This is a genomic window from Streptomyces erythrochromogenes (assembly GCF_040684695.1).
GTDB lineage: Bacteria > Actinomycetota > Actinomycetes > Streptomycetales > Streptomycetaceae > Streptomyces > Streptomyces erythrochromogenes_C.
Genome location: NZ_JBFBGM010000024.1, coordinates 1 through 55,147 on the forward strand (window position 1 = coordinate 1; position 55,147 = coordinate 55,147).

The 55,147-nt window shown below is 73.3% G+C and carries 56 protein-coding genes and 1 riboswitch (1 of these 57 cut by a window edge); of the genes, 11 read left to right on the forward strand and 45 right to left on the reverse strand.

What is annotated here, in order from left to right:
* Positions 1–104: 104 nt before the first annotated feature.
* The 3 genes from AB0O53_RS28690 to AB0O53_RS28700 all read right to left on the reverse strand — a co-directional run bounded on the left by AB0O53_RS28690 (position 105) and on the right by AB0O53_RS28700 (position 2,976).
* Complete coding sequence (locus AB0O53_RS28690) at positions 105–704, reverse strand: TIGR03086 family metal-binding protein (RefSeq protein WP_365199418.1); 600 nt, start codon at positions 702–704, stop codon at positions 105–107.
* A 134-nt stretch (positions 705–838) separates the two neighbouring features.
* The gene (locus tag AB0O53_RS28695; protein ID WP_350997043.1) at positions 839–1,585 is read right to left on the reverse strand and encodes a lytic polysaccharide monooxygenase auxiliary activity family 9 protein; all 747 of its coding nucleotides are present in this window, start codon (positions 1,583–1,585) and stop codon (positions 839–841) included.
* Positions 1,586–1,668: 83 nt separating this feature from the next.
* Positions 1,669–2,976 (reverse strand): fibronectin type III domain-containing protein, encoded by a 1,308-nt coding sequence (locus AB0O53_RS28700; protein WP_350997046.1) that lies wholly within the window; start codon positions 2,974–2,976, stop codon positions 1,669–1,671.
* Positions 2,977–3,332: 356 nt separating this feature from the next.
* On the opposite strand from AB0O53_RS28700, the gene AB0O53_RS28705 reads away from it, so the two are divergent.
* Complete coding sequence (locus AB0O53_RS28705) at positions 3,333–4,655, forward strand: UDP-glucose dehydrogenase family protein (protein ID WP_365199422.1); 1,323 nt, start codon at positions 3,333–3,335, stop codon at positions 4,653–4,655.
* An 89-nt stretch (positions 4,656–4,744) separates the two neighbouring features.
* On the opposite strand, the gene AB0O53_RS28710 is transcribed toward AB0O53_RS28705, so the two are convergent.
* Together AB0O53_RS28710 and AB0O53_RS28715 are read right to left on the reverse strand one after the other, a co-directional pair.
* The gene (locus AB0O53_RS28710) at positions 4,745–5,914 is read right to left on the reverse strand and encodes a GNAT family N-acetyltransferase (RefSeq protein ID WP_365199425.1); all 1,170 of its coding nucleotides are present in this window, start codon (positions 5,912–5,914) and stop codon (positions 4,745–4,747) included.
* Between the two features lie 142 nt (positions 5,915–6,056).
* The gene (locus AB0O53_RS28715; RefSeq protein ID WP_365199428.1) at positions 6,057–6,938 is read right to left on the reverse strand and encodes an AraC family transcriptional regulator; all 882 of its coding nucleotides are present in this window, start codon (positions 6,936–6,938) and stop codon (positions 6,057–6,059) included.
* 287 nt (positions 6,939–7,225) lie between these two features.
* On the opposite strand from AB0O53_RS28715, the gene AB0O53_RS28720 reads away from it, so the two are divergent.
* On the forward strand, positions 7,226–7,990 hold the full coding sequence (locus AB0O53_RS28720) for an SDR family oxidoreductase (protein ID WP_350997057.1): 765 nt from the start codon (positions 7,226–7,228) through the stop codon (positions 7,988–7,990).
* Between the two features lie 30 nt (positions 7,991–8,020).
* Here AB0O53_RS28720 and AB0O53_RS28725 read toward each other — a convergent pair whose 3' ends face one another.
* The gene (locus tag AB0O53_RS28725) at positions 8,021–8,641 is read right to left on the reverse strand and encodes a response regulator (RefSeq protein ID WP_403140266.1); all 621 of its coding nucleotides are present in this window, start codon (positions 8,639–8,641) and stop codon (positions 8,021–8,023) included.
* Between the two features lie 139 nt (positions 8,642–8,780).
* Positions 8,781–9,950 (reverse strand): sensor histidine kinase, encoded by a 1,170-nt coding sequence (locus tag AB0O53_RS28730; protein WP_365199432.1) that lies wholly within the window; start codon positions 9,948–9,950, stop codon positions 8,781–8,783.
* Positions 9,951–10,116: 166 nt separating this feature from the next.
* Between AB0O53_RS28730 and AB0O53_RS28735 the strand changes: the two genes are divergently transcribed.
* Complete coding sequence (locus AB0O53_RS28735; RefSeq protein WP_350997065.1) at positions 10,117–10,506, forward strand: hypothetical protein; 390 nt, start codon at positions 10,117–10,119, stop codon at positions 10,504–10,506.
* 25 nt (positions 10,507–10,531) lie between these two features.
* Here AB0O53_RS28735 and ligA read toward each other — a convergent pair whose 3' ends face one another.
* On the reverse strand, positions 10,532–12,607 hold the full coding sequence (gene ligA, locus AB0O53_RS28740) for an NAD-dependent DNA ligase LigA (protein ID WP_350997560.1): 2,076 nt from the start codon (positions 12,605–12,607) through the stop codon (positions 10,532–10,534).
* Positions 12,608–12,814: 207 nt separating this feature from the next.
* On the opposite strand from ligA, the gene AB0O53_RS28745 reads away from it, so the two are divergent.
* Both AB0O53_RS28745 and AB0O53_RS28750 read left to right on the forward strand, forming a co-directional pair.
* Positions 12,815–13,156: a HopJ type III effector protein gene (locus AB0O53_RS28745; protein WP_365199435.1), complete on the forward strand. Its 342-nt coding sequence runs from the start codon at positions 12,815–12,817 to the stop codon at positions 13,154–13,156.
* 178 nt (positions 13,157–13,334) lie between these two features.
* Complete coding sequence (locus AB0O53_RS28750) at positions 13,335–15,020, forward strand: hypothetical protein (protein ID WP_365199438.1); 1,686 nt, start codon at positions 13,335–13,337, stop codon at positions 15,018–15,020.
* Between the two features lie 80 nt (positions 15,021–15,100).
* Here the strand turns inward: AB0O53_RS28750 and AB0O53_RS28755 are convergent, their stop codons facing one another.
* The 4 genes from AB0O53_RS28755 to AB0O53_RS28770 all read right to left on the reverse strand — a co-directional run bounded on the left by AB0O53_RS28755 (position 15,101) and on the right by AB0O53_RS28770 (position 18,462).
* Positions 15,101–15,367: a metal-sensitive transcriptional regulator gene (locus AB0O53_RS28755; protein WP_008741329.1), complete on the reverse strand. Its 267-nt coding sequence runs from the start codon at positions 15,365–15,367 to the stop codon at positions 15,101–15,103.
* 54 nt (positions 15,368–15,421) lie between these two features.
* The gene (locus AB0O53_RS28760; protein ID WP_365199444.1) at positions 15,422–16,345 is read right to left on the reverse strand and encodes a sulfite exporter TauE/SafE family protein; all 924 of its coding nucleotides are present in this window, start codon (positions 16,343–16,345) and stop codon (positions 15,422–15,424) included.
* Positions 16,342–16,926: a rhodanese-like domain-containing protein gene (locus tag AB0O53_RS28765; protein ID WP_365199446.1), complete on the reverse strand. Its 585-nt coding sequence runs from the start codon at positions 16,924–16,926 to the stop codon at positions 16,342–16,344. Before AB0O53_RS28765 ends, AB0O53_RS28760 begins: the two co-directional genes overlap by 4 nt.
* 135 nt (positions 16,927–17,061) lie before the next feature.
* A complete protein-coding gene (locus tag AB0O53_RS28770; protein ID WP_365199449.1) occupies positions 17,062–18,462 on the reverse strand; it encodes an MBL fold metallo-hydrolase in 1,401 nt (466 codons plus the stop codon).
* A 482-nt stretch (positions 18,463–18,944) separates the two neighbouring features.
* On the opposite strand from AB0O53_RS28770, the gene AB0O53_RS28775 reads away from it, so the two are divergent.
* Positions 18,945–19,310, forward strand: a complete 366-nt coding sequence (locus AB0O53_RS28775) for a hypothetical protein (RefSeq protein ID WP_365199451.1) — start codon at positions 18,945–18,947, stop codon at positions 19,308–19,310.
* 21 nt (positions 19,311–19,331) lie between these two features.
* On the opposite strand, the gene AB0O53_RS28780 is transcribed toward AB0O53_RS28775, so the two are convergent.
* Complete coding sequence (locus AB0O53_RS28780) at positions 19,332–19,856, reverse strand: DoxX family protein (protein WP_365199454.1); 525 nt, start codon at positions 19,854–19,856, stop codon at positions 19,332–19,334.
* A 150-nt stretch (positions 19,857–20,006) separates the two neighbouring features.
* Positions 20,007–21,167 carry an amidohydrolase family protein gene (locus AB0O53_RS28785; protein ID WP_365199456.1) on the reverse strand — a complete coding sequence of 387 codons (1,161 nt, stop codon included), beginning with the start codon at positions 21,165–21,167 and terminating at the stop codon, positions 20,007–20,009.
* Positions 21,168–21,366: 199 nt separating this feature from the next.
* Here AB0O53_RS28785 and AB0O53_RS28790 point away from each other — a divergent pair, with 199 nt between their 5' ends.
* Positions 21,367–22,347 carry a sigma-70 family RNA polymerase sigma factor gene (locus AB0O53_RS28790; RefSeq protein WP_435886689.1) on the forward strand — a complete coding sequence of 327 codons (981 nt, stop codon included), beginning with the start codon at positions 21,367–21,369 and terminating at the stop codon, positions 22,345–22,347.
* A gap of 11 nt (positions 22,348–22,358) precedes the next feature.
* On the opposite strand, the gene AB0O53_RS28795 is transcribed toward AB0O53_RS28790, so the two are convergent.
* Both AB0O53_RS28795 and AB0O53_RS28800 read right to left on the reverse strand, forming a co-directional pair.
* Positions 22,359–22,820 (reverse strand): DUF6228 family protein, encoded by a 462-nt coding sequence (locus AB0O53_RS28795; protein ID WP_365199462.1) that lies wholly within the window; start codon positions 22,818–22,820, stop codon positions 22,359–22,361.
* Between the two features lie 15 nt (positions 22,821–22,835).
* Positions 22,836–23,327, reverse strand: coding sequence for a GNAT family N-acetyltransferase (locus AB0O53_RS28800; protein ID WP_365199464.1), 492 nt, complete (start codon positions 23,325–23,327; stop codon positions 22,836–22,838).
* Between the two features lie 232 nt (positions 23,328–23,559).
* On the opposite strand from AB0O53_RS28800, the gene AB0O53_RS28805 reads away from it, so the two are divergent.
* Positions 23,560–23,850 carry a hypothetical protein gene (locus tag AB0O53_RS28805; protein WP_350997094.1) on the forward strand — a complete coding sequence of 97 codons (291 nt, stop codon included), beginning with the start codon at positions 23,560–23,562 and terminating at the stop codon, positions 23,848–23,850.
* A gap of 8 nt (positions 23,851–23,858) precedes the next feature.
* On the opposite strand, the gene AB0O53_RS28810 is transcribed toward AB0O53_RS28805, so the two are convergent.
* The 6 genes from AB0O53_RS28810 to AB0O53_RS28835 form a co-directional block, all read right to left on the reverse strand.
* Positions 23,859–24,152 (reverse strand): WhiB family transcriptional regulator, encoded by a 294-nt coding sequence (locus tag AB0O53_RS28810; RefSeq protein WP_350997097.1) that lies wholly within the window; start codon positions 24,150–24,152, stop codon positions 23,859–23,861.
* A 151-nt stretch (positions 24,153–24,303) separates the two neighbouring features.
* Positions 24,304–25,038, reverse strand: coding sequence for a class F sortase (locus AB0O53_RS28815; RefSeq protein WP_350997100.1), 735 nt, complete (start codon positions 25,036–25,038; stop codon positions 24,304–24,306).
* 20 nt (positions 25,039–25,058) lie between these two features.
* Complete coding sequence (locus tag AB0O53_RS28820) at positions 25,059–25,904, reverse strand: hypothetical protein (protein WP_350997103.1); 846 nt, start codon at positions 25,902–25,904, stop codon at positions 25,059–25,061.
* Positions 25,901–26,653 carry a ribosome-inactivating family protein gene (locus AB0O53_RS28825; protein WP_350997106.1) on the reverse strand — a complete coding sequence of 251 codons (753 nt, stop codon included), beginning with the start codon at positions 26,651–26,653 and terminating at the stop codon, positions 25,901–25,903. The genes AB0O53_RS28820 and AB0O53_RS28825 overlap by 4 nt, the downstream gene beginning before the upstream one ends.
* Positions 26,654–26,910: 257 nt before the next feature.
* Positions 26,911–27,894 (reverse strand): FAD binding domain-containing protein, encoded by a 984-nt coding sequence (locus tag AB0O53_RS28830; RefSeq protein WP_350997109.1) that lies wholly within the window; start codon positions 27,892–27,894, stop codon positions 26,911–26,913.
* Positions 27,891–30,464, reverse strand: a complete 2,574-nt coding sequence (locus AB0O53_RS28835; protein ID WP_365199469.1) for a molybdopterin-dependent oxidoreductase — start codon at positions 30,462–30,464, stop codon at positions 27,891–27,893. The genes AB0O53_RS28830 and AB0O53_RS28835 overlap by 4 nt, the downstream gene beginning before the upstream one ends.
* A 196-nt stretch (positions 30,465–30,660) precedes the next feature.
* Between AB0O53_RS28835 and AB0O53_RS28840 the strand changes: the two genes are divergently transcribed.
* Positions 30,661–31,878, forward strand: coding sequence for a hypothetical protein (locus tag AB0O53_RS28840; RefSeq protein WP_365199472.1), 1,218 nt, complete (start codon positions 30,661–30,663; stop codon positions 31,876–31,878).
* 29 nt (positions 31,879–31,907) lie between these two features.
* On the opposite strand, the gene AB0O53_RS28845 is transcribed toward AB0O53_RS28840, so the two are convergent.
* From AB0O53_RS28845 to AB0O53_RS28935, 19 genes are all read right to left on the reverse strand, one after another.
* The gene (locus tag AB0O53_RS28845; protein ID WP_350997115.1) at positions 31,908–32,267 is read right to left on the reverse strand and encodes a VOC family protein; all 360 of its coding nucleotides are present in this window, start codon (positions 32,265–32,267) and stop codon (positions 31,908–31,910) included.
* Positions 32,268–32,456: 189 nt separating this feature from the next.
* Entirely contained in the window at positions 32,457–33,080 is a 624-nt protein-coding gene (locus AB0O53_RS28850) for an ABC transporter permease (RefSeq protein WP_350997117.1), read from the reverse strand.
* Positions 33,081–33,201: 121 nt separating this feature from the next.
* Entirely contained in the window at positions 33,202–33,642 is a 441-nt protein-coding gene (locus AB0O53_RS28855; protein ID WP_350997119.1) for an SRPBCC family protein, read from the reverse strand.
* A 61-nt stretch (positions 33,643–33,703) separates the two neighbouring features.
* Positions 33,704–35,215, reverse strand: a complete 1,512-nt coding sequence (locus AB0O53_RS28860) for an MFS transporter (protein WP_365199476.1) — start codon at positions 35,213–35,215, stop codon at positions 33,704–33,706.
* 186 nt (positions 35,216–35,401) lie between these two features.
* Positions 35,402–36,064, reverse strand: coding sequence for a CE1759 family FMN reductase (locus tag AB0O53_RS28865; RefSeq protein WP_365199478.1), 663 nt, complete (start codon positions 36,062–36,064; stop codon positions 35,402–35,404).
* Positions 36,061–37,182, reverse strand: a complete 1,122-nt coding sequence (locus AB0O53_RS28870) for an LLM class flavin-dependent oxidoreductase (RefSeq protein WP_350997128.1) — start codon at positions 37,180–37,182, stop codon at positions 36,061–36,063. Before AB0O53_RS28870 ends, AB0O53_RS28865 begins: the two co-directional genes overlap by 4 nt.
* Before the next feature lie 141 nt (positions 37,183–37,323).
* Positions 37,324–38,058 carry a hypothetical protein gene (locus AB0O53_RS28875; protein ID WP_365199480.1) on the reverse strand — a complete coding sequence of 245 codons (735 nt, stop codon included), beginning with the start codon at positions 38,056–38,058 and terminating at the stop codon, positions 37,324–37,326.
* A 125-nt stretch (positions 38,059–38,183) separates the two neighbouring features.
* Positions 38,184–38,885: a hypothetical protein gene (locus tag AB0O53_RS28880; RefSeq protein WP_350997134.1), complete on the reverse strand. Its 702-nt coding sequence runs from the start codon at positions 38,883–38,885 to the stop codon at positions 38,184–38,186.
* 78 nt (positions 38,886–38,963) lie between these two features.
* Positions 38,964–39,272, reverse strand: a complete 309-nt coding sequence (locus AB0O53_RS28885) for a hypothetical protein (RefSeq protein WP_350997137.1) — start codon at positions 39,270–39,272, stop codon at positions 38,964–38,966.
* A 94-nt stretch (positions 39,273–39,366) separates the two neighbouring features.
* A complete protein-coding gene (locus tag AB0O53_RS28890; RefSeq protein WP_435886687.1) occupies positions 39,367–40,353 on the reverse strand; it encodes an ABC transporter substrate-binding protein in 987 nt (328 codons plus the stop codon).
* Position 40,354: 1 nt separating this feature from the next.
* Complete coding sequence (locus AB0O53_RS28895; RefSeq protein WP_365199486.1) at positions 40,355–42,421, reverse strand: ABC transporter permease; 2,067 nt, start codon at positions 42,419–42,421, stop codon at positions 40,355–40,357.
* A 52-nt stretch (positions 42,422–42,473) separates the two neighbouring features.
* Positions 42,474–43,580 (reverse strand): quaternary amine ABC transporter ATP-binding protein, encoded by a 1,107-nt coding sequence (locus AB0O53_RS28900; RefSeq protein WP_350997143.1) that lies wholly within the window; start codon positions 43,578–43,580, stop codon positions 42,474–42,476.
* On the reverse strand, positions 43,577–45,175 hold the full coding sequence (locus tag AB0O53_RS28905; protein ID WP_365199490.1) for a GMC family oxidoreductase: 1,599 nt from the start codon (positions 45,173–45,175) through the stop codon (positions 43,577–43,579). Before AB0O53_RS28905 ends, AB0O53_RS28900 begins: the two co-directional genes overlap by 4 nt.
* A 14-nt stretch (positions 45,176–45,189) precedes the next feature.
* Positions 45,190–46,674, reverse strand: coding sequence for an aldehyde dehydrogenase family protein (locus tag AB0O53_RS28910; protein ID WP_350997149.1), 1,485 nt, complete (start codon positions 46,672–46,674; stop codon positions 45,190–45,192).
* Positions 46,675–46,874: 200 nt separating this feature from the next.
* Positions 46,875–48,701: an alkyl/aryl-sulfatase gene (locus AB0O53_RS28915; RefSeq protein ID WP_365199493.1), complete on the reverse strand. Its 1,827-nt coding sequence runs from the start codon at positions 48,699–48,701 to the stop codon at positions 46,875–46,877.
* Between the two features lie 232 nt (positions 48,702–48,933).
* Positions 48,934–49,692, reverse strand: coding sequence for a hypothetical protein (locus AB0O53_RS28920; RefSeq protein ID WP_365199496.1), 759 nt, complete (start codon positions 49,690–49,692; stop codon positions 48,934–48,936).
* 35 nt (positions 49,693–49,727) lie between these two features.
* Positions 49,728–50,033 carry a WhiB family transcriptional regulator gene (locus AB0O53_RS28925; RefSeq protein ID WP_350997157.1) on the reverse strand — a complete coding sequence of 102 codons (306 nt, stop codon included), beginning with the start codon at positions 50,031–50,033 and terminating at the stop codon, positions 49,728–49,730.
* Positions 50,034–50,218: 185 nt separating this feature from the next.
* Complete coding sequence (locus AB0O53_RS28930; RefSeq protein WP_350997160.1) at positions 50,219–50,422, reverse strand: hypothetical protein; 204 nt, start codon at positions 50,420–50,422, stop codon at positions 50,219–50,221.
* Between the two features lie 91 nt (positions 50,423–50,513).
* A complete protein-coding gene (locus AB0O53_RS28935) occupies positions 50,514–51,032 on the reverse strand; it encodes an AAA family ATPase (RefSeq protein WP_350997163.1) in 519 nt (172 codons plus the stop codon).
* A 152-nt stretch (positions 51,033–51,184) separates the two neighbouring features.
* Here AB0O53_RS28935 and AB0O53_RS28940 point away from each other — a divergent pair, with 152 nt between their 5' ends.
* Entirely contained in the window at positions 51,185–51,865 is a 681-nt protein-coding gene (locus AB0O53_RS28940) for a DUF4328 domain-containing protein (RefSeq protein WP_350997165.1), read from the forward strand.
* A gap of 40 nt (positions 51,866–51,905) precedes the next feature.
* Here AB0O53_RS28940 and AB0O53_RS28945 read toward each other — a convergent pair whose 3' ends face one another.
* The 3 genes from AB0O53_RS28945 to AB0O53_RS28955 form a co-directional block, all read right to left on the reverse strand.
* Positions 51,906–52,367: a hypothetical protein gene (locus AB0O53_RS28945; RefSeq protein ID WP_350997168.1), complete on the reverse strand. Its 462-nt coding sequence runs from the start codon at positions 52,365–52,367 to the stop codon at positions 51,906–51,908.
* On the reverse strand, positions 52,354–52,821 hold the full coding sequence (locus tag AB0O53_RS28950; protein ID WP_350997171.1) for an Ohr family peroxiredoxin: 468 nt from the start codon (positions 52,819–52,821) through the stop codon (positions 52,354–52,356). Before AB0O53_RS28950 ends, AB0O53_RS28945 begins: the two co-directional genes overlap by 14 nt.
* Before the next feature lie 75 nt (positions 52,822–52,896).
* Positions 52,897–52,959, reverse strand: a riboswitch (guanidine-III (ykkC-III) riboswitch).
* 53 nt (positions 52,960–53,012) lie between these two features.
* Positions 53,013–54,020: an AraC family transcriptional regulator gene (locus AB0O53_RS28955; protein WP_365199503.1), complete on the reverse strand. Its 1,008-nt coding sequence runs from the start codon at positions 54,018–54,020 to the stop codon at positions 53,013–53,015.
* Positions 54,021–54,182: 162 nt separating this feature from the next.
* On the opposite strand from AB0O53_RS28955, the gene AB0O53_RS28960 reads away from it, so the two are divergent.
* Positions 54,183–54,980: a type 1 glutamine amidotransferase domain-containing protein gene (locus AB0O53_RS28960; protein ID WP_365199506.1), complete on the forward strand. Its 798-nt coding sequence runs from the start codon at positions 54,183–54,185 to the stop codon at positions 54,978–54,980.
* Here AB0O53_RS28960 and AB0O53_RS28965 read toward each other — a convergent pair.
* Positions 54,939–55,147, reverse strand: partial view of a TetR/AcrR family transcriptional regulator gene (locus AB0O53_RS28965; RefSeq protein ID WP_350997180.1) — the 3' end only. Its footprint extends 403 nt past the window's final position; only the last 209 of its 612 coding nucleotides appear in the window; its start codon lies off the right edge, out of view — the gene reads right to left on this strand; the stop codon is at positions 54,939–54,941. The two genes, AB0O53_RS28960 and AB0O53_RS28965, sit on opposite strands and share 42 nt — an antisense overlap.

Sequence of the window (55,147 nt, forward strand, 5' to 3'; positions counted from 1 at the left end):
CACCATCCCCGGCCACCACCTCACCGACCTCCCCACACCACCCCACCACCAAGCCGCCCTCGCCACCCTCACCACCTGACACCCCCCACCACCCGACGCCCTCGCTACGGCCTCGGTGGCGTCCAGCCCGGATCCCGCCCCGACAGCCCCACCGCCCGGTCCAGCAGCGGAGCATCGTCGGCAACGCGCACCACGGGCCCGAAGATGTCCCCCTCACCGCGCTCCTCCTGAGCGGCCGTGAGGAGGAACGCGTGCGTGGAGCGCAACGCGGCCTCGTCCGGCGCGTACTCCTGGCCCGTCGCCCGGGCCAGGTCCCAGCCGTGGATCACCAGCTCGTCCACGGCCACCGCACCGGCGATCTCACCCGGCAGGTCCACCCCGCCCGCCCGCGTCATCCCGGTCCAGGCCGCGGGGTCCTTCCAGGCGTCGGCCAGTTCTTCCAGGAGCCGGGGCAGTTCCTCGCGCCAGTCCGCGGGCAGGGACGGCCCGTCCGGCTCCGGCGCGGTGTCGGTCGTGAGGCCCAGATCCTTGCGGGCAGCGTCGCGGAAGGCGACGGAAAGGCCTCTGACGTGGTCCAGCAGGTCCGCGACCACGTACTCGGGGCAGGGTGTCGGCCCGGCCAGCGCCGCATCCGGCACTCCCGCCACGAGACGGGACAGGACCCGGGCCTGCACCTCCAGATCAATAAGCGACATAACAGTCATCTCCTACGCCTTCGGACAATGGGCCTGAAGGGTAGACCGGGAGCGCGGTCCGAACTCATCGCCACACGGAGCAAAACGCCTCCGAGCCCGGGGGGGGTGCCCGGGCTCGGAGGGTGGGGCCTGCCGGCGTCCTCCTACTTGAAGGTGACGTCCGAGCAGGAGTAGAAGGCCTCCTCACTCTGGAAGGAGCCGTCGGGCCGCTTCAGACCGTGCCAGATCGTGTAGATCAGGTGCTTGCCCTTCTTCTCGGGGAGCACCGTCTTGAACGTGAACGCCTTCGCGCCGAGGAAGCCGGAGGGCGCCGCCGTGGCCGCGGTGTTGTCGGCGCTGAGGAAGGGGGTGTCCTCGAGGTCGGACCACTTCAGCGGCTTCTTCGGGTCGTAGCCGTCCTTGGTGACGTACATCTCCATGCGGTACGGGTTGTGCAGCGCGCTGATGTCGTAGCGAATGTCGTACTCGGCGCCGCCGGGCAGCGTCGTCGAGGGGAAGTCGTCCCGCGCCAGGTCCAGGCCGGAGAACTGTGCGTTGCCGGCGCTGCACAGCTTGCCGTCGGCGATGCGGGCGCGGTGCTGCGGGGAGGACGTGGGGGTGCTGTGGTCGATGGCGCGGCCCTGGACGATCGACTTCCAGTCGCCGGGGATGCCGGGGCTCTGGGCGAGGGCCAGGCGGCAGGCCTCGCTGGCCTTCGGGTTCTTGGTGCAGGCCACGCTGCGGCTCACCGGGTCGGCGGTGGAGCCGTGCGCGGAGGCGGGCGCGGAGCCGAGGGTGGTCACGGCGAGCGGGAGGGCCACGAGCGCGGTGAGGCGCAGGAGGGCGGTGCGGCGGAGCGGGGGCCGTGCCGGGTCGGGGGACGTCGCGGCGGTGGGGCGGGTCGTGCTCATACGGGGATGCTCCTGGTCGTGGGATCGGTCATGCGCGTGGGCGACGGTCATGCGCGAGGGCGTGTGGGCGCCGGTCGGGCGGGTCAGCCGCCGGTCTTCACGGTCAGCTCGCGGGAGAACGCGCCCCACGTGCCGTCGCCGAGCCGCGCGCGGATCTTCACGGTGTACGTCGTGCCGGGGTGGGAGCCGACGAGCACCTCGCGCGAGCCCTTCGTCGTCGGGATCGGCAGCACCGGGTCGCCGGTGCCCCACATGAAGGTCTGGGCGGGCTTGCCGTTCAGGTAGACCTGGTAAGTGGTGATCTGGCCGACGCCCTGCGGGACGGACCAGGCGAGGTTCAGGTAGTGCTGGGCGACCGCGCCGTCCCGCTTCACTGCGGTGGTGGCGGCGAAGTCGCCGGGAGCGGCCTTGCCGCCGCTGCCGTCGGGGGCCGCGGTGGTGGTCGCCTGTGCCTCGCGGGTCGGGTCGGACTCCTTGCCGGAGGCGTCGACAGCGGTGACCTTGAAGCGGTAGGCGGTGCTCGCGGTCAGCCCGGAGACGGTGGCCGACGTGGCCTTGGCGTCCGCCTCCTGGACCTTCGTGCCGCCCTGGTAGATGCGGTAGCCGGTGACGGCGACGTCGTCGGTCGCCGCGCGCCAGCGCAGGGAGGCCTGGTACGGGCCGGAGGCCGTCGCCTCCAGGTCCGCGGGGATGACCGGCTTCGCCTTGTCCTGGCCGGGCGCGGCGAGGGTGGTGAGCACGATGTCCTTGCTGAAGCCGGTGGTGCGGCCGTCGGCGCGGACGGCCCTGACCTTGAACGCGTAGCGGGTGGCGGGGGCCAGCCGCTCGATGTCCGTCATCGTGTCCTTGACGGTCTTGACCTGCTTGCCGTCCTGGAAGACCTCGTAGCGCACGACCTCGCCGCCGCCGGTGGGCGGCTTCCACATCAGGTGGACGGCGGTGTCGTCCTTGACGAAGGAGCCGCTGTCGGCGGGGACGGCGGTGTTCGTGCCGGTGTCGCCCCCGCCGCCGGACGGGCCCTTCACCCGGCAGCCGGTGATCTTGGGTATGCCCTTGCCGGCGGGGTTGATGCCGACCTTGACGGCCCGGTTGCCCTTGGCGGCCACGTCGGCGCGGTCGGCGATCGGCTTGATGGTGACATGCTTGCCGGCCTGGCGGAGTTCGTACGCCCAGGGGTTGTCGAGGGTGACCTGCCCCTGCGACACGTCGAACTCGGCGGTCCAGTCCCGTACGGGCCGGTCCCCCTTGTTGGCCAGGGTGACCTCGCCGGACGCCCACCACACGGTGGCCTGGTCCGCGACGCGGCAGGCGGCGCTGAAGCCGTTCTCTTCCTCTCCCGCGTTGGCGGCCACGGGGATGACGACGGAGCCGACCCCGACGACAACGGCCACGCAGGCCAGGGCAATTCGCTTTCGGGACATCACAAACCTCTTGCTAAAGCCGATCCGCCGGTGCAGCGGCAGCATCGATAGTGCCTCGGTCAACACCCGTGACACTAAGCGCGGTTTGCGTCCCGAAAGGGCCTCTGAGGGTCTGTGGAGCCGCTGTTATCCGTCCCTTAAGGTCCGGATAGGACGCCCTTGATCCCCCTGCCCGCGCCCGTCGACCCTGCGGAAACCCAAGATCACTCTGCGTGGGTGATCTGAAAATCCGATCGAACTCGTCTCGGCCACGGACGGGGCGGACCGCCGATAGCGTCTGGGGCGCACCCGACCGGGTGTGCCCCGGAGCAGGACAGGAGCCCGCCATGCGCGTTTCCGTGATCGGCTGTGGTCACCTCGGCATCCCCCATGCGGCGGCGATGGCCGAACTCGGCCACGAGGTCGTCGGCGTGGACGTCGACCGGCACAAGGTCGACCGGCTCAACGCCGGCGAATGCCCCATCTACGAGGCCGCGCTCCCCGAGCTCCTGGCCCGTCACACCGCCGGCGGGCGACTGCGGTTCACCACCGACATCCGTGAGGCCGCCCGGTTCGCCGAACTGCACTTCATCGGGGTCGGCACCCCCATCGACGCCGACGGGCGGTCCTACGACACCGGCCAGGTCTACGGGGCCGTCCGTCAGCTCGCGCCCCACCTGGACCGGCCGTGCACCATCGTCGGCAAGTCCACGGTCACCGTCGGTACCACCGTCCGGGTCACCGCCCTCGTCCAACGCCTCGCCCCCGCAGCCACCGGGGTCGAGGTCGTGTGGAATCCGGAGTTCCTGCGCGAAGGACATGCCGTCGAGGACACCCTGCGTCCGGACCGCATCATCGCCGGGCTCACCACCGCAGGGGGCGAGAAGGCGATCCGCGCCGTCTACGCCCCCATCCTGGACACCGGTGTGCCGATCTTCATCACCGACCCGCCCACCGCCGAGCTGGCCAAGGGTGCCGCGAACACCTTCCTCGGGCTGAAGATCAGCTACATCAACGCCGTCTCCGACATGTGCGAGGCCGCCGGCGGCGATGTCTCCCGGATCGTGGACATCCTCGGCATCGACCCCCGCATCGGCAGCGGCGGCATGCGCCCCGGCATCGGCTACGGCGGCGGCTGCCTCCCCAAGGACGTCCGGGCCTTCACCGCGTCAGCCCGCCGGCTCGGCGCCGACAGGGCCGCCGCCCTCCTGCGCGCCGCCGAGGAGATCAACGAGACCCGCACGGACGTCGCCCTGGACCTCGTCATCCGGGCCAACGGTGGCCGCACCGTCAAGAACCTCAAGGTCACGGTGTGGGGCGCGGCGTTCAAGCCCGGGACCAACGACGTCCGTGAGTCCCCTGCCCTCGCGCTTGCGCAGGCCCTCCGGCAGAACGGCGCGATCGTCACCGTCCACGACCCCCAAGCCGTGCCCACGGCCGTGGTCCGCAATCCCGAACTCGACTACACCGACGACCTGCCCGCCTCCGTCAACGGCGCCGACCTCGTCGTCCTGGCCACCGAATGGCCCGAGTACCTGCAGGCCGACCCCCGGGAACTCCTCTCCCGCCCCGCCCGCGCTCTCCTCGTCGACTGCCGCACCGCGCTCGACCCCGCCCCCTGGCGCACGGCAGGCTGGACCGTCCACCAGCTCGGACGCCCCGGACGGTAGAACACAGCGGCCCCGCCGGGACGGACGCCCGCGCCAAGCTGGGTGTCGCGTCCTCGGCAGGGCCGCTGTGTGCTCCCCCCGGCTCAGGTCTAGTACGGGAGGTAGTAGCTGAGTACGTCGGCGGTCAGGGCGGGGAAGAGTGTCTGGAACAGTTCCTCGTCCGCGGCGTAGACGTCGGGGCGGATGCGCGTCAGCCCCTCGATTCCGTGCGGGCCGAACAGCAGGGCGGCCAGATGGTCGGGAGCCACGCCGGCTCCTCCGACCGATCCCGGCGACTGGATCGCGCCGCCCGTGACGACCTCACCGAGTCCGTCGGCGAGGACGGGAATCCGGTGGTGGGCGCCGAAGGTCGAGATGACGATGTCCCGGCCGGTGCGGTCGATCCCGCCGGCGGTGAGGCGCTGCCAGAACAGCGGGCGCAGCCTGTCGAGCAGTGCTGCGGGGTCCGGGATGCGGAGGTAGTACTGCTCCGCGCCCCGGCGCGGCTCGTGGTCGAGGAACTCCTGCCACGCGTGGCCCGTCACGGTGCCCGCGCGATGGACGGCTTGCATGTCGGCGCCGGGTGCCAGGGCCGCGACGCCGCTGAGGAGGGCCCGGGCCGCCGCCTCGTCGCGTGCCGCGGCCTCGGCCAGGAGTACCTCCTCGCCGGGAGGTGTGGTGCGTGCGGTGGCGATGACCGTGTCGTCGTCCTCCAGGACGAGGAGGTTGCTCGACTCGTGCTCCAGGAGCCATCGCCAGCACGCCGCCGAGTGCGGCATGGTCACGTCGAACGCGCTCTGGGCCGAGGCCTGCAGGGCGGCCATGGCGGGGATGTCGGAGGGCCGGGCGGCGCGGAGCGTGGCTGCTGCGTCGCCGGGCGGCAGGGAGTTCACGTTCAGGGCCTGCGGGATGTCGATGGCGTACTCGTAGCCGAACAGCCGGTAGAAGTAAGGGATTCCGATCATCGCCTGGACGACGTGACCACGGGCGGCGGACCGCTCGTGGGCCCAGTGCATGAGCGCCCTGACGAGCCCGCGTCCTTCGTATGCGCTGTCGGTGGCGACCAGTTCCACCTGGCCGGCGGGAAGACGGACTCCGCCGATGCGCACCTCCTCGTCGAGGAGCGTCGCGGTGGACACGACCCGGTCGCCGTCGACGACCACGGCGCAGGCGGAGAGGCCCGCATCGGGGTCGGTGACGACCAGGCGGTGGTCGATGGCGTCGTCCGGCTCGCCGCGCTCGGACAGGAGCGCGCCGATCTGGTCGAGATCCGCGGGCACCGCCTCTCGCAGGGTAAGGCCGCCAGTCAGCGGAACAGCTGCGGAATGGTTTTGGATCATGGTCACAGCCAGACAGTGACACCGTCCTGCCATCCCGTCCAACAGGTTTTTCGCGGCTCCTCGTCATCGAGGGCCGGCGGTCTCATCCGGCGGCCGGCCCGCGCGCCGCCCCGTCCTCCCGCAGCACCCCCGGGGTCAGGCCCGTGGCCCGGCGCAGGACCCTCGTGAGGTGGCTCTGGTCCGCGAAACCGTGCGCCACGGCGATGTCGGCGATGCTGTCGTCGCTGTGGAGCAGGGCGTTCTGGGCCCGCTCGACGCGCTGCCGCAACACGTACTGGTGCGGGCTCTCGCCCAGCGAGGCCCGGAACAGCCGGTTCAGGTGCGCCGAGCTGACGCCCGCCACCGCGGACAGCTCGTCCAGGGTGATGCGCCGCCCCAGGTGCAGGTGGATGTAGTCCCGCAGTTCCGCCATGCGCCGGGCGGGCAGGCCGCCGCCGCCGCGGGGATCCGGGCCGGTTCCCGCGGTGTTGCGTCGCAGCAGGACCGCCGCGGCCGCCTGGACCAGGGACTCGGCGTACAGGGAGTCGACCGGCCCGGGCGCCTCGTACTCGGCCGCCAGCCGCTGCACGAGCAGGGTCAGCAGCGGGTCGGTGAAGTGGAAGTCCGGGGCGAGTTCCAGCGTCCCGTGCGTGCGTGCCCCGCCCTCCTGGGCCTGGGTGTCCAGCCACTGCGGGTCGAGGGAGAGCAACAGCAGCCCGACCTCGTCGTGCCAGCGCGGGCGCGAGACGTGGCCGGCCGGGTTGACCAGGGCTTCTCCCATGTGGAAGCGCGCCCGGTGGGCGGTGCCGTCCGTGTGCCACGACAGGGTCGCCGAGGCTCCGGTGTGCACGACGAGCACATGCGTGTCCGGGGCGCCGAGCACGTCGGCGGGACCTTCCACCGTGCGCTCGACCACCGCGTGCCCCATGTCCTGGGCACTGCTGGTGAGGCACTCCAGCCCGGGTTTGATGCGCGAACCGACCACCCGCTGATTTTCCCGCACACCGGCCCGCGGGCGCGAGGGGAGTCACCGTCCGCACCGGTGCGGCGGCGGTGAGCCACCGGCGGACCGCCGGTGCCCGGACCGAGCCCGGGTCGTGCGCGGTCGTGCGCGGTCGTACGTGGTCGTGCGCGGATCGTGCGCGGATCGTCCAACCTCCCCGCGCGGAACGTCCAAGACCCCCTCCCGGCCGCGTCGCATGCTGCATGAGGCAGATGGACCGGACGACAACGACCGAGGGACACCACCCCTCCACGCATCAGGAGACAGTCATGGTGAAGACTCCGGAGAAGACGCTCGCCGGCAAGGTCGCCTTCGTGGGCGGCGCCTCCCGCAATCTCGGCGGGCTGATCAGCACCACCATCGGCGCGGAAGGCGCCAAGGTTGCCGTGCACTACAACAACGACTCCTCGCGGGCCAAGGCCGAGGACGTCGTCGCGCAGATCAACGCGGGCCCCGGCGAGGCGTTCGCCGTGCAGGCCGACCTCACCCGGGTGTCCGAGGTCGAGCGGGTCTTCGACGAGGTCGTCAGCCGCTTCGGCAGGCTCGACATCAGCGTCAACACCGCCGGCATGGTCCTCAAGAAGCCTCTGACCGAGATCACGGAGGAGGAGTACGACCGGATGTTCGCGGTCAACTCCAAGGCGGCGTTCTTCGTGATGCGCGAGGCCGCCCGCCGGATGGAGGACGGCGGAAAGATCATCACGATCGTCACCTCCCTGCTGGCCGCCTACACCGGCCTGTACTCCTCCTACGCCGGCAGCAAGGCCCCGGTCGAGCACTTCACCCGCGCCCTGTCCAAGGAGCTGTTCGGGCGCAACATCTCGGTCAACAACATCGCCCCCGGCCCGATGGACACCTCGTTCTTCTACCCGGCCGAGGACGACGACTCCGTCGCCTACCACAAGTCCTCCGCCATGAACGGAGACCTGACCAAGATCGAGGACATCGTCCCCTGGGTCCGCCACCTGCTCACCGACGGCTGGTGGGCCAACGGCCAGACCCTCTTCCTCAACGGCGGCTACACCACCCGCTGACCCGCCCCGCCCCGGCCCGGTCCGCCGGGTTCAGGAGACGAGTCCGTGCTCCCAGGCCCACGCCGCGATCTCCACGCGGTTGCGGGCCGGGAGCCGCTCCTGGATCCGGCTCAGGTGGCTCTTGATGGTGCTGACCGCCAACGTCAGCTCGGCGGCGATCTCGTTGTTGGTCCGCCCGCGTGCGACCAGGGTGGCGACTTTCAGCTCCTGCGGTGTGAGGCGCCGCAGTTGCTCCGTGTTCGGCCGGTCCGCAGGCCCGCCCAGGTGTTTCAGCAGCCGCACCGTGGTGGACGGCGAGATGAGCGACTCCCCCTGGGCCGCCGCGTGCACCGCTTCCACGAGCAGTCGTGAGCCCGAGTTCTTGACGATGAAGCCGTTGGCCCCGGCGCGCAGCGCCCGGTAGGCGTACTCGTCCAGGTCGAACGTCGTCACGATGACGATCTTGGTGTTCGATGCCGCGGCATGGGGGCCGGTCCTCAGCAGCCTCGTCGCCTCCAGGCCGTCGAGACCCGGCATGCGGATGTCCATGAGGCACACGTCGGGGGCGAGCCGCCGCACGGTCTCCACGGCTTCGACACCGTTGGACGCCTCACCGACCACGGAGATGCCTTCGTGGCTCTCCAGGATCAGCCGGAAGCCGGTCCGGACCATCTCCTGGTCGTCGGCGATCACGACGGTGACAGTCACGCGTGGGTACTCCTCGCACAGGTCGGGTCCCGGCGGCGCCTCGTCGCCGGGGCTTCAGGTTGGCACAGCGGGGTGCGGCGGTGGACGGCGACCGCCGCCGCCCCTACGTCAGGGGTATCGCGGCGGTCAGCTCCCAGCCGCCCTCGGGGAGGGGGCCGCAGTCGAGTTCACCACCCAGTTCGGTGAGCCGTTCGCTCAGCCCGATCAGGCCGAAGCCGCTGGGGCGGAACCGGGGGCGTGCGCGTGGTCCGCCGGTCGCGTTGTCCCGTACCCGTACGACGACGCGATCCCCTTCGCTCTCCAGCAGGACGTGTACGGAGGTGGCGCCGCGGGCGTGCTTGCGGACGTTGGTCAGCCCTTCCTGAACCAGTCTCTCCACGGACTTGGCCAGTTGCGGCGACCAGGTGGCGCTGTCGACGTCCTCGGAGACGGTCAGCCAGGTGTGCTGTTCCGGTGTGTCGGCGCGGCGTACCAGGGCGCCGACCCTGGTCAGCGTCGGTGTGGTGGGGGCCGCTTCCTCCCGGGTGTCGGGGTCGCGCAGCAGCCGGACCATGCGGCTCATGGCCACGAGACCGTCCTGGCCGCTCCGCTCGATGTCGGCGAACAGCCGTCGGGCGGTCGCGGCATCGCGCTCCGCGACGTGTTCGCCCGCCTGGGCCTGCACGATGATGGCCGTGACGTGATGGGCGACGTGGTCGTGCAGGTCGCGGGCCAGCTCCAGTCGTTCGGCCTGCCGCACCTGCTCGGCCGTCGAGCGCCGCCGCCGGTCCTCGGTGCGCAGGTAGAGGCCCAGGAGGGCGAAGGCCGACGGCAGCAGGGTGAAGAACCCGTCCAGCGGGCTGAGCAGGGGCACGTCGGCGAGCCCGGGTGCCCGCAGGCCGAGCCGTGTCGTCGCGGCGAACAGTGCGGCCGCGGAGAGCACGAGCGGCAGTCCGCGGGAGTAGCGGCAGGTCACGCACACCAGGAGCAGCAGGCCCGCCAGTTCGGCCCAGCCGGGTGTCCGCTGCAGTACGGTCTCCTGCACCGTCGAGGTCACCAGCAGCGAGAGCCCGGACGCACCCGCGGCCAGGACGCAGGCCGTCCCGTGCCGGCCGGCCCGAAGGGCCCGGGACGTGACGACGACCGTGCAGCAGACGAGTACCTCACAGGCCAGGACGGCGAGTCCGAGCCTGGTCCTGCTGACCACGCCTGCGTCGACCACGGCGAAGAGGGCGGCGAGGAGGACGACGGCGGGCTTGGGGGAAGTCAGCACGGTCGGGAGCGGGGGCGGCATGGCGAAGAGGATAGATGGCGCTGGTCAGAGGGGCGGCGACGGGAAGGCGGGTACGTACTTTTGGTGGAGGCTCCGGGTGCGGATGCCTCCTTTCGACGGTGGGGAGCGGCGGCTCCGGCCGCACAGAATGGTCGGAGCAAGCGCACACAGAACGTCTGGAGCCCCCGTGAATTCCCTTTCCCGTTCCCCCTTTCCGCGCCGCACGGCCCGTGCCGCGCTGCTGGCGGGCGGCGCGGCGCTGCTCGCCGCCACGACGCTCACCGGCTGCGGACTCTTCGGTTCGAGCTGGGACGTGAAGTTCGAGGTGACGGGGACGGGGCAGGCCGAAATGGGCTACAGCTTCTCCGGGGAGACCGGCCAGACGGAGACGGCGAGCGAGTCGCTGCCCTGGTCGGTCTCCCAGAACGTGGGCTTCGGATTCAACGGCGTCGCCGTCCGCAACGCGCCGCCCGGCACCGCCTGCCGCGTCTACGTCGACGGCAAGCTCCACGAGAGTCAGGACAAGCCGGACTCCGAGGGCACCGTCTCCTGCTCCGTCAACCTGCAGGAGGACTGACCCGCCGCGGCGGCGAAACGTCCCTTCAGGCGGTGGGGAGGAAGTCCGCGACGAGGAGGGCGAATTCCTCCGGGTCGAGGATGCGGATGCCCAGTTCCTCGGCCTTGGCGCGCTTGGAGCCGGCCTTCTCGCCCGCCACGAGGAGGGTGGTGCGCTTGGAGACCGACGACGACGCCTTTCCACCGGCCCGCTCGATCAGCTCGTTCATCTCGTTCCGCGACAGCGCGGCGAGGGGGCCGGTCATGGAGCCGGTCACCACGACGGCCTCGCCGGCCAGCGGGCCGCCCGCGGGGGCCTGGCCGTCGCCCCCGTCACTCTCGTCGCCTCCGTCGGCCGCCGGGGCCGCGGGCCTCTGCGGCTCGGTGACCTGCGTACCGACCTGCTGCGCCTGCAGCTTGTCCAGGAGCGGGGCGAGTTCGACCAGTTCGGCCTCGATGACGCGGGCCTTCTCGGTGCCGATGCCGTCGACCCCGGCCAGGGTCTCGGCGTCGGCGGCCCGGATGGCGGCCATCGAGCCGAAGTGCGCGGCGATGCGGCGGGACATGGTGCGCCCGGTCCCGCGGACGCCGAGGGCGCAGAACACGCGGTTCAGCGCGGCCCCGCGGGCGGTTTCGATCGCGGCCAGGAGGTTGGCGGCGCTGGTCTCGCCCATCCGCTCCAGGCCCAGGAGCTGCTCGCGGGTCAGGGTGAAGAGATCGGCGATGTCCTTGACCAGGCCGGTCTCCACCAGCTGGATCGCGCGGGTGCCGCCGAGACCTTCGATGTCGAGCTGGTCCCGGCCGGCCGCGTAGATCACCGAGGCCACGGCCTGGCAGCTGCGGCCCCGTACGCACCGCCACCGCTGCTCGGAGCTGTCGATCCCGTCGCCGCAGCGCGGACACGCCTCGGGGAAGACGATCGGGCTCTCGGCGCCGGTGCGCTGGTCGGCGAGCGGTGCCTCGACCCGGGGGATGACGTCGCCCGCCCGGTAGACGAACACCTGGTCGCCGATCATGAGCCCGCGCCGGGTGATGTCCGAGGGGTTGTGGAGTGTGGCGTAGGTGACCGTCACTCCGTCGATGACGACGGGCTCCAGGACTGCGCGCGGGGCGATGATCCCGGTCCGGCCGACGTTCCACTCCACCGCCAGCAGGCGCGTCACCTTGTGTTCGGCCGCCAGTTTCCGGGCGACCGCCCATCTCGGGGCGCGCGAGCCGTTGCCCGCCCGGCGCTGGTCCTCGGCCGTGTCGGCCTTGACGACGACACCGTCGATCCCGAACGGCAGGTCGCCGCGCAGGCCGGCGATCACGTCAATGCGCTCCTGTACCTGCTCCAGGGTCTCGCAGCGCAGCGGGGCGGCGGCCGTGCTGGCGGCCGTGTTCGCACCGAGCGCGGCCAGGTCCTCCAGCAGGGCCGCGTGGCCGAGGTCGTCCAGGCCGATCGCGCTGTAGGCGAAGAAGGTCAGCTCGATGCGGTAGGGGCGGTCCTTGGCGCGCAGCGTGCCGGCCGCTCCGCTGCGCGGGTGCGCGAAGGGGGTGGCCTCGTGGGCGAGGCGGATCCGGTTGGCCTCCTCGAACTGCGCGGTCGTCAGCAGTACTTCGCCGCGCAGCTCGACGTCGATCGGCCGGGTGAGCACGGGCGGCAGTCCGAGGACGGCGTCCGCGGCGTGGGTGATGTCCTCGCCGGCCAGGCCGTCGCCGCGGGTGAGGACCTGGACGAGCCGGCCACCGCGGTACCGGACTGCCACCGCGAGGCCGTCGAGCTTGGGTTCGACGCACCAGGCGGTCACAGGGTGACCGAGGCGCCGTTCCAGCCCTGCGGCCCACTCGGCGAGCTCGTCGGCGTCGAAGACGTTGTCGAGGGAGAGCATCGGCACCGAGTGCGGCACGTCCCCCTGCACGGCCCCGCCCGCCACCTTTCCGGTCGGCGACTCGGCGAGCGCCTCGTCCGGGTGGGCCTCCTCGTAGGCTGCGATGGCGCGCAGCAGCCCGTCGTACTCGTCGTCGCCGAGCGGGGTGGTCCCGTCGCCGTAGTAGGCGGCCGACGCTGCGACGGCGGTGGTCACGGCCTCCATGTAGGCGGCAGGAGAGAGCAGGGCACTGTTTTCGGTCATGAAGGTCATCATCGTGCCCGGCACTGACAACGGAGCCGCCCGACCCCCGCCGCCCGGCACGGGCCGTCGGCCGATCACCCGGACGCACGTCGTGACCTGCGCAGATGTCGCTCGTTCCGACATGTGGCCCGATTGCTGGTGTCCGGGTCGCAAGGGGTATGGTCCCCCGGTCACGGACGGCAACCGGACCGTCCGTCCAACCCAGGGGACACCAACATGACTGATCTGGATGCGCTGCGGACGAGCCTTGCGTCGGGTGAGCACGAGTTCGCCGGCACCCTGGCCTTCGTCGCCGCGCACTACGCGTACCAGCCGCAGGCGTTCCGCAACGGGGAGCTGGACAATGCCGCGGGTGAGAACGAGGGTTCCTGCAAGACGCTGGGTCTGGCCCTGCTGGAGGGGCTGAGCGACCAGGAGGCGCTGCAGGCGTTCGGTGAGCACTACCGCAGCGTGCTGGCGACGCCGGACGGCTCCGATCACGCCAACATCCGCAACCTCATGGCGCACGGCCTGGCCGGTGTGCGCTTCGGCGGAGCGCCGTTGACCCGCACGAGCTGAACCCCGGTTTCGCGGCGGCCGCGTGAACCACGACACACACGGTGGCACTGCGGCGGCACAAACGGCCGTCAAGGCGGTCGCGCCGTCGCAAAAGCCGTTCGTTACCGGGTGGTACGTATCTGTACTGTGAGCGGATCTTCGAGATCGACTCGAACGTTCGACCACACCAGGGGGGCCGGTGCGCAGTCGCCGACTCGTAATTTCCGCTGCCGTCATCGCGGCAGGCGTCGGGATCATGCCGGGGGGCACGGCCCAGGCCGCGGGGCCGTCCACCGACGGCGCCCACGGCGTCACTTCGCCGAAGGACCTGCTCAAGAGCGCCGCGAACGCGTTCACCTTCAGCAGCCCGGCCGACCGGTCGGTGACGCGGAACCTGCCGGCCGCGGGGAACAAGACCGCCGTCGCTCCGAAGGCCCCGGGCGCCGCTGCGGGCGCCGACCTGACGGTCGGCCTCAGCGGGACGGCCGGCAGCGCCCGCATGATCGACCTGAAGTCCGAGATCACGAGCACCCTGGGCACGCCGCTCACGCTCGTGATCGACTGGGGCGACGGGACGTCCAGCAGCGAAGTCGCCACCGGCAGCGGGACCAAGGCCTCCCAACACTTGTACGCCGAGGTGGGCAGCTACACGGTCAAGGTCACCGTCTACGGCCCCGACGGTGCGAACGGCCCGTCGGCGACCAACGAGATGCCCTTCATCACCCCGGGCTCCGAGTTCACCCCGCACAGCCCCACCCGTCTGCTCGACACCCGGGACGGCACGGGCGCCGCTCAGGCCGCCCAGGTACCGGCGTGGGGCGAGACCCGCGTGAAGGTCGCCGGCAACAGCGGCATCCCCGCCGACGTCGCCGCCGTCGTCCTCAACGTCACGGTCACCAACACCAGGACCGCCGGTCACGTCCGCGCGTACGCCGACGGGACGGAGCGTCCGACCACGTCGAACGTGAACTACGCCGCCGGCGACTCGGTACCGAACCTGGTCATCGTGCCGGTCGGCAAGAACGGCTACGTGAACCTCTACAACAGCGGCGAACAGGGCGTCGACCTGATCGCCGACGTGACGGGCTACTTCACCCGGACCTCGGCCAACGGCTACACGCCGATGGACCCGACGCGCTTCGTCGACACCCGTGAGGGCCTCGGCACGTCCAGGGGCATGGTCCCCGGACGCACCCAGTTCGGCGTCCAGGTCACCGGTACCCGCGGCGTCCCGGCCGGCGCCAGGGCCGTGGCGCTCAACGTGACCGTCACCAACCCGCGGGGGGCCGGTCACCTGACCGTCTTCCCCAGTGGCCAGAGCGCTCCGAACACCTCCAACGTGAACTTCACCGGCGGCCAGACCATCGCCAACTCGGTGATCGTGCCGGTCGGCCCGGACGGCAGGATCATCGTCCGCAACGGCGGCTGGGACCCGGCCGACGTCATCGTCGACGTCGTCGGCCACTACAGCCCGGACGGTCGGAGCGCCTACATCCCGGTCCGACCCGTCCGCGACCTCGACACCCGCAACCCGGCGCAGTGGCCCTCCGGGCCGCTGAAGCCCTACCGCTACATCTACTCGACGTTCGGCGAGGAGAACACCACGGCCACCGCCATGGTGCTGAACACCACGGTCACCAACACCGGCGGCGCGGGTCACCTCACGGTCGCCCCCGACCCCAACGCCCTGTGGCAGTACGAGAACAAGACGCACACGCCGCCGGTCGCGCCGAACTCCTCGACCCTGAACTGGACGACGGGCAAGACCGTGCCGAACCTGGTCCAGGCGAGCCTCGGCGCCAACGGCATCGTCGACTTCTTCAACCGCAGCGGCAGCAACATCGATCTCGTCATCGACATCTTCGGCGTCTACGACGGGCACTGAGCGGTCCCGGCCCCGCACACCACCACGGCCCGGCGCACCGAAAGCGCGCCGGGCCGTGGTGCGAGTCCGCCCGGGACCCGTCAGGCGAGGGTGAGGAACAGCTTCTCCAGTTCCTGTTCGGTCATCGGGGGTGCCCCTTCCTCGCTCTCCGCGAGGCACTGGCGCATACCGCTGGCGACGATCTTGAAGCCGGCCCGGTCGAGGGCGCGCGAGACGGCCGCGAGCTGGGTGACGACGTCCTTGCAGTCCCGCCCCGCCTCGATCATCGCGATGACGCCGGCGAGCTGACCCTGCGCCCGCCGCAGCCGGTTGAGGACCGCGGTCGCCGCCTCTTCTTCCACCTTCACCGGGTATCTCCTTTTCGCCGTTGCTCCTCCCAGGGTACCCCGTGGGGTATCCGATCAGGGGGTTGCGCTCGGCTCGTGCGCGTTCGCCGGGAGCACGCCGGCGCCGGGCCGCGGACCGGGCACCCTTCGCCGTCCACGCCCCCGTCCCCGGGCCACCGCTGCCGCCGCGGCCGTCGCAGCCGCGGCGAGTCCGGCGCCGCTCCAGACCAGGGGGCTCGCCCAGACGGCGGCGGGTATCTGCCGGCCGAGGACGAAGACGCCCATGACCACGACGAACCAGCCGAACGCCGTGCGCAGGGCGCCCGGCGGGATGCGCCCGGCGAAGCGGCCGCCGATCAGGCTGCCGACGACGGCCGCGGCGGTCACCATCAGGGTCGTGCCCCAGTCGATCCGGACCCCGGCCAGGTGGCCGGCGAGTCCGGAGAAGGACTGCATGGCGATGACCAGGAGCGAGGTGCCGACGGCGGCGCTCATGGACAGTCCGCCGAGCAGCGCGAGTGCCGGAACGACCAGGAATCCGCCGCCGGATCCGACCAGGCCGGTGACCGCGCCGACCGCGAGTCCCTGCACGGCCACGTGCTTGACGGGGAGTTCGCGACGGTCGGAGCCGCCCGCGTCCCGCTCGCGGGGCCCGCGGAGCATGGCGGTCGCGGTGGCGAGCATCATCAGCGCGAACAGGATCAGCAGGGCGTTCCCGGGGACGTACTCGGCGAGGCGCCCGCCCCCGTAGGCGCCGGCCATGCCGACCGCGCCGAAGAGCATCCCGGTGCGCAGACGGACGCGGCCCGCCCGGGCGTGCGGGAGGAGTCCGACGGCGCTGGTGGCGCCGACCACGAACAGCGAGGTGGCGACGGCCTCCTTGGTCTCCATGCCCGCGAGGTACACGAGGATCGGCACGGTCAGGATGGACCCGCCACCGCCGAGGGTCCCCAGGCTGATGCCGATCAGGACGGAGGCGGCGAGGACGAGTGCGATCACGAACGGCCCCGCAGCGAGGCGATGACGGTCCGGACGTCGGTGCGCGAACCGCGGTTGTACGGCAGCCTGGACAGCAGCATGCCCATCGCGCAGGTGTTGCTGAGCGCGGCGAAGGTCAGGCCGGCGCCGATGGCCGTGCCGATCAGGTGCACGCCCGGCAGGAACAGGCCTGCGACGCCGGTGGCCAGTACGACGGATCCGGCGACCAGCCGGACCTGGCGCTCCAGGTCCCAGCGGGCCTCGCCCCGCTCGACGGGGGCCCCGGCGGCCTCCCAGGCCAGCATGCCGCCGTCCAGGACGCTCAGGTCGGCGAGGCCGGCCCCGGCAAGTGCCTCTTGGGCCTGTGCGGCGCGGCTGCCGGATCGGCAGACGAGGACGACGCCCCCGTCCAGGTGCGTGCGGAGGTCGGCGACGTGTTCGCGCAGGATGCTCAGCGGGACGTTGTGGGCGCCGGGAATGTGGCTCGTCCGGAATTCGCCGGGGGTGCGCACGTCCAGCAGGCGGGGGGCGTCGCCGTTCGCGAGCAGGTGCTGCAGTGCGGCGGGGGGCAGGGCGGCGTCGCGGGAGGTCCGGGTCGTCATGAGGGCTCCTGGTGGGGACCCACCCCGAAAATACGGGGTGGGGTATACGTGGGGGCAGGGGTGGGTACGGCTCTGCGCGTGCGGGCGGGAGTCGGGGGGACGCGCCGTCGACCGTCGGTACGGTGCGGCAGGCGGTCAGCCGACGGTGGCGGGCCCGCTCAGCAGCGCCCAGGCGGCGTGGCCGCCGAGGATGTCGGACACGTCGGTGAATCCGTGGTGGCGCAGCAGGCTCGCGCCGATCGAGGAGCGGTGGCCTCCCGCGCAGTGCAGGACCAGCGGCCGGTCCCGCGGGAGCTCGTCGAGGCGCCGGGGCAGCTCGCCCAGCGGGATGTGGAGGGCACCGTCGATGAAGCCGTTCTCGCCGCGCTCGCCGCAGGTGCGGAGGTCGACGACGACCGGCGGATTGTCCCCCTCCAGGACTGCGCGGAGGCGCGCCGCCGTCACCCGGCCGGCCGACGTGACGTGCTCGGCGACGGCGGTCAGGGCGTCCTCGGGAGAGCGCAGGTAGCCGGCCACGCGGTCGAAGCCGATCCGGGCCAGGCGGGTGACGATCTCCTCCTCGCGGTTCTGCGGTGCGATGACGAGCAGGTCCGCGTCCGTGGGCAGGACGGTGCCCGCCTGCTCGGCGAACCGGCCGTCCGCCGGGACGTTGACCGAACCGGTCAGGTGCCCGGCGGCGAATTCCTGGGGTCCGCGGGCGTCGACCACGACGGCGCCGGCGGCACGGCGGGCGATGAACTCCGCGGGTGTCAGGGGCCGGGGAGCGCCGGCCGGGTCGAACAGCGCGTGGTCCTTGCGATTGAGGTCCGCGTCGTGGGCGAAGTAGCCGGGGGCCGCGGACTGGCCGGCGGTCACGACGGCCACGAACGCGTCCCGGCTCATGGGCGCGCAGGCGTAGTTGGTGGCCCGCTCGGCACCGATGGTGGACTGCTTCTCGGTGGAGAGGTTCTTGCCGCAGGCGGATCCGGCGCCGTGTGCGGGGAAGACGCGCACCTCGTCGGGCAGGCCCATCAGCTTGTTCTGCACGCTGTCGTACAGCATGGCGCCGAGCTCTTCCGCGGTCACACCGGTGGAGGCGAGCAGGTCGGGACGTCCCACATCGCCTATGAACAGGGCGTCTCCGGTGAGGACGCCGTACGGGACGGTGTCGCGGCCGTGCGGCCGGCGCTCGTGGACCAGCACGCTGATCGACTCGGGGGTGTGGCCCGGCGTCTCCATGATCTCCAGGGCGACGTCACCCAGAGTGATGATCTCGCCGTCGGCGAGCTTGCGGATGGGGTACTCGGTCTCGGCGCGGCGGCCGTAGCCGATCCAGGCGCCGGTTCGGGCGGCCAGCTCCAGGTGTCCGGCGACGAAGTCGGCGTGGAAGTGGGTGTTGATCACGCCGACGACGCGGAACCCGCGGGCCTCGGCGTCGGCCAGGTACTCGGCCACGTCCCGGCGCGGATCGACGACCACGGCCTGACCGGTGACCTCGTCGGCGATCATGTACGACGCCTGCGAGAGGCAGTCGAGGTAGTACTGGGCGAAGAACATGGAAGAACCTCCGTAGCACGCGACCCATATACCCATGGGGGTATATTCGCGAGATCGCAAATACCCCCTGGGGTATCTTCCTCACGACCGTAGAGGCCTCGGAGCGGCCCTGTCAAATACCCCCCTGGGTATTTGATGGGGAGCGGCCCGTCACTCCGCGTGCGGACTCCCCCCGGCGCCGCCTGTTACAGGACCCCGACCCCGTTCGGCGCACCCCGCGCGGCACGGCGCGCATGAGCTGCTCATCCGGGCCTTCCGCGTCAACCCGCCCGTGACTCCTGCCTCTTACAAACGAGGGTTACGGACATGTCCGCATTGAGAAACACCGATCACCGGATGTGGCGGTCTGCGGCGGTACGGGCCAGAGTGTGGCTCCCCGGCAGGACGCCGGGAACCGCACGGAGCCCGGCCCGTTCGACCACGACCGGGCCGGGCCGGACGCGGACAGCAGGCAAACAGCTCAGCCGACCCGGGAGGTTCGTGTGGAGTCCTGGCAGTGTTCCCCGTCAGCGGATACGGTCCCTCGGCTGACCCTCGACCCCTACCGGTTCCCGGGGGCCGATCGTGCCGAGTCCCTGTCCTGCGACGACGCGCCCCAGGAGCCGTTCGACAGCAACGGCCCCTCTCCCCTGGGCGCGGCGGATCCGCAGGCGGGGCGAGAGCCGTCCGGCTCCCGCCCCGCCCCGTCCCTGAAGCCCTGGGACCGGCGGCGCCTGGACCTCCATGCGGCGCTGACCGCCGTCGGCGTCCCACCGCTGCCCGGTGACATGGCGGCCATCCGCACCCTGTCCGCGCTCGACGACACGGTCAACGCGGCCCTCGTGCGATGGATCACCGCCAGCCGCTGATCGGCTGCCGGGCCCGGCCGATCACTCCTCCTCGGCGCTCTCCGACCGGCCCTGCGCGCGCTTGGTGACCACGGCCGCCGCCGCGAGGGCACTCGCGGTGAAGGCCAGGCCGAGCATCCACCGCTGGTCGAAGGTGTGGCCGGTGGCGTGGTCGAGGGAGTAGCGGCCCGCCCCGGCGAGGCCGATGGCCGCCGCGGTGAATCCGAGGAAGGCCGGGTACTCGAATCCCCCGCCCTGGGCGAAGAAGCCCGCCGGGGCGTGGACGGAGACGGCACCGGCCATGGCTCCCGCCGCGGCGGCGCCGGCCGCCGGCGTGGCCAGGCCCAGTACGAGCAGTGCCCCTCCCCCGGTCTCCCCGAGTCCCGCGGCCAGCGCACTCTGCCGGCCCGGGGTGAAGCCCATGTGCTCCATCGCGGCCGCCGTCTTGTCGAGGCCCCCACCACCGAACCACCCGAACAGCTTCTGCGTACCGTGCGCCATGAGCACCGCTCCGGTTCCGGCCCGCAGGGCCAGCAGAGCGAGGTCGCGTCGGTTGATACAGCTCATCGAAGTCTCCCTGGAAGCGGTGGCCCGGTCGTGGTGCGGCGACGACATCCGTATCCCGTCGGGGCGGCGGCGACCCCGCGCCGGTCCGCAAGTCCGCCGATCGGACCTCCGCCCGGCGCGGGGCGGCGCGGAAACCCCCGGGTGGGCCGGTCAGGGGGTGGTGCGGATGCCTCCCCGCCAGACGGCGGTGGGCGCGGCGAGCGCGTGGACGTCGCGCGTGGGATCACCTTCGGTCAGCAGGAGGTCCGCCCGCAGACCGGGGGCGATGCGGCCGCGGTCGGTCAGGCCGAAGTGGCGGGCGGGGACCGCGGTGGCCGCGGCGAGGGCCTCTTCCGGGCCGAGGCCCGCCTCGGTGAGGAGTTGCAGTTCCCGGTGCAGGGCGGCGCCGTGGGCGGGTGCGAACGGGTTGGCGTCCGTCCCGGCGAGGACGGCGGCGCCCGCCGCGTGCAGGGCGCGCAGTGCTCCGACGGCGTTGGCGAGGTCGCCGGGGTGCGCACAGCCGCCGGGCGCGGGCGTGCGCCGGGCGGTGAGCGTCTCGAACCATACGAGGGTGGAGACGACGAAGGCGCCCTGCGCGCGGATGCGTTCGGCCAGCCGGCGCGATCGCGGGTCCCCGGGCGCGAGGTCGGCCCAGACGTGGGCGAGGCCGTCCACGCCGGCGTCGAGCGCCCGGTGCGCCTCGGCTGCCGTGATCGCGTGGGCGACGACCCGCAGGCCGGCCGCGTGCGCCGCCGCGGTGAGTGCCTGGGCGACGGGCAGGGTCATGGACGGCAGGTCGGTGTCGTGCGTGGCGCCGTCGTCGATGACGAGCTTGAGGTAGTCGGAACCCTCGGCCCGCCGTGCCGCGACGAAGGCGGGAGCCTGTGCCGGGTCGGTCACGAAGTCGAACTCCGGTATGTCGGCCGGGTCGAGGACGTCACCCGGCAGGTCCTTCAGGAGCTGGAGCGGATGTCCGCCCGGTGCGGTCGCCAGGATGCCGGCGCTGCGCAGGTCGGCCACGTCGTCGCGGGCGGCCGCGAGCCGCCGGTGACGGGCCAGCGGGCGCGGCGGGCAGAACATGTCGAGTTCGGTGGTGACGCCGTGGCGCAAGGCCTCGGCCAGGCTGCCGTCGAACACGTGGGTGTGGGCGTCGACGAGTCCCGGCAGCAGGGTTCCGCCGCGGCCGTCGAACTCGGCGTCGAACGGGCCGTGGGCGCCGGAGCCGACCTCGGTGACGAGTCCGCCGTCGAGCACCACCTCGTCGGTGGTCGTGGCGTCGAGGGTGCGTTCTCCGTCGAACACGCGGACGTTGTGGATGCGGGTGCGAGACATCGGGGTCTCCTCCTCCTGCCGTGGGTCCGGGAGGCTTTCCTCTCCGGATGCCGTATCCGAGGGGAGGACCGGCCCGGACTGTGACATCGGGGCCGCGATCTGTGTCCCGGCTCACAGTCGACCGGTCCGTGTCACATTCGGGGGCGGGAGCGGGCTCTTGGGTGCGGAGAGAGGGAGGACACCCGTGCCCACGAAGCCCATGACACCCACCGCGGACACCCCGGCCACCGCGGCCACGACGGTCACGACGTCCACGACGGCCGACTTCGTCACCGACCAGTTCCTCGGACACCGCGAGCTGCTGTTCTCGGTGGTCTACAACATGCTCGGCAGCATCGCCGACACCGAGGACGTCCTGCAGGAGGCATGGCTGGCCTGGTCCGCCCGCAACCGCCGGCCGGCCGCCGGCCCGGTGGACAACGTCCGCGCCTATCTGGTGCGCATCGCCGTCAACCAGGCCCTGGCCCGGCGCGCGGACATCGGCCGCCGCCGGGAGGCCTACGTCGGGCCGTGGCTGCCCGAGCCCCTGCTCCCGGGCGAGTTCGACGCGGTCGGCAGCGGCGCGGAGCGGGCCGAGGCGCTGTCCATGGCGGTCCTGGTCGTCCTGGAGACGCTGTCGCCGCTCGAACGCGCCGTGTTCGTGCTGCACGAGGTGTTCGGGTTCCCGCACACGGAGATCGGGCTCATCCTGGACCGCTCACCGGCAGCGGTGCGTCAGCTCGCCACCCGCGCGCGGCGCCATGTGCGCGAGCGCCGCCCGCGGCACCGGCCCGTACCGGATCTGCACGCCCGGGTCACCGAGCGGTTCGCCGAGGCCGCGCTGGGCGGGGACCTGCGGGCGCTGATGGAGGTCCTGGCACCGGACGTCACCCTGTGGACCGACGGGGGCGGCAAGGGCCCGGCGGTCAGCCTGCGGCCCGTGCACGGCGGCGAGCGGGTGGCCGCCGTGTTCGCCGCGGTGGCCCGGGGCCTGCCCGCGGCGGGGCTGGACATCGGGTACCGGTGGGTGGCCGGCGACCCGTGCGCGCTGGTCCTCGGCGGTGACGGTCCGCTCGCCGCGGTGATCGTGGACCTGACACCGGACGGCGGGCGGATCGCCGCCGTCTTCTCCATCACGAACCCGGACAAGCTCGCCGGTGTCCCCGCGCACCGCGCCGGGCCCGGCCTGCCGCTCCCCTGACCGGGGCGAGGTCAGCGGGCGGCGCCCTCGTCGAGGAAGTGGCGGACGTCAGCGGCGAGGGACGCCATCTGCTCCCCCGCTTCCAGCCGTGTGGTCACCGATGCGCTCCAGCCGCCCGCGTCGCGCCGCCAGGGGCGCAGGGTCCAGGTCAGGTCGACGTACCCACCCGGCCCGAAGGCCGCGGACACACCGAGGTCGCGGTCGTCGCTCGTCCAGCACCGTTCGCCGTCCCAGCCACGGAAGTCCGCGGCCAGCTGCTCCAGGAACCGGGCGAGACCACGGCCGTCACCGATCCATGCGACGGCGTCGTCGAGGCGTGCGCGCATCCCGGGCGCCCGCACTTCGACCGCGTAGTGCACGCAGTGGCCGTCGGAGCTGTGCCGGTCGTGGAAGCCGACCCGCACGGACGCGTTGTCCTGGCAGCGGACGGCGACGTGAGGCGGCTCATCGGAGCCGTCGTTCTGGGAGATCACCGGGAAAACCTTAGGTCAGGGCGCGCCGGCGCCGTCACGCGCGCCCTGCAGCCAGACGTAGGCGACCGGCTGCGCCTCGTTCCAGGATGCGGCCAGGCCGGGGGCGACGGGCGCGAAACCGGCGCCGCGGTAGCATCGCAGGGCCCTGTCGTTGTCCGGGTGGACGCGCATGAAGACGTCCTGGTAACCCGCTGCCACGGCCCGGGCGAGGAGTGCCCGCACCAGCTCGCGGCCCCGGCCCGTCCCCCGGGTGTCCGGCGCGACGATGATCCGGGCCAGCTCGACCTCGTCCTCCTCGGCGTCGAACCACAGCTCGCCGTAGGCCACGGCCCTCCCGTCCTCGACGAGGACGTGGGCCCGGACGTCGGGGTCCCGCTGCCAGTCGGCGACCGTCCGCGCGGACACGGGAAACTCCTGCCGGCCGCACCACAGGGCGACCTCACCGGCCGAGGCGGGCCAGCCGGCCACCGTGGCGGCGTGCACAGCGGCGAAAGGGAGAAGGTCCATACCCGTAGATACCCGTCGATCCGTCCGGAGCCATGATCTGGCAGTCGCCCCCCGAGCCGGGAGGCAGGCCGACCCTACGTGCACCACACGGGCCGGCGCACCCCCTTTCACGTGCACGTTCCGGGTCCGGAGAGCGGCTGCACCGCGCCCACAGGGCGCGGGAGGGCCGACGCGTTCACACTGGCAGGACGACGAGTGCAGTGCGCTGCGCGCAGTGCGGCAAGGAGGCCGGATGAGCTGGGCATCATGGACCACTCGCGGGATCTTCGCCGGCCGGGACGGAGTCATGACCGGCGAGGAGGGACCCGTCCTCACGGGTGAACTCGACATCCACACCACGTGGACCGAGGTCGACGGTCTGGCGCACGTCACGGTGCAGTACAGCGGGGCGTCCGACTGGCTTCCCCTTGCCGGAAGCCCCGTCCCGTGCCCCAGTGAGGAGGCGAGCCGCGCCCTGCACGAGGCGGTCATCAATTCCGTACGCGCGGGGGCGACGCTGCCGCTGAGCACCGGCCTTCCCTGAGCGGGGCGTCAGGCCGCCGCGGTCGCGCTCCTGCGGGCCGTGCGGCTCCGGCGTTCCTCCTCGGTGAGTCCGCCCCACACCCCGTACGCCTCACCGGTGCTCAGCGCGTGCCGCAGGCACGCTTCGCGCACCGGGCACCCGGAGCAGATCTCCTTCGCCGCCTCGTCGCGGGCCGCGCGGTCCTCACCGCGTTCTCCCGCCGGGTGGAAGAACCTGCGCGAGCCCAGGCCCCGGCAGGCCGCTTGCGCCTGCCACTCCCAGTGGTGTCCGGCCCGGCCCGGGAGTCGCGACACGTCGGACATTGCTTGCTCCTTCCGTGGGATGGTGATGACGAAGGCTCGCCTGCTCACGATCCGGCGGATGAAACGTCCGTCGCGACGGCCGGGCCCGCCGGCCGCAGTGGGGTGGTCTGCGACCGGCGGACGTCTTCTCGGCCCTGCCCCGCGGCGCCGGTTACGCGGCGTCCGTCATGCGGGCGAACACGACCACGTTGCTGTCGTAGTAGTGCTTCTTGGGGTCGAAGTCCCCGCCGCAGGTCACCAGGCGCAGGCCCGCGTGGTCGAGGTTCTTGTAGACCTCCAGCGTGGGGAACTCCGCCTTCGGGTACTCGCCGACCCGGTCCACGGTGAACGTGACCGTCTTGCCGTCCTTGCGCGTCACCTTGATGGTGTCACCGCCCTTCATCGTCTTCAGCTTCTCGAACACCGCTGATGCTCCGTTCCACGTGACGTGCCCTGCGATCACGGCCGGTCCCTGGGAGCCGGGGGTCGGCCCCGGCTCGTACCAGCCCGCGAGCGCGGGGTCCTTCGGGGTCTGCATGGTGCCGTCGGGGTTCTGCCGCAGCGTCTCCAGCGTGCTGGTCAGGCCCAGCGAGGGGATCGCGATCTTCTGCGGCTCCGACCGGGCGAGGGCGGGTCCGGCCTTGGCCGCGCCGCCGCCGGTACCGCTCTGCGACGTGTCCGCGGGTGCCGCGGCGCCGTCGCCCGCGGGAGCCGGCGCGCCGGGAGCGGCGGCGCCGGGCGCCCCGGCCTGCCCCTGCGGGGCGGGCGGCTTGACCGCGTTCTGGCCTCCGCATCCCGCGAGGAGCAGGGCGCCGAGGGCCGCCGCCGCCAGGGGGCCCGCGGTGCGGCGCCGGGGCCGCGACCGCACCTTGCTCGTACTCGTGCTCGTACTCGTATTCGTGCTCATGTCGGGCGCGGGGGTCCGCTTCACGCGCCGCCCCCGGTGCTCTCCCGGCCGGTGCGGACGGCAACGGGAACGGCGGACGCCCGCTTGCGGGAGAGGGCCACCGCACCGGCCGCCACCGCGAGCACGGTGATCGCCACACCGTCGCGGACCGTCACGGGCACGGACGTGCTCTGCGCCGCCTGCTCGGAACCGCCGCCGGTCTCGATGGCTCCGACCGGGAGCGACCCGACGGCCGCGCCCTTGACCTCCCCGCAGTTGGTCGGGGCCGTGGCCTCCTGGGGAAGCTTCGGGTCGAGCTCGCTCTTGCCGGCCCCCTCGAAGTCGTACTTGCCGTTCTTGTTGCGGTCGATGCCGTGCTGCACGACGTGCAGGTCCTTGATGTGCTCGACCACGTCCGGGCCGACGGTCAGGGTCCGCTTGTAGGAGACCTTGCCCTGCTTGTCGGCCTTGGGCATGCGTTCCACGGCGAGACCGCTGGCGGGGTTGGTGTCCCCCGTCGTGGTGAGGGAGATGTTGATGTCGCCGTAGTCGTGCGTGGCCTCGGTGTTGCTGAGGATCCCGTCGCGGTTGGTGTCGTCGGTCGCGTCCGGGCACTTGAAGTCGTGCCCCTTCGTGGAACCGTGCAGGTGCTGGGCCGACGGCTGTCCGGGCACCATGCCCTCGGATTCGATCTGCACGGTCAGCTGGTTCCCCTTGAGGCTGAGCATCACCGTGCCGCGGGAGCCCGACTTGTTCAGCTGCGCCAGGTCGATCTGATACGCCTTTCCGCCCTCCGCGAGAGCTGGTCCCGAAAGACCGAGGGTCAGGAACACGGCGGCGGGTACGGCGGTGAGAACCACGTGGCGACCGGCGCGCTTGACTATCACATTCGCTCCTGTTCCGTGGATCCCCAGGACGGGAATCGCAGATCGTGCGGGGTGGAAACGAGCCCCCGGTGAGGGCTTCGTTCCTTCTTCGGCGCCCCAACGCCTTTGGATGGGTGTCTGTTTGAGAATTTTTCGGCTCCCACTGCTTCCGGCAGCCTTCCCCCGGTCATCCAGATGCGTGACATAGCATCGGCCAGTGCGGGAAATCGGGCGGCCTCGCAGAGCATCACCGAAAGCACGAGCATTCCGTGCGCAGTGGATTTCGGATCGCGGTTGCGGTGCAGCCACATGACCGCGTCGCCCAGGGGGCGCCTTCCCAGGAGGATCCCCGTACGCCGCACGCCCGCGGCCGTCTCGAGGTCCCGTCGCCGGCCGCCGAACGGCAGTTCCTGGGTCCGGCGGATCCCCGGCGGGGCGGCCGCGTCCCGTACGTGGCGCACGTACGCCTCCGGCGGCGCCTGGCCGTTCTCGAAGGTGTTGCGGAATCCGATGATGCGAGGGCCCGCGTCCTGCAGGCGGAGCTCGATGTAGAGCTCGATGAACAAGCCTCGGAGCTGAATGCGGAGGGGGAGGTGGGATTCCCGCCGGAATTCGTCCCGGGATCCTCCCCCGCCCCCCTGGCGGGCCATGCTAAAAATACCGTGAGCATCTGCGGCTCTCGACCGGATGGTCGACGTCAGGAGCCGGTACTCGTCCACCGATGCGTACGCCGAGGAAAACGACACGGGTTTCAGCATGGCCGCCTGCATCAGGTGGAGGAGCCGGTTTCCGGACTCCTCTGAAGTAATCTGAACGGATCCGTTTCGACCTTGCTGTACTCACGCACGCGCATCCACCGCCTTCGACATGTACCGATCGCCGACGGGTGACGTGGTCCCCATCGCCGGATTCGGTTTCGGTTTCGGTTCGGTCTCGACCTTTGTAGTCCTCCCGGCGGCGGCCGGGCGAATAGTTGGCCTCTGATGCCAAAAAATCGGCGCGCGGTCCCGGCGTGCGGAACGGGTGTTCAGTGGTCCCGGCCGGCGGCGGCCGCGCCCCCGGCCGCCCGTTCCAGCACCTCGAGGACGGTGTCGCGGAACAGCGTGGTCTTGTAGCCGGTCTGCGGCAGCGGCCGGCAGCGGCTCAGTACGGTCTCCGCCGCCGCGGCGAGGGCCGAGGGGGTCGCCTCGCGGCCGATCAGTGCCGCCTCCACCTCCGGCAGCCGCAGCGGGACGCGCGCCACCGCGCCCGCCGCGACGGCGACGTGCGTGACGACGGCTCCGTCGAAGGCGAGCCGGGCGGTGGCCTCGACCAGGGGCCACTCGGCGTGGGCCCGGCTGGTGGCCCGGTGGCAGGCGGCGCGTTCGCCGGGCAGCGGTGCGGGCAGCCGGACCGCGGTGAGGATGCGGTCCGGCGGCAGCAGGTGGTCGGCCCGGTGGAGCTGCTCGCCGTCGCCGTACAACGCGGCGACGCTGCGCGGCGCCTCCTCGTGGATCTCCGCCTCGGCGTCGTAGGTGAGCAGGGCCATCGCGAGGGTGGACGGGTGCGGGGTGATGCAGGGGCCCGCTCCGCTGACCACGCCGAAGTGGTGGTCGCCCTCGCGTGCGGGGCAGCCGGCACCGCCCTTCTGCAGGCAGCCGACGTGCGGGTTGCGGAAGTACCAGCAGCGGTTGCGCTGCAGCAGGTTGCCGCCCAGGGTGCCCGCGGCGCGGATCTGCGGGGTGGCCGCGGTGGCGGCCGACGCCGCGAGGGCGGGCCAGCCGGCGCGCACCCGGGGGTCGGCGGCCAGCGCGGCGAGGGTGGTCAGGGCGCCGATCCGCAGCCCTCCGTCGGGCAGCACCGTGGTGCCGCGCAGGCCGGCGGCGCCGTCGAGGTCGGTGAAGGGCCCGGTGGAGACGCCGCTGCGCTGCCGGGCGCCGGTGTCGGTGCCGCCGGCGCGCAGTTCGCCGCCGCGGGCCCGTACGGCGTCCGCGAGGCCGGTGAGGTCGGTGGGATCGGGCTCGGTGCTCACGTACCCAGTCCTTCCAGGAGCCGGTCGGGGCGGATGGGCATGTCGTAGGGTCGCCAGCCGGTCGCGTCGTGAACGGCGTTGGCCAGGCACGCCGCGGTGGGCAGGGTGGCGATCTCACCGAGGCCGACACCGCCGCCGGGGACGTGCTCGAAGCCCTCCTGGTGGAAGTGGACGGTGATCTCGGGGGTGTCGCCGATGCCGGGGATGCGGTAGTCCTCGAGGTTCTCGGTCAGCACCCGGCCGGTGACCGGGTCGGCCCGCCGTTCCTCGAACAGGGCGTAGCCGATGCCCTGGACGACGGCGCCCTCGCACTGGCTGCGGGCCAGCCGGTCCTCGTGGATGCGGCCCGCGGCGACGCCGCTCCACACGCGCAGCGGGCGGATCCTGCCGAGCCTCGTGTCGACCTCGACCTCGGCGACCTGCACCGACCCGGTGAAGCCGCGGCCGATGGCGATGCCGCCCAGGGTGAAGGGGGTGACGTAGCCGCGGCGGTCGCGGGGGCGCCGGCCGGTTACCCGTACGCCGTGCGCCGCGTCCAGCCGGGAGGCCACGTCGGATCCCCCGAGCGCTTCGCGCAGCCGCGCGGCGGCGTCCGCGGCGGCGGGCACGAGGGAGGGGGTGGTGCGGCTGCCGCCGGAGGTGGGGCCGTGGACGGTGTCGCTGCGGCCGACCTCGGCGCGCACCCTAGCCTCCGGCAGGCCGAGGGCGTCGGCGACGGCCCGGCGCAGCACGGTCCGCGAGCCGGTGCCCATGTCCTGGACGGCGCAGCGGGCCACGACGAGGCCGTCCTCGACGGTGAGTTCGACCTCGGTGACGGGGTCGAGGAAGTACAGCCAGTTGGCGGCCGCGACGCCGACGCCGCGGCGGTAGCGCCCGGTGCCGCCGCGGCGGCCCGTCCAGACCGGAAGGGCGGCGGCCCAGTCGTACAGGGCCTGCCGTTTGGGGTTGCCGTCCCAGCGGCGGCGCAGCGCGATGGGGTCCTGGCCGAGCCGGTGGGCCATCTCGTCGACGGCCTGTTCCAGCGCCCAGCACATGGTGGGGCCGCCCGGCCCGCGGAAGGGGGCGCCCGGGGGCCGGTGGGTGACCGTGTCGAAGTCGCGGAGCCTGCGGGGTGCCGTGCCGTACATGAACCGGGCCAGGGCCGCGACGGAGCCGCCCACCGAGACCCCGCCGTCGCTGTCCGCGTCCATGGCCAGGGCGCTCAGGTCCCCGGAGGCGTCGGCGGCCATGGCCAGCCGGATGCGGGTGCCGGGCCGGTATCCGCCGTCGGTGAGCTCCTCGTCCCGGTCCAGTACGACGCGTACGGGGGCGCCGTGCAGCCGGGCGAGCTCGACGGCGGCGACGACGTCGGAGGTCAGGCCCATCTTGCAGCCGAAGCCGCCGCCCACGTGGACGGCCCGTGCCACCACCCGTTCGACGGGAACGCCGAAGCGCTCGGCGGCGAGCTCGGCCACGCGTTTCACCGACTGCGTGGACACCTGGATGTGGAGGGTGCCTTCGGCCCAGTGGGCGAGGCAGGCGTGCGGTTCGAGGGGGGTGTGGGTCTGGGCGGCTGTGGTGAACACGCCTTCCACGACCCTTTCCGGGTGCTTCGCGCGTGCTTCCTGGATCCGGCGCACGGCGGCGGCCGGGCGTTTGCTCATGGCGGACGGGCCTCGCAGGTTGCCGCGCCAGCGGGCGGGGACGAGCTGGGGGGTCTCGCCCGATCCGGGTGCCCGTTTGCGCGCCGCCTTGTCCTCGTAGACCAGGGGGCCCTCGCCGGTGCGGGCCTGGCGTACGTCGAGGGCCGCCGGCAGCACCTCGTAGTCCACGACGACGCGGGCGGCGGCGGCGCGGGCGGCGGCCCGGTCCGGTGCGGCGACCGCGGCGACCGGCTGTCCGACGTAGCGCACGACGCCGTCGGGTGGCAGGAGCGGCACCAGCGGGAGGTCCCCGGCCTCCAGGGAGCGTACGTGCGCGTGGGCGTGCGGCGAGCGGATGATCACGCCTTCCAGCAGCCCCTCGGGCTGCAGGTCGGTGGTGTAGCGGGCGGATCCGCCGGTCTTCTCGGGGGCTTCGGCGCGCGCGGCCGCCGTCGTCCGCCTGCCGGCCGCGTCCGTCGGTACGGTGTCGTGGTCGCCCGCGCAGGCCGCGGCCACGGCCCGGTGGATGCCCTCGTAGGCGCCGCAGCGGCACAGGTGCCCGGCCAGGGCTTCGGCGATCTGTTCGCGCCCGGGCGGGGTGGAGCCGTGCTCGGCGCGCCACCGGTCGCAGAACGCGGCCGCCCCGACGATGAAGCCGGGGGTGCAGTAGCCGCACTGGAGGGCGTCCTCGGCGGCGAAGGCACGGGCCACGGGGTGGCCGGACAGGCCCTCCACCGTCGTCACGCTCCGGCCGGCCAGCCGGGCGGCCGGGGTCAGGCAGGACACCCGGGGCTCGCCGTCGACCTGGATCGTGCAGGCACCGCACACGCCGCCCGCGCAGACCAGTTTGGTGCCGGTCAGTCCCAGGCGGTCGCGCACCACCTCCACGGCGGCCGGGTCGCCGTCGACGTCGACCGTTCGCCGGGCACCATTGACCTCGAACTCCACGAGACGTACTCCTCAGCCGCGGGGTGGTGACCGCCGGAGCCTCGCGCTCACCTTCACGCTCCTTGATAGCCCGCCGCCGGGGCCGGCGCAGTGCGGCGCTCGTCCGTTCGGGTAAGCGCCCGGACGGTACGGGGTGGCGGGGCGCGGCCCCGAAATCCGCTCCTGGGGGCGTCACAGCGCCAAGTAGCATCCCGGGATGCCGAACATCAGGACTCTGACTCCCGACGCCGGCCGGATCGACGCCGACGGGCTGCGGGCCCACGACGCCGACCGGCTCGCGCGGTGCGCCGTCGATCCGGGGCAGCCGTGGTGGCGCCGGAAGGCCTGTGCGGAGGCGCTGGCGGGCCGGGTCCCGCAGGCACGGGTGGGTGAACTGCTCGCGTGCGTCCGCGACACGGAGGACAACGGGACGATCCGCAAGGTCCTGCTCGGCCTGCTGTCGGACCGTGCCGAGCTGCTGCCCTGGCTGCGGCACGAGGACCGGCGGCGCGAGGAGGCGTACGGCATGCCGGAGGCCGTCCTGCGGGCGCGCGGGGCCCTCGGGGACCTGACGGCGGCGGCCGAACTGGCCACCCTCGCGTTCAGCCCCTGGTGGACCCGGAGGGCGGTCGGTGAGGCCGGGCTGGACGCGCTCGTGGATCAGCACGGGACCGCGGCGGTGCTCGCCGAACTCGCGGGCGGGAGGCCCGAGGACCGTGCCACGGCCGTACGCATGCGGGACCGCGCGGGCGAGGACGTCACCGACGCGCTCGCCGACCCCGACCCCGGGGTGGCCCACCTCGCCCAGTCGCTGCTGACCTCCCCGGACCGGATCCGCGCCTACCTCGCCGCCGGGGCTCCGACGGCCGACGCCGCGCTGTGGGCGGCCTACGCGCTGTACCGGCTGACCGACGACGTGGAGCCGGCCCGGGCCGTGTACGAGGCGCTCGGGCGCCCCCGGGTGGAGGTGGAGGGCCTGGACGAGGAGCTGCGCCGGGCGATCGTCCACGAGTACGGGCCCGAGTGCGAGAAGCAGTCCGACCCGCGCTGGCGGATCGAGGCCCTGTGCACGGAGCCGCCGCCTGCGCCGGACGAGGAGGGGCGGCCGGCGCGCGCGACGGCCGCGCTGGCGGCGGCGGGGCTCACGCCGCGTCCCCCGCTGTCCTGCGGCGAGGCACACCGCCAGGGCGGTGGCACGTACCACGTGATCGGGTACGGGGAGGGCGGCCGGAGCGAGGTCTTCATCAGCACGCTGGGGCCGTTCGCCGGCGGCCACGAGGACGACCCGGCGGCACGCGCCGCCCTGGAGGCGGCCGGCTTCCGCTGGATCGACGGCCCCACGGGCGCGGTCCGGGTCACCGGCCTGGGCGTCTACTACTTCGGCGCCCGCGAACCCCTCGACGTCAACACGCTGCTGTTCTACTGGCAGGACTGAGGGCTGCGGGCTGCGGGCTGCGGGCTGTGTCAGGCGGGCTGCCAGAGTTCGATGCGGTTGCCCTCGGGGTCGGTGACCCAGCCGAAGCGGCCGACGCCGGCCATGTCCTGCGTCTCCCCGGCCACGTCGGCGCCCTTGTCGCGCAGTTGGGCGAGCATCGCGTCCAGGTCGCGTACGCGGAAGTTCAGCATGGTCTGCTGGGCCGAGGCGCGGGGTCCGAAGTAGTCGGTGTCGGATTCGAACGTCGCGAACACCGTCGGCCCGGTCTCCTGGCGCCAGAGGCCGTGTTCGTCGGCGCCCAGGCCCAGGCAGTCGCGGTACCAGGCCGTCAGGGCCGCCGGGTCGGCAGCCCGCAGGAAGTATCCGCCGATTCCAAGTACGCGTTCCATGGCGCCATCCTGCCAGGGCGGCGGCCGGGCGGGCCCGCACCACACGCTGCCGCCGGCGGCCGCGCCCGGGGACGGTCGTGCGGCCGGCACCCCGTCACTCCCGTGCGGGCCGGAACGTGCGGACGACGTGGCCCGCCGGCGGCGAGCGGCCGGCGGGCCACGAGGGGCCGGGTGGCCCCGGCGGACCCGTCAGGCGTGCACGGGGCCTTCGAGGGAGCGCAGGCGGCGCGCTTCGAGGACGGTGGCCAGGGCGTAGGCGCCGCCTCCCGCGGCGGCGAGGGACCAGTAGAGGCCGGGGGCTTCGAGGGAGAGCACGGCGGCGGAGGTCAGGGCGAGCCAGATGCCGAGGCCGTAGTGCAGCACGTTGCGGCGTACCGCGCCCTCGGCGAGGTAGAGCAGGCCGACGATGATGCCGGATCCTGCGGGCCACAGGACGGACTGGAGTTCCGGCGCGTCGAGGACGGACGTCAGGCCGGTGATCGCGATGGCCAGGGCCGTGAACGCGGCGATCCAGGCGGTGCCGAGGAGCTTGCCGGAGAGGACTTCCGGCGCGGGGGCTCCGCGTTGGGCCCGCAGTGCGGCCGCGGTGGCCAGGACGATGCCGCTCACGAGCCCGGCTCCGAGCAGCGCCATGGGGAGCCACTCGGGCAGGCGGAGCAGGGGGGTGTCGCCGTGGGAGGCCGCGGCGGCTCCGTGGCCCAGCAGGTAGGCGAGTCCGAAGCTGGCGTAGGCGGCACGGTTGTCGACCTCGCTCGATCGACGGGACGCGGGGGCTCCGGTGCCGGCCGGAGGGAGGGGTGCGGTGGTGGTCACGGTGGGGTCTCCGGGGTGTCGGGGGCTGGTGCTTGCGTGGGGTCGGAAGGTGCGGCGCGCCGCCCCGGAGGGGGGCCGCCGGGCCGACGCGGACCGCTCCTTCCACGGGGACGCAGGATCGTCAGGCGGGCTGCTCGGCGCGGGCCTTGAGGCAGTCGAGCCAGCTCTGCAAGGAGGTCCGCAGGGCCGTGGTGAGCTCGTCGGCCGCGGCCTCGACGGGGGCCCCGCTCCACGACTCCTCGGTGCGGACGACGACGCCGTCGCCGGTCGTTTCGAAGGTCCAGACGTGGATGCCGACGATGCCCTGGACGGTCCCGTCCCAGACGATCCGCCGGCCGGGGACCAGTTCGCGGACGGTGGAGGTGATGCTCATCCCGTGGGTCAGCCACGTGAAGCTCGCGCCGACCGCCATGGGGCCGTCGAGTCGCGCCTCGTCGACGCCGGTGTTCCAGGTCGGCCAGGCGTCGACGTCGGTGTGCACCGACCAGACGGTGGCGAGGGGGGCGTCGATCTCGGCGCTGAGGCCGACCACGACGGGGGCGGTGGTGTCGATGGTGTGCATGCGGTGTCCTGTCGGTTGCTGGAAGGGCTGGAAGGGGCGGGCGGGGTCGTCGGGTTCCGGGTCAGGGGGTCGGGGCGGGTGCGGGCTGCGGCGTCTCGCCGGGCGAGGGCGGCGCCGCCGGCCCGGGCTTCGGGGACGGCAGGAGCGCGCAGCGGGTACGCCGGCCCCTGCGGGTGAGCGGCAGGGCGAGGAGTGCGGAGGCCGCGAGGATCGCGGCGGAGACCGCGAAGGCGGTCCGGTAGCCGGCGGTGAGCGCTTCGAGGTGGGGCTGGTGGCCGGCCGCGCGGGCGGTGACGGAGCCGGCCAGGGTGGCGAGGGCGGCGAGGCCGATCGCGCCGCCGACCTGGCGGGTGGTGTTCACCAGTCCCCCGGCCAGGCCGGTGTCCTGCCGCGGGACGCCGTCCACGGCGAGGGCGGTGAGCTGGACGAAGGCGATGCTGAGGCCGAGGCCGACCAGGACGCTCGGGCCGAGGATGTCGACGAGGTAGGTGCCCTCCGCGGTCATCCGCGACAGCCACAGCATTCCGGCGGCCTCGGTGAGCAGGGCCGCGACCACGGTCGCGGTCGCGCCGATGCGGCGGGAGATCCGGGGTGCTGCGACGGCGCCGAGCATGTTGGCCACGGCGAGGGGGAGTTGGCCGGCGCCGGTGGTCAGCGGGCTCATTCCGAGGACCTGTTGCTGGTAGAGCGGCAGGAAGAAGAACAGGGCGATCCACACGGAACCCAGGAGCGCCATCAGCAGGTTGCCAGCGGCGACCTGGCCGGTGGCGAACAGCCTCGGCGGTATCAGGGCGTCCGTCCGGCGGCGTTCGACGACGGCGAAGACGGCGAGGAGCACGGCGGCCGCGAGGAGGGCGCCGAGCACTCCGGGATCCGTCCAGCCGAGCGCCCGTGCGCTGGTCAGTGCCCAGACCAGGCCGGTCAGGGCGAGGGTGACGAGGGCCGTCCCCAGCAGGTCGAACCGGCCGGTCCCGCGCACGGCGGCCCGCGGGACGAGCGCCGCCACGGCGGCCAGGACCAGCAGCGCGCCGACGGCCGTGATGTGGAACACCCAGGGCCAGCCCCATGCCTGGGTGAGTACGCCGCCCAGCAGCACGCCGACCGCGCCGCCCGCGCCGGACACCGCTCCCCACACCCCCAGGGCCCTCCCCCGGGCCGGACCGGGCGGGAAGAGGTCCATCGCCAGGGCGAGCGCCGCCGGGGCGATGACCGCGGCGCCGAGGCCCTGCACGGCCCGTGCGGCGATCATCGGGCCCGGGGCGGCGGCGAGTCCCGCCGCCAGTGAGGACCCCGCGAACACCGCGAGCCCCGCGAGCAGTACCCGGCGGCGGCCGAGGAGGTCGGCCGCCCGGCCTCCGGCGAGGAGCAGCGCCCCGAAGGCCAGGCCGTAGGCGTTGACCACCCAGGTGGTGCCGCCGTCCGACAGTCCCACGCCGGCGCGGATCTGCGGCAGGGCCACGTTCACGATCGAGGTGGCCAGCATGACGGTGAACTGCGCCGCGGCCAGGGCCGCGAGTGCGGGCCCGGGGCGGGGCCGGGCGGGCGGGGTGTCCTTCGTACGTCCAAGGTTCATGGCGCACAGACTCACGCCGGGCGGTGTCCACTTTCCATGCCCGGCGGGGGCGCCCACTGTCCACTGCTGTCCGCACCTGCGCACTCGCCCCCGGCCGGCCCCGGTCGTGCCGGGCCGCTCCGGTCGGGGGCCCGCGGTGTCAGGGCGCGTTCAGTGCCACGACGGCGGCGGGCGGCGGGACGGCGGTCACGGGACCCGCAGCGCCGCCAGCCGTTGTTCGAACGGCACGGTCACGAACCCGTCCGCCGGGTCCACCGACGTGATCGCCCCGGTCTGCGAACGGGGTGCGATCGCGGCGGCGGTGTCGACGTCCGGGACGGCGCCCGGGCCCGGGGCCGCGGAGGGCGTCGTGAAGCGTGCCAGTTCGGCGCCCGCGCGGGCGATCCGCTGCGCCAGTCCCTCTTCGCCCCAGTCCTCCGAGGCCGCGTACACGGCGGTCGGCAGGACGAGCGCCCGGAGGTAGGTGAAGAGCGGGCGCAGAGCGTGCTCGGTGACCAGCGAGTGGCGGGCCGTGCCGCCGGTGGCTCCGAGGAGCACCGGCTTGCCGGTGAGGGAGTCCTTGTCGATGAGGTCGAAGAAGGACTTGAACAGGCCGCTGTAGGAGCCGGCGAACACCGGTGTCACGGCGATCAGGCCGTCCGCGGCCGCCACCGCGTCGAGCGCTGCGGCCAGCCGGGCGGGCGGGAACCCGGTGGTGAAGTGCTGGGCGATCTCCGTCGCCAGCTCCCTCAGTTCGACGACCTCGGCCTCGGCGTCCACGCGTTCCAGGGTCGCGGCGGCGAGCCGGTCGGCGAGCAGCCGCGTGGAGGAGGGCGAGCTCAGTCCGGCCGATACGACGACGATCCTCATGCCTGCGTCTCCTCCTTCGGGGTCTCCTGCGGGGCTTCCTCGGAAGCGGTCCGGGCGGCCACCCGGGCGGCGTGGGTCGGGGCATCGGGCACGCCGGCCGGGCGGAGGTTCGCGAACTCCTTGCGCAGCACCGGTACGACCTCCTCGCCGAGCAGGTCGAGCTGTTCCAGGACGGTCTTCAGCGGCAGGCCGGCGTGGTCCATCAGGAACAGCTGGCGCTGGTAGTCGCCCACGTAGTCGCGGAAGGACAGGGTCCGATCGATGACCTCCTGGGGCGAGCCGACGGTCAGCGGCGTCTGGGAGGTGAACTCCTCCAGGGACGGGCCGTGGCCGTACACCGGGGCGTTGTCGAAGTACGGACGGAACTCGCGCACCGCGTCCTGCGAGTTCTTGCGCATGAACACCTGGCCGCCGAGGCCCACGATGGCCTGCTCGGGGGTGCCGTGGCCGTAGTGGGCGTAGCGCTGCCGGTAGAGGTTCACCATCTGCCGGGTGTGGGAGGCGGGCCAGAAGATGTTGTTGTGGAAGAAGCCGTCGCCGTAGTAGGCGGCCTGTTCGGCGATCTCCGGCGAGCGGATGGAGCCGTGCCAGACGAAGGGCGCGACGCCGTCGAGGGGGCGGGGCGTGGAGGTGAAGGACTGCAGCGGCGTGCGGAACTTGCCCTTCCAGGTGACGACGTCCTCGTCCCACAGGCGGCGCAGCAGCGCGTAGTTCTCGACGGCGAGGTCGATGCCGTCGCGGATGTCCTTGCCGAACCAGGGGTAGACCGGTCCGGTGTTGCCGCGTCCCATCATCACGTCGACGCGGCCGTCCGCGACGTGCTGGAGCATCGCGAAGTCCTCGGCGATCTTGACCGGGTCGTTCGTGGTGATCAGCGTCGTCGACGTGGACAGGATCAGGTTCTCGGTGCGTGCGGCGATGTAGCCGAGCATCGTCGTCGGCGAGGAGGGGACGAACGGCGGGTTGTGGTGCTCGCCGGTGGCGAAGACGTCGAGGCCGACCTCCTCGGCCTTCTGCGCGATGGTGAGCATCGCCTTGATGCGCTCGTGCTCGCCGGGCACGCGTCCGGTCGTCGGATCGGCCGTGACGTCTCCGACGGTGAAGATCCCGAACTGCATGGCTCCCCTTCCCAAGGTTGTTTACGATTCAACTATACCCGCAAACGAGGGGTGCGGCGGAGGTATTCCCGAGGGGAGGGGGCACCGCCCGGCACGGCGGTCCGGGCGGCGGCGACCGGGCGGGCGCCGGTCCGGCGGGGGTCAGGCCGGAGCGTTCCAGGCGGTCGTGAGCCCGTCCAGCCACGCGGGCGGCAGCTCGACGGCGTCCCACTCCTCGCGCAGCTCCTGAGGTGCGGCGGCGAGCCGCTCCAGGACGGCGATGCTCGTGGCGGAGTGGAGGAGCGAGTAGCGGCCGTGCACGGTGATGGCGCTTCCCGGCCCGAACCCGGCGAACATCCGCTCCAGCCGGGCCTGGTGGTCGGCCGCGAACTCCGTCAGCCGGCCGGCGTACCCGGCCCGCTGCCTGGGGCTCATCGTGCCGAGGACGGCGGCGAGGACCTCGTCCGTCACCTCGGGATCCAGCTCCGAGACCGCGGTGAACGACAGGTACAGGGGTGTGACCGCCACCCGCGCCCGCTCCACCTCCATGCGCCGGGCCCGGGGGCGCTCCCCTGCCGGGCCCTGCTCCCCTCCCGCCCCGACGGCGCGCACCAGGGTCCGTTCGGCCACGGCGCCGAGTTCCTCCAGGACGGCTCGGGCGCCGTCGTCCTCCGCCCCCGCCGAACCCTCCGTCCCCTGCTTCTCCGCGGGCCCGCTGCGGGCGGCGCTCAGTTCCTCGTGCGCGAGCGCCAGCGCGCCCGCCTCCAGGAGCCCGATCAGTTGCCGCGCGTCGTCGGAGGGGACCCCCGCCCGCGCAAGGAGCTGCAGCAGCGTCGCCCTCGCGTTCTCGACGCTCACCTCGTCCGGCCACTGCCGCCCCCCGTCGGCCACGCTCATCAGGTCCTCCTCGTCACTCGGATGGTGCGGTGGGTGCCACGCGTCGCCGCCCCGGCCGTGCAACGCCCGACGGCCGGGGAACAGCGATCAAGGGCACCGTAGCCCTTGATCCTTCCAGACCGCCGTCAGGGCCGCAGACCCGCTCGCCTGAGGGTGATCTCGGACAGGGCGGCGATGACCTGCCGGTCGCCGCGGCGCCAGCCGTCCGCGAGGCCGCCCGGCGGAGCGGGCAGGGCGGCGAGCTCGCCCGGCGGACCGGTGAGGGCGCGCAGCGCGAGCAGGTCGGCGCCCCCGGGGGCGTCGCGGAGCCGGCGCACGGTGGCGCTGCGGCGGATCCAGCGCAGGCGCAGCGGGAGCCAGAGCAGCAGCACCAGGGCCACGGGAACGACGATCAGGCCGAGCGCGGCGAGGAACGCCACCTGGCCGACGACGTCCTGCATCGACTGGCCGGCGTCGGCGATTCCGCTGCCGGCGTCGGCCGCGGACCGCAACGGCGCCCTCAGCAGGTCGCCGACGAGCGGGACCCGTGAGGCCGTCTCCCCGGCGTCGTCGAGGGCCGCGGCCAGGCTGTCCCCGGAACTCTCCACCTTCCGTCCCGGCTCGGCCAGCATCATGATCGCGCCGTGGACGGTCAGGGCGAACTTCACGGCCGCGGCGATCAGGAGCAGCGCGATCACGTCCGCGAGGATCTGGCGGTTGCGCCGTGCGGGCGTCTGGGCGTAGAGAAGCAACGGCTGCTCCGGTTCCGGTCGTGGCATCGAGGAGTGCCGGCCGGCGCGCTTGCCGGTGGCGAGGCCCGGCCGGTCGCTCGACCGTACGTCGCGCACCACCCCTCCACGGGCCTCCCCGGCACGGTTCCCCGAGACGATGCCGGGTTGGCGCAGCGCTCCCCGGGGCGTGCGGCCTCAGCTCATGGCGTAGGCGGACAGCAGGGTGTCGGCGCGCAGGCGCAGGTCGGCCGTCAGGGGGCCGTGCACCGTCACGCGGACCTCGTCGCCCCCGGCACAGCGGGCGAGCCGGACCTCCGCCCGCCCCGTTTCGCCGGCCAAGGGGTACGTGTACCAGCCGTCGGCCCGCTCGTCGTCGGTCTCCCCGACCGCCCGGGCCACCGTCTCCCAGTCCGACGCGTCGAAGGCGTAGCCGACGTAGTGGGACAGCAGTTCCAGGAAGGGGCGCAGGTTGCGCTCCCAGATCCATCCGCCGACTTCTGCCACGGCTCCCCCTCGGTGTTCAGGGGGACAGCCTGTCATCGGCACACGCCTGTGCCCTCCCCGGGGGGAGGGCACAGGCGTGCGTGTGGGCGGGTCGTCAGGTCAGCCAGGGCTTCCAGACGTCCTCGTTGCGCTCCACCCACTTCTTCGCCGCCTGCTGCGGGGACAGCTTCTCCTCGGCGATCATCAGGGAGACCTCGTTCTGCTGGGCCTTCGTCCAGTGGAACTTCTTCAGGAAGGCGGCGGCCTCGCCGCCCGTCCGGGCGAAGCGCGTGTTGAGGTACTTCTGCAGCGGCGTGTGCGGGTAGGCGCACGCCACCTTCTCCGGGTCGTCCGCGCAGCCCTCGGTGTACTCGGGCAGCTTCACCTCGGTCATCGGGACCCGCTCGAAGAGCCACTGCGGCTCGTACCAGTAGGTCAGGAAGGGCTTGCGCTCCTTGGCGAACTGCTTGATCTGGGTGATCTGGGCGGCCTCGGAGCCGGCGAAGACCACTTCGTAGTCCAGGTCGAGGTTCTTCACCAGGGCCTTGTCGTTCGTCACGTAGGACGGGGAGCCGTCCAGCAGCTGGCCCTTGCCCCGGCTCTCCGGGGTGCGCAGCTGGTCGGCGTACTTGTCGAGGTTCTTCCAGTCGGTGACGTCCGGATGGGCCTCGGCGAAGTACGTGGGGACGAACCAGCCGATGTGGCCGGTCACCCCGAGGTCCCCGCCCCGGGTGATGGTCTTCTTGCCCTCCACGTACCGCTTCTCCTGCTCCGGGTGGCCCCAGTCCTCCAGGATCGCGTCGACGCGCCCCTGGCTGAGGGCGTCCCAGGCGGGGACCTCGTCGACCTGGACGGTGTCCACGCGGTAGCCCAGCTCGTGTTCGAGGAGGTAGGAGGCGACGGCGGTGTTCGCCTGGGCGCCGACCCACGACTGGACGGAGAGGGTGACGGTCTTCGCGCCTGCGGCGTCGGCGTACGGGGAGGCCTGGCGGGTCATGTCGGCGGCCCCGCAGCCGGTGAGGACGGCGAGTCCGGTCGCGGCGGCGAGGACGGCCGCGCCGCGCCGGCGGCGCAGCGGGCGCCGGAGGTGTGTACCGCGCATGTCAGGCCTCCTTCGCGGGCTGGGTGACACGGTCGAGTAGCAGGCCCAGGCAGACGATCGCGGCGCCGGCCACCAGGCCGGTGGCGAGGTCGCCCTGCGCGAGGCCGAGGACGACGTCGTAGCCGAGCGCGCCGCCGCCGACGAGGCCGCCGATGATGACGACGGCGAGGACGAGGACCACGGCCTGGTTGACGGCCAGCAGCAGTGCGGGCCGGGCGAGCGGGAGCTGGACCTGGCGCAGCAGCTGCGCGCGGGTCGCGCCGAGCGAGCGGGCGGATTCCACGACGGCCGGGTCGACCTCGCGCAGGCCCTGGACGGTGATGCGGACGACGGCGGGCAGCGCGTAGACGATCGCGGCCGCGGCGGCCGGGGCGCGGCCGACGCCGAAGAGGGCGACCACGGGGATGAGGTAGACGAACTGCGGCAGGGTCTGGCACACGTCGAGGACGGGCCGCAGCAGTCGCTCGGCGCGCGCGCTGCGGGCGGCGCCGACGGCGATCGCGAAGCCGAGGACGAGGGTGACGGCGACGGCGGCCAGGACCTGGGACAGGGTGTCCAGGGAGGCCTCCCACACACCGAGCACCCCGACGGCGGCGAGCGCGAGGACGGCGGTCAGTGCGCTGCGCCAGGTGCCGGCGAGCAGGGCGAGCGCGCAGGCCACGAGCAGCAGCAGCCACCAGGGGGCGGCCTGGAGCCCGCTGCGCAGCGGGTCGAGGATCCAGCCGGTGAAGCGGGCGGCCCAGTCGGCGGTGCCGCCGACCACGGGCACGCCGGAGTAGAGGTGGTCGGTCATCCAGGCGACGGCCGAGTTCACCGGATCGGCCAGGGAGACCGTCCAGGACCCGGGCCACACGGAGGTGCCGGCCATCCGGCCGACGACGGCCACGGCCACCGCCGCGAGGAGGGTGAGCAGGCGGCCGTACCAGCCGGCGAACACCCTGCGCAGCAGGTGCTGCTCGCCGAGCGGTACGGGATCGGCGCCGAGCCGGCGCCCCGCGGCGTCGGCGGTGCGGTCCAGGACCACGGCGAGCAGCACGATCGGGATGCCGGCGGCGAGCGCGGCGCCGACGTCCACGGAGGCGAGGGCCTGGTAGACGCGGTCGCCGAGGCCGCCCGCGCCGATGACGGAGGCGATGACGGCCATGGACAGGCCGGTCATGATGGCCTGGTTGACGCCGAGCAGGATCTGCCGGCGCGCGAGCGGGAGGCGGGCGGTCAGCAGCCGCTGACGGCCGGTGGCGCCGAGCGAGGCGGAGGCCTCCATGACGCCCGCATCGGCCTCGCGCAGGCCGAGGGCGGTGAGGCGGGCCATCGGCGGGGCGGCGTAGACGACGGTGGCGAGGACCGCGGCGGGCACCCCGATGCCGAAGACCAGCACCATCGGCAGCAGGTACGCGAAGGCCGGCAGGATCTGCATGGTGTCGAGGACGGGGCGCAGCAGGCGGTCGGCGCGCCGGGAGAGCCCGGCGGCGAGCCCGAGCAGCGCGCCGAGCATAACGGAGGCAGCGACGGCGACGACCATCAGCGCGAGGGTCTGCATGGTCGGCACCCACATGCCGAGCACTCCGCAGGCGGCGAACGCGGCGGCGCAGGTCAGGGCGAGGCGGATGCCGGCGAGGCGCCAGGCCACCAGGGCGGCCAGGGCGGTGACCCCGGTCCAGCCGGCGGCGAGCAGGAGCACGTACACGGCGCGTACGGCCACCACGACGGCGTTGCTGACGTGGCCGAAGAAGTAGAGGAACAGCGGGTGGCTGTCGCGGTGGTCGATGATCCAGTCGCCGGCGCGGCCGAGCGGGCCGGACAGGTCCACCGCGAGGGCCGCGGGCCAGCTGCCCGCGCCGGGGAAGAGCGCGGCGAGCGGGACCAGCAGGACGAGCGCGACGCCCATCGGGAGGAGGAACCCGCGGCGCGCGGCCGGGCCGCGCAGGCCTCTGCGGGAGCGGTCCGGCGCGGCGGGCGCGGCGCTGCGGGAGGCGGCCGGGCCCGAGGTCCGCGCGGAGGACTGCCGGGCCTGCACGGGGACCGCGCCCCGGGAGCGGGCCTGGGCGTGGGTCGGGGTCGCGCTCATGCACACCACCTCCGGGGATCGGGGACACGGGTCGGGGGACGGTCGGGGCAGGTCATGCCGCCACCCCCCGTCCGTTCGGGGCGGGCAGCCCGGCCACGACGGCCAGCAGGCCGGCGTCGTCGACGACGCCGAGGCAGCGGCCGCCGTCGACGACGCGGGCCGGGCCGCCGCTGCGGGCGACCGCCTGGATGGCCTCGGCCACGGTGGTGGCGGGGGCCAGCGCGGGTCCCTGTTCGGCCTCGCCCGCGGCGGCGGGGCGCATCGCGGTGCGGACGGTGAGCACCTGTTCGCGCGGTACGTCGCGGACGAAGTCCCGTACGTAGTCGTCGGCCGGCGAGCCGACGATCTCCTCGGGCGTGCCGAGCTGGACGATGCGGCCGTCGCGCATCAGCGCGATCCGGTCCCCCAGGCGCAGGGCCTCGGCGAGGTCGTGGGTGATGAAGACCATGGTGCGGCCCTCTTCGTGGTGGAGCCGGGCGACCTCCTCCTGCATCTCGCGCCGGATGAGGGGGTCGAGGGCGCTGAACGGCTCGTCGAACAGGAGCACTTCGGGGTCGGCCGCGAGGGCGCGGGCCAGGCCGACGCGCTGCTGCTGACCGCCCGAGAGCTGGCCGGGGCGCCGGCCCTCCAGGCCGTCCAGGCCGACCTTGGCGACGAGTTCGGCGGCCTTGGTGCGGCGGTCCCCGCGCCCGACGCCCTGGATCTCCAGCCCGTACGCCACGTTGTCGAGGACGGTGCGGTGCGGGAGCAGTCCGAAGTGCTGGAAGACCATGGCGGCGCGGTGGCGGCGCAGGGCGCGCAGCCGGGTGGCGTCCATGGCCAGGACGTCCTCGCCGTCGATGGCGAGGCTGCCGGCGGTCGGCTCGATGAGGCGGGTGAGACAGCGCACGAGGGTGGACTTGCCGGATCCGGACAGGCCCATCACGACGAAGACCTCGCCCTTGCGGACGTCGAAGGTGACGTCGCGGACGGCGGCGGTGCAGCCGGTGCGCTCGCGCAGTTCGGCGGCGGGCAGGGCGGCGTCGGCGGAGCCGGGGACCTGGGCCGCGGCCTTGTCGGGGCCGAAGACCTTCCAGAGGCCGTCCACGGAGAAGACGGCGGACCCGGACGGGTCCGCGGCGGGCGCGGCAGCGGGTGTGGCGACGGGGGTGGTGTTCATCGGGTACCACCGTCCCGGGCCAGGAGTTCGGCTGCTTTCTCTCCGACCATGAGCACTCCGATCATCGGGTTGACCGCGGGCATGGTCGGGAAGACGGAGGCGTCCGCGATGCGGATGCCGTCGAGTCCGCGGATCTTCAGGTCCGGGCCCACGACGGCGCCGGGGTCGTCGGCGGCGCCCATCCGGCAGGTGCCGGCGGGGTGGTAGACGGTGTGCGCGACGGAACGGGCGTAGGCGCTCAGCTCCTCGTCGCCGGTGATCTCCGGGCCGGGGCACACCTCGCGTCCCAGCCAGCCGGCGAGCGGCTCGGTCGCCGCGATCTTCCGGGCGAGCTTGATGCCGTCGACGAGGGTGCGGCCGTCGTAGTCGTCCTCGTCCGTGAAGTAGCGGAAGTCCAGGGCCGGCTTGACCTCGGGGTCCGCGCTGGTCAGGTAGAGGCGGCCGCGGCTGCGCGGCTTGGGGATGTTGGGGGTCATCGACACTCCGTGCGCGGGGCGTTCGTAGCCGATGCGCTCGGGGTTGTCGGTGAAGGGCACCTGGTAGAAGTGGAACATCAGGTCGGGCCCGGCGGATTCGGGGTCGCGGCGGACGAACAGGCCCGCGTCGCTGTCCATCGCGGAGTTCTCCGGTATCGGCCCGTCGGTCTCCCAGACGATGACCGACTCGGGGTGGTCGAGCAGGTTCTCCCCCACCCCGGGCAGGTCGTGCACGGGCGGGATGCCGAGGGCCTCCAGGTCCGCGCGCGGGCCGATGCCCGAGTGCAGCAGCAGCCGCGGGGTGTCCACGGCGCCGGCGCACACGAGCACCTCGCGGCGTGCGGTGATGAGGGACTCCGTGCCGTCCGAGCCGCGTACGTGCACTCCGCGCGCCCGGGTGCCGTCGAATTCGAGGCGGTGGGCCCAGGTCTCCAGCAGGATGCGGAGGTTGGGGCGTTCGTCCATGACGGGGTGGAGGTACGCCACGGACGCGGAGGAGCGCTTGTTGTCCTCGGGGTGGTAGGCGAGGTCGAAGAAGCCGGCGCCCTCGTGGAAGGGCTTGCGGTTGAAGCCTTCGACGCGCGGGACGCCGAGGGCGCTCTGCGCGGCGTCGACGAAGTCGCGCGCGATGGCGTTGCGGTCCTCCTCGGCCACCGGGACGATGTTGTTGAGGAGCTTGTCGAAGTAGGGGTCCATGGCGGCCGCGTGCCAGCCCTCGGCCCCCGCCCGCTCCCACTCGTCCCAGTCGGACGGGAGCGGCTTGAAGGAGATCAGGGTGTTGTGCGAGGAGCAGCCGCCGAGGACGCGGGCGCGGCTGTGGCGGATGTGCGAGTTGCCGCGGGGCTGCTCGGTGGTGGGGTAGTCGTAGTCGAGTTCGCCGCCGAGCAGGCCCATCCAGCGGCGCAGGGTGAGCACGTCGGGGCGGTCGACGTCGCTGGGGCCGCCCTCGATGACGGCGACGGTGACGTCCGGGTCCTCGGTCAGGCGGGAGGCGATCACCGAGCCGGCGGTGCCGCCGCCGACGACGACGTAGTCGTAGCGGTATTCGTGCACGGACTCGTGCTCGTGCGCGGAATCGTGCCGGTCCGCGGGCGTGGGGTGGTGTGTGGGGGTGGTCATGCTGTGCTCCTCCTTCAGCCCGCGAACCAGCGCACGGGGCGCGGGGCGAGGTTCTGGTACACGTGCTTGGTCTCGCGGTACTCGGCCAGGCCCGAGGGGCCCAGTTCGCGTCCGATGCCGGACTTGCCGAAACCGCCCCACTCCGCCTGCGGGAGGTAGGGGTGGAAGTCGTTGATCCAGACGGTGCCGTGGCGCAGCCGGCCCGCCACGCGCCGGCCGCGGCCCGGGTCGGAGGTCCAGACGGCGCCGGCGAGGCCGAATTCGGTGTCGTTGGCGAGCGCGACGGCCTCGGCCTCGGTGCGGAAGGTCTCTACGGTCAGGACGGGTCCGAAGACCTCCTCCCGTACGACGCGCATCCCCCGGTGGCAGCCGTCGAGGACGGTCGGCCGGTAGAAGTAGCCGGGCCCGTCGGGCCGTACGCCGCCGGAGCGCAGTACGGCCCCCTCGGCGAGGGCGGACGCCACGTACTCCTCGGTGCGTTCGCGCTGGGCGGCGGACACCATCGGCCCGCACTCCACGCCCGGGTCGGTGCCGCGGCCGAGGCGGATCCGGTCGGCCCGGCGGGCGAGTTCGGCGACGAAGCGCTCGGCGACGCTCTCCTCGACGATGAGGCGGGATCCCGCGGAGCAGACCTGGCCGCTGTGCATGAAGGCGGCGTTGAGGGCCTGGTCGACGGCGGTGTCGAAGCCGTCCTCGGTGGCGCAGGCGTCGGCGAAGACGACGTTGGGGTTCTTGCCGCCGAGTTCCAGCGCGACCTTCTTGACGGAGTCGGCCGCGGCGCGCATCACCTTCGTACCGCTGGTGAGACCGCCGGTGAAGGAGACGAGGTCGACGTCGGGGTGGGCGGCGAGGCGCGCGCCCACGGGGTCTCCGGGGCCGGTGACCAGGTTCGCGACGCCGGCCGGCAGGCCGGCTTCCACCAGCAGTCCGACGAGGGCCACCGTGGACAGCGGCGTGATCTCGCTGGGCTTGAGGACGAAGGTGTTGCCGGCGGCGAGGGCGGGGGCGATCTTCCAGGAGGCCTGGAGGAGCGGGTAGTTCCAGGGGGTGATCAGCGCGCAGACCCCGACGGGTTCGTGGACGACGATGCTGTGGACGTCGGGTGTTCCGGCGTCGACCACGCGGCCGGCGCTCTCGCCGGAGACGAGGTCGGCGAAGTAGAGGAAGGCGTCGGCGACGCAGTCCACGTCCACGCGGCCCTCTTCCAGGGTCTTGCCCGCGTCGCGGCTCTCCAGCAGGGCGATGCGGTCGCGGTCGCGGTGCAGCAGGACGGCGGCGCGGCGCAGGACCGCGGCCCGCTCCAGGACGGGGGTCCGGGGCCACTCCCCCGCGTCGAAGGCCGCGCGCGCGGCGCCGACCGCCGCGTCGGTGTCCGCGGTGCCGCCCTCGGCGACGACGGCGAGGACCGTGGCGTCCGCCGGGTCGAGTACCTCTCGGGTGGCTCCTGACACGGCGGAACGCCAGGTCCCGGCGATGTGGATGGTCGTCTGCTCGGACACGACGCGCTGTACCTCCGATTCCGGCCACCGCGGCCTACCCGCGGTGGTGCTGCTCGGACGCGCCTGCCCCGGTCTTCGGAAGCCATGTCCCATCGGTCACTGGAAGTGACGGGAGTCACTCCCCGTCGCCCCGCGGAGGTACGGGACATACGAGTGCATTTGCGACAGCCGTCGCGCTGCCCCTGCCGCCGGGCGGCCGGTCAGGGAGTGACGACGGGAAACGCGTTGTCCGGTTCGGTGACGTAGGAGAAGAGCCGGCCGAGGAGCGCGGCGTCACCGTCCGTGGTGACGGCGTCGAGGCCCTGGCCGGTCAGGACCGCGAAGAGCTGCGGCCGGGTGAGGCCGAGGGTGAGGGCCGCGGGCGTCCTGGGGGCCCGGTCGAGGGGGGCGGAGCGGTGGGTGAGGGCGCCGTTGTGGAGGGTGAGGCGGTGGCGGCGCCGCTCGTCGGTGAGGGCGAGGTCGATGGTGAGGTCCTCGTCCCAGGCCCTGGGACCGTCGATGCGGATGGCGAGGGAGTCCAGGAGCATCTCGGTGGTCAGGGCCACGGCCATCTGCGGGTTGGTGGGGTCCAGCAGGGCGGGCTGCTCGCCGACGCGCAGTTCGAGGGCGGCGGTGAGGTAGAAGTTGCGCCAGGGGCCGTTCTCGGCGCCGTGGCCGAGCCGGTCGTAGACGGCGGCCAGCGCGGTCCTGGCGTCCGCGTGCGCGGGGTCGGCGAAGACGAGGTGGTTGAGGAGGGTGGCGGCGAAGCGCAGGTCCCCCGCTTCGGCGTATGCCGTCGCCTTGGCGAGCGCCTGCTGCGGGCCGCCCGCGATGTCGACGTACCGCTTGGCCTGTTCGACGGGCGGGTGCTCCCACAGGTGGGCCGGGTTGCCGTCGAACCAGCCGAGGTAGCGCTGGTAGACCGCCTTGACGTTGTGGGAGAGGGAGCCGTAGTAGCCCCGGGTGTGCCAGGTCCGCTCCAGCGCGGGCGGCAGCCGGAACTCCTCGGCGATCTCCGCTCCGGTGTGGCCTTCGTTGAGCAGCCGCAGGGTCTGGTCGTGCAGGTAGGCGTAAAGGTCGCGCTGGGCGGTGAGGAAGGCGACGGCGTCGGCGTGGCCCCAGGTGGGCCAGTGGTGGGAGGCGAAGGCGACGTCGTAGTCGTCCCCGAAGAACTCGATCGCCTCGTCGAGGTAGCGCGACCAGATCCGCGCGTCGCGAACGACCGCGCCGCGCAGGGTCAGGATGTTGTGCATGTTGTGGGTGGCGTTCTCCGCCAGGCACAGGGCGCGCAGGTCGGGGAAGAGGAAGTTCATCTCGGCGGGGGCTTCGGTGCCGGGCGTGAGCTGGAAGACGATGCGGACGCCGTCGACCGTCTCCTCCTGACCGGTGCGGGTGATGTCGAGGGTGGGCGGGATGAGGGTGATCGTGCCGGTGGAGGTGGTCATGCCCAGGCCGGCGCCGATCTGCCCGTCGGGCGCCTTCGGCAGCCTGTCCCCGTACATGAAGACCGCGCGGCGCGTCATGGCGTTGCCGGCGTAGACGTTCTCGCTGACGGCGTGTTCCAGGAACCCGGCCGGGGCCAGGACGGGTACGCCGTCCTCGGTGCCGGGCGGCAGGACCCCGCGGGCGCCGCCGAAGTGGTCGCCGTGGGAGTGGGTGTAGATCATGGCGGTGACCCGGCGGTCCCCGCGGTGCCGGCGGTAGAGGTCCAGGGCCGCGGCGGCGGTCTCCGCGGAGATGAGCGGGTCGATGACGATGACGCCCTGGTCGCCCTCGACGAGGGTCATGTTGGACAGGTCCAGGCCGCGCACCTGGTAGATGCGGTCGGTGACCCGGTAGAGGCCCTGACGTGCGCAGAGCCGGGCCTGGCGCCACAGGCTGGGGTTGGCGGTGTCGGGGCAGTCGCCCTCGAGGAAGGCGTAGGCGTCGTTGTCGTAGACCACGCGGCCGTCGGCCGCCGTGATCACGGCCGGCGTCAGGGCCGCGATGAAGCCGCGGTCGGCGTTCTCGAAGTCGGTCGTGTCCTCGAAAGGCAGTGCGCTACTCATCCGTGACGTCCGTTCACAGGGGCGTGGCGGCCGGGACGGCGGGCCGGCCGCCCGGAGGAACGGATGCCGGTCGGACGAGCTCGTCGAAGGGCCGCGAGGGAGGCGTTGAGGCCACAATCTGGCACATACCGCCATGGATGCCCCGGAGCCACGTCCGCAGGGCGGATCCGGGGTCACGGCTCCGTGCGGGACAGGTGCGCGGGCGGCGCGCGCGCCGCGCCACGGTGGTGTTTCAGACGGAGTCGGCCCGCATGGCGGCGAGGACCCGTTCCAGCGCGTCGCCCTGAGGCCGGGGCGCGCCGTCGGCGAAGGCCGCCCGGGCGCGGTCGAGGTCGGCGCGCCGGACGGTGCGGGGCTCCTGCCGGAACAGCCGGACGACCAGCGGATCCACCCCCTCCCGCTCGTACGCGGCGAGTTTGTGGTGCCCGTCCAGGAGGTGGCCCACGCTGCTGTGGGCGGTGGGGAACAGCGCGACCAGGGCGGGCAGGGCGCCCCCGGCACGGATCTGCTCGCCGTAGGCGCGCACCGCCCTGTGGTCGCGGGGCGGCCACGCGTCCGTAGTCACCAGCGCGAGCTCCTCCTCGCCGTACCGGCCGTGGACCTGACGGGCACGCGGGTGGATCACCCGCAGGTCGTGCGGGGCGAGCCCGGCCGTCATCACGTACCGCCCGGGGGCGAACAGCGACAGCAGCGGGCGCAGGCACTCCGGATCCGGTGGAGGGGCCTGGCCGGTCCGGGGATCGGGCAGGAGACCGGGGGCACCGAGCCACTCGGTGAGGTACTTGACCTCGGCGAGCCCGGGTTCGCCCGTGCCTGCGCGCGCCGCCAGCCGGCCGACGCTGCCGCAGCCGTCGCCGGCCTCCAGGACCGCAGGGTCGCCCGCGAGGAGGAGCAGGCTGCCGCGTTCGTCGCCCACGACCTCGATGACGCCGTCTCCGTCGGGCACGTCGACGCACACCGAGCGGGGAGCCGGAGGCGGTCGTCCGATCATCTGCCGATCGTACGGTCACGGCCCGGCAGGACGGCTCACGGCCGTCCGCGACCGCCGGTCGACGTCCAGCCGTGCGCCAGCAGGAGGTGGCGCTCGTCCGGGGTGAGGCCGCCGCGCACACCGTGCGGGACCCGGTCGGCCAGGGCACGGCGGCGGCACGGGAGCCGTACCGGGCAGCGCCGGCACACCGCCTTGGCGGCCTCCTCGCGCTCCCGGGCCGCCGCGGCCTGCTCGTTGACGCCCCGTTCGAAGACGTCCCGGGCCCCGGAGCGGCACGGCCCGTCGAGCGGTGCGTCGTGGCGGGGGTCGAGGAGTACGTCCGTACGGGAGGTGTCGGTCACGCCCGGGTCCTTCCGGCAGGGGCGGTCCGTCGTGACCGCCTGTTCCCCGCGTATCACCGGAACCCGGGCTTCCATGCGCTGTCGCGGGCCGTTGCGTCCGCTCCGGGAGCAACGGACGCTCCAGCGACGTGCTCTGACGACCCGAAGAACACCGCCCCCGGCTGGGCAAGGGAGTGGGGCTGCTGTCAGTCCCGCTTGTACGCCTCGCCGAAGTCGCCGAAGTTCAGGGTGTGTTCGAGGACGTCCTCCATCGGGTCGTCGATCTGGCCGATGTTGATCAGTGCGACCACCGGCGCGTCGCCGGACGTGCGGTTGTCGTCCGCCGTGGCGGTGCTTGCGGTGATGACGGTGAGGGCAGCCGCCAGGGCCACCGTGATGATCTTCCTCATGCCCACCGTAACGACACCGGCTCCCTGAGGATGCGCTCCCCCACCACCGAGGCGGAGAGGGGCACTTGGCGCTCGAACCCGCTGCTCGGGCTCAGAGGGATGCCAGCCAGTCGGCGGTCTCCCGGGGGTGCGCGAAGCGGAAGGTTTCGAGGGGTGCGAAACGGGGGTCGCGGACACGACGTCCGACCTCGCGGCGGCGGTCCCGGTACTGGGACCAGGCCCACCGGGCCGGATGCTCCCGGCTCAACCAGCCCGCCCACGTCTCCCTGTTGCCGCCGAAGACCACCTCGCGCCCTACGGTGCGCCGAAGGGACCGGCGCAGGACGCGCGGCATGATGACGCGCCGGGGATAGTCCAGCCACACCACGGCGTCGGCCCGGTCCCACAGCAGGTCACGCACGTCCGGATGGCCGAGGGAGTCCACGATCCAGCGCGGCCCGGCGGCGAGCCGTGCGACGTCGCGGGAGAAGTCCTCGTTCGTGGCCCAGTCGGGGCCGGTGAAGTACAGGGCGTCCATCTCGGTGTACGGCAGGCCCAGACGGCTGCTCACGGCGCGGGCGAGCGTCGACTTGCCCGCGCCCGTCACGCCCACCACCAGGATCCGTTGCACGAGCGCACCCTACCCCGGCCGCCTGCGCCGCCCCGGTTCCCTCCCGACCTGCGGTTTCTCTGTGGGTGAGCAGGGACGCCCTGACGTAGTCTCCCTCTGCGCGCTCGGCTCCGGGTGCTTTCGTTCCGTGCTTGTGGGGGGTCCACACCGTCATGCCCTGGTCCGCTTCCGACGTTCTCCGACCTCGCCCGCCCCTGGCCCACCCGGCCCCCGGCCCCGGACGCGCACTGCTCGGGGTGCTGCGCGGCGGGCTGGCGGCGGCCGCGGCGGTCGATGCCGTCTCCCTGTACGCGGGATTCCGGGCACACACCGCGGTGGAGGGGGACGGCGGGTTCGCCCACATCTCCGAGGAGCGGTGGCAGGCCGTCAACACCCTGCTCATCAGGGTGGACCAGCTCCGGATGGTGGCGCTGCTCGCCTGCGCGGCCGTCTTCATCACCTGGTTCCATCGCGTCCGAAAGCAGGCCGGTGCGCTGGCGCCCGCCGCTTTCCGGCGGGGACCGGGCTGGGCGATCGGGGGCTGGTTCGTTCCGGTGGCCTGCTTCTGGCTGCCGTACCGGATCGCGTCCGAGGTCTGGACGGTCGGACTGCGCGGCGCCAAGGGCCCCTTCTGGCCGCTGAACCTGTGGTGGGCCTCGTTCGCGGGCTCGCTGCTGCTGGGCCGGTACGCGAGTGCGCGCCACCAGCGGGCCGTGGACCTCGGGGCTTTCCTTGACGCGGTGACCCTGGGCATGGTGGCCGACGCCCTGAGCATCGTCGCCGCGGGCGCGGCCGCCTTCTTCGCCGTTCGCCTGACGCGCATGCTGGACGCCGAGGGCAGGCCGGCCGCCTGACGGTGCGCGGCGGCCCGGTCCCGGTCCGCCGCTGCACCGGTCAGAGCCGCCAGTACGTCGCCGCACGGGAGTCGACGTGCACCACGTGCCGGCCGACCCGCACCACGTGGTGGTCCGGACCGGACCAGGAGTGGGCGTTGCCGTCCGCCCCCGGCAGCGGGGTCCAGATCTCCAGGAAGGTGCTGCCGTCGGTGTTGGTGCCCCGCTCGACGAGGTTCGGTCCGTCCCACCGGAAGGTGCCGGTGTCCTCGCCGGGTTCGCCCGTGAGGTGGTGGAAGCGCACCTGGGTGCCGTCGAAGGAGGTCGTTCCGGCGAAGCCCCGGCTGTCGGCGTAGTAGGGGCCCGCCTGGAGCCACACCACCCGGTCGTCCCCGTCCTCCACGAGGGGTCCGCCGTCGCGGCTGATGCCGCGCCGCAGCCAGGCTCCCCGTTCGGGCACCGGTACGCCGCCCGCCTGCTCCGGACCGGGCTCCTGCTGCGGCTCCCGCTCAGCCGCGGTCATCGGCGCCGGGGATCGGGGCGTCCTGGTGGTCCACGGCCAGCAGCGTCAGCGGTACGTTGCCGCGCACGGCCTGGGAGTACGGGCAGACGGCGTCCGCCCGGTGCAGCAGGGGCTGGAGGTCCGCGGCCCGCCACCCCGGCAGGCTGACGGTGAGGGACACCGCGAGGCCGTATCCCGCGGGCGTGTCCGTCGTACCGAGCTCCACTTCGCACGCCACGCGCGCGGCGGAGGCGTCCGCCCCGAACTCGGCGGCGACCTCGGCGAACGCGGAGGTGAAGCAGGCGGCGAAGCCGGCCGCGAACAGCTGCTCGGGGTTGGTGGTGCCGGGCACCTTCTTGCGCGGCGGCGCGAGGCGGACGTCCAGGCGTCCGTCGTCCGTGCGGACGGAGCCGGTGCGGCCCCCGGCGGCGTGCGCGGTCGTCCGGTACAGGCTGCGGGTGAGTGGCACGGTCATGGCGTTCGGCCCATCTTGCTCGACGAGGACGCTGCCCGGGTGCGGACAGCGGGCGGTGCCGCGCGTGCGGCACCTCGCGCGTCGTCGTGCGTAACCGGGTACGGCGCATCTCGTCCGGGGCCTGGGATCCGGCCGCCGGACAATCTAGCACCGGGTCCGGGCGGCCGGGGCCGCGCCCGAGGTGCGGTTCCTCACCCCGGGGGCTCGCAGGCCCCGGGCCGGCAGCGGCTGCGGTACGCGCCCGGCGGTACGCCCTCCCACCGGGTGAAGGCCCGGACCAGGGCCGTGGCTCCGCTCAGGCCGACGAGCGGGGCGATCCGGTCCAGGGGCAGGGACGTGGTCTCCAGCAGCCGCCTGGCCCGGCCGTGTCGGGCCGTGTCGAGGAGCGCGCGCCACGACGTGCCCTCCGCGTGCAGGGCTCTGCGCAGGGTCCGGACGCTGAGGTTGAGCTGCCGTGCGGGGCCCTCGGGGCCCGCGTCACCGAGCGGGGCGCGCTCCAGCCACTGCCGGACGCGCTCGGCGACGGTACCGGCCTCGGACAGCTGCTGCAGGAGGCGCTCGGCGTAGGCCCGGTGCAGGGCGTTGAGCGCGGGGTCGTAGAGGGGGCGGCGCCGGTCGAGGTCCGCGTCGGCGACGGTGACGGCGTTGTCCCGGGCGCCGAAGGTGACGGGGCAGCCGAAGAAGCGCGCGTAGGGCTCGGCCGTGCCCGCCCGGGGGTGGGTGAACGACACGGCCAGGGGCGTCCAGTCGTCGCCGGCGATCCAGCGGGCCGCCCGCACCATGCTGCTGACGACCGCTTCGACCTGCTGGGGGTGCATGGCGGGCGGGCCGACGGTCGGCCGGTAGCCGATCCGGCCGACGCCGTCGCGGCGGTCCAGGGTCACCGTGCCCGCCTGGCTGACCAGGGGGTGATAGCGCTCGGCCGCCCGCGCCGCGTCCGCGAGGCTGGCGCAGGTGAGGACGAGGTGGCCCAGGATGTGCAGGCCGTCGGGCCGGATGCGGTCGCCGACCAGGAGCCCGGTGTGCGGGCCGGCGTCCCGGGCGGCGAGCACCTCGTCCCACAGGGCGCGCATCTCGCCGTACTCCAGCCGGTCCGTGGGCAGGGCCCAGGAGTCGGACCCGCCGGTGCCCTCGGCGGTCGCGCTCAGGACGGCGAGGGCGTACGAGGCGGTGACGGAGGGCGGCTCGGCGGTGGACACGGCCGTCAGTCAATGCGGGCGCACCCTGCGCGTCAAGGGCGTCCGCAGGCGGGCCGCCGGGGCAGGCCGGGTCCGGGGAGTCAACTCCTTGGCCGTGGGGGTCAATGACGGCGCAGCGGCGCGGCTCCTAGGGTCGTCCTTCGGACACCAGAGGAGTACGCCGTGATTCTCTTCCTGCTTCCCGCGGGCGACTACGACCCCACCGAGGCGGCGGTGCCGTGGGCCGCCCTGCGCGACGCCGGATTCGAGGTGCGGTTCGCCACTCCCGGCGGGAAGGTGGCCCTCGCCGACCCCCGGCTCACCGACCTCGGCTTCTCCTGGCTGTCGCCCTGGCTGATGACCCGTCGCGCCGAGCTGGCCGCCTACCGGCGCCTCACCGAGGACCCGTCCTTCCTGGCCCCCTCCTCGTACGCGGACGTCGACGCTTCCGCCGTCACCGGCCTCTTCGTGCCGGGCGGCCACGCCCCCGGCATGCGGACGCTGCTGGAGGACTCCACCGCCCAGCAGTTGTTCGCCCGCGCCTTCACCGGGGGGCTGCCGGTGGGGGCCGTCTGCCACGGCGTGCTGCTCGCCGCCAGGGCCGAGGATCCCGCCACGGGGCGGTCGGTCCTGCACGGCAGGCGGACCACGGCCCTGACGTCCTTGCTGGAGCTGACCGGGTGGAACCTCACCCGGCTCTGGCTGGGGCGCTACTACCGGACGTACCGCACCACGGTGCAGCAGGAGGTCACGGCGGCGCTCGCCGATCCGCGCCACTTCCTCGCCGGCCCGCCCCTGCCCGTCCGTGACACCGCCGCCCGGCCCGGGCGCGGCTTCACGGTCACGGACGGCAACTACGTCTCGGCGCGGTGGCCCGGTGACTGCCACCGCCTCGCAGCCGACTACCTGGCCCTCGTCCGCGCGCACGCGGCGGCGGTGTCACGCGGGACCGAGGACGTTGTCGAGGTGGGCGGCGAGTGAGGAGCGCAGGTCGTCGGGGGACATCTCCTCTTCGTCGATCAGGTGCGCCACGAGGTCGGCGCGGATGGCGGCCAGCAGGGCGTGGGCGGTGAAGTCCGGGGCGTGGACGCCGGGGACGCGGTCGAGCGCCGTCCGCAGGGTCTCGTGCCACCAGCCGTAGTGCTGCG

Bases quoted from the DNA above. Each gene is read 5' to 3' on its own strand.
- AB0O53_RS28690 (WP_365199418.1), bottom strand. From the start codon at position 704: ATGACTGTTATGTCGCTTATTGATCTGGAGGTGCAGGCCCGGGTCCTG.
- AB0O53_RS28695 (WP_350997043.1), bottom strand. From the start codon at position 1,585: ATGAGCACGACCCGCCCCACCGCCGCGACGTCCCCCGACCCGGCACGG.
- AB0O53_RS28705 (WP_365199422.1), top strand. From the start codon at position 3,333: ATGCGCGTTTCCGTGATCGGCTGTGGTCACCTCGGCATCCCCCATGCG.
- AB0O53_RS28720 (WP_350997057.1), top strand. From the start codon at position 7,226: ATGGTGAAGACTCCGGAGAAGACGCTCGCCGGCAAGGTCGCCTTCGTG.
- AB0O53_RS28725 (WP_403140266.1), bottom strand. From the start codon at position 8,641: ATGGTCCGGACCGGCTTCCGGCTGATCCTGGAGAGCCACGAAGGCATC.
- AB0O53_RS28730 (WP_365199432.1), bottom strand. From the start codon at position 9,950: ATGCCGCCCCCGCTCCCGACCGTGCTGACTTCCCCCAAGCCCGCCGTC.
- ligA (WP_350997560.1), bottom strand. From the start codon at position 12,607: ATGACCTTCATGACCGAAAACAGTGCCCTGCTCTCTCCTGCCGCCTAC.
- AB0O53_RS28745 (WP_365199435.1), top strand. From the start codon at position 12,815: ATGACTGATCTGGATGCGCTGCGGACGAGCCTTGCGTCGGGTGAGCAC.
- AB0O53_RS28765 (WP_365199446.1), bottom strand. From the start codon at position 16,926: ATGACGACCCGGACCTCCCGCGACGCCGCCCTGCCCCCCGCCGCACTG.
- AB0O53_RS28770 (WP_365199449.1), bottom strand. From the start codon at position 18,462: ATGTTCTTCGCCCAGTACTACCTCGACTGCCTCTCGCAGGCGTCGTAC.
- AB0O53_RS28780 (WP_365199454.1), bottom strand. From the start codon at position 19,856: ATGAGCTGTATCAACCGACGCGACCTCGCTCTGCTGGCCCTGCGGGCC.
- AB0O53_RS28785 (WP_365199456.1), bottom strand. From the start codon at position 21,167: ATGTCTCGCACCCGCATCCACAACGTCCGCGTGTTCGACGGAGAACGC.
- AB0O53_RS28790 (WP_435886689.1), top strand. From the start codon at position 21,367: ATGACACCCACCGCGGACACCCCGGCCACCGCGGCCACGACGGTCACG.
- AB0O53_RS28800 (WP_365199464.1), bottom strand. From the start codon at position 23,327: ATGGACCTTCTCCCTTTCGCCGCTGTGCACGCCGCCACGGTGGCCGGC.
- AB0O53_RS28805 (WP_350997094.1), top strand. From the start codon at position 23,560: ATGAGCTGGGCATCATGGACCACTCGCGGGATCTTCGCCGGCCGGGAC.
- AB0O53_RS28810 (WP_350997097.1), bottom strand. From the start codon at position 24,152: ATGTCCGACGTGTCGCGACTCCCGGGCCGGGCCGGACACCACTGGGAG.
- AB0O53_RS28815 (WP_350997100.1), bottom strand. From the start codon at position 25,038: ATGAGCACGAATACGAGTACGAGCACGAGTACGAGCAAGGTGCGGTCG.
- AB0O53_RS28825 (WP_350997106.1), bottom strand. From the start codon at position 26,653: ATGCAGGCGGCCATGCTGAAACCCGTGTCGTTTTCCTCGGCGTACGCA.
- AB0O53_RS28840 (WP_365199472.1), top strand. From the start codon at position 30,661: ATGCCGAACATCAGGACTCTGACTCCCGACGCCGGCCGGATCGACGCC.
- AB0O53_RS28845 (WP_350997115.1), bottom strand. From the start codon at position 32,267: ATGGAACGCGTACTTGGAATCGGCGGATACTTCCTGCGGGCTGCCGAC.
- AB0O53_RS28855 (WP_350997119.1), bottom strand. From the start codon at position 33,642: ATGCACACCATCGACACCACCGCCCCCGTCGTGGTCGGCCTCAGCGCC.
- AB0O53_RS28860 (WP_365199476.1), bottom strand. From the start codon at position 35,215: ATGAACCTTGGACGTACGAAGGACACCCCGCCCGCCCGGCCCCGCCCC.
- AB0O53_RS28865 (WP_365199478.1), bottom strand. From the start codon at position 36,064: ATGAGGATCGTCGTCGTATCGGCCGGACTGAGCTCGCCCTCCTCCACG.
- AB0O53_RS28870 (WP_350997128.1), bottom strand. From the start codon at position 37,182: ATGCAGTTCGGGATCTTCACCGTCGGAGACGTCACGGCCGATCCGACG.
- AB0O53_RS28875 (WP_365199480.1), bottom strand. From the start codon at position 38,058: ATGAGCGTGGCCGACGGGGGGCGGCAGTGGCCGGACGAGGTGAGCGTC.
- AB0O53_RS28890 (WP_435886687.1), bottom strand. From the start codon at position 40,353: ATGCGCGGTACACACCTCCGGCGCCCGCTGCGCCGCCGGCGCGGCGCG.
- AB0O53_RS28895 (WP_365199486.1), bottom strand. From the start codon at position 42,421: ATGAGCGCGACCCCGACCCACGCCCAGGCCCGCTCCCGGGGCGCGGTC.
- AB0O53_RS28900 (WP_350997143.1), bottom strand. From the start codon at position 43,580: ATGAACACCACCCCCGTCGCCACACCCGCTGCCGCGCCCGCCGCGGAC.
- AB0O53_RS28905 (WP_365199490.1), bottom strand. From the start codon at position 45,175: ATGACCACCCCCACACACCACCCCACGCCCGCGGACCGGCACGATTCC.
- AB0O53_RS28915 (WP_365199493.1), bottom strand. From the start codon at position 48,701: ATGAGTAGCGCACTGCCTTTCGAGGACACGACCGACTTCGAGAACGCC.
- AB0O53_RS28920 (WP_365199496.1), bottom strand. From the start codon at position 49,692: ATGATCGGACGACCGCCTCCGGCTCCCCGCTCGGTGTGCGTCGACGTG.
- AB0O53_RS28930 (WP_350997160.1), bottom strand. From the start codon at position 50,422: ATGAGGAAGATCATCACGGTGGCCCTGGCGGCTGCCCTCACCGTCATC.
- AB0O53_RS28940 (WP_350997165.1), top strand. From the start codon at position 51,185: ATGCCCTGGTCCGCTTCCGACGTTCTCCGACCTCGCCCGCCCCTGGCC.
- AB0O53_RS28945 (WP_350997168.1), bottom strand. From the start codon at position 52,367: ATGACCGCGGCTGAGCGGGAGCCGCAGCAGGAGCCCGGTCCGGAGCAG.
- AB0O53_RS28950 (WP_350997171.1), bottom strand. From the start codon at position 52,821: ATGACCGTGCCACTCACCCGCAGCCTGTACCGGACGACCGCGCACGCC.